Genomic DNA, 43,379 nt, shown 5'->3' with positions numbered 1-43,379 from the left:
ACTAATTTAAGATACGAAAAAAGGAGCAGAAAACTGTTATTTCCCACTCCTTTTTTTTGCCCAATCTAAAACGGGACTTTTTCAGTGCCCTCGCAAAAAGTATGTCCCTTTTTATTTGGCTTCCTCCATTTCAAAGACACTGTCGATTTTCCAGTTCGCTTTATCCTTTGCTGCAGCAACGGCCAAACGATCGCAACGTTCATTTAACGGATGCCCAGCGTGACCTTTTACCCATACAAGGCATACGTTGTGCAATCTATAGGCAGCCATCAAACGCAACCAAAGATCTTTATTCTTTTTTCCCGCGAAACCCTTTTGGATCCAGCCATATACCCACTTTTTGTCAATGGCATCAATAACATATTTGGAGTCAGAATACACTGTAACTTGCTGATGCAAGTTTTTTAAGGCCTCGAGGCCAACAATAACCGCCATTAGTTCCATTCTATTGTTGGTCGTTTTGCGGTAACCACTCGAAAACTCCTTTTCGATAAGTTTTCCCTTAAAGGTTTCATTATCGCCCGTATAAATAGTTCTTAAAATAGTTCCGTAACCTCCAGGGCCTGGATTCCCACTTGAAGCACCATCTGTATATAATTCAATCATACCCCTCAAACATAGATAAATTTGCTTTTATATCCAATAATAACGAACATCTATTACAATAGGTTATAGGTAACTTTCTGAGTACCCTCGAGTTTATGATCCATACTTGACCAGTTATAGGAGATTTCTGAAATGGGGGATTCAACTTATGCTGCTTTTAAAATATTGAAGCAATTTAGTTGTTGTATGCACAATTAACTCATAAACAATATAACTCTGCGGATTTATATGTATTTTTCCTGCATAAACTTGTTATGTAAACAGTAAAATAGCCTTATGAACTATCGAAGGATAAGAAGGCCGGTGCTATTGAGAGTAACCTTTAAATTATTGGGGCGCTATATTTTCTGCTGAATTGTGGCGCGATAGCATTTTTTATTAATTTAGTCCCATGAATCTGTTTCAAATTGCATTAATTCCGCTGTTCGCTCTTCTTTTTATTTGTTGCTATTCTGGAGATGGAAGTAGGACTGAACGCTTGCGAGCCGATTCTTTGGTAAGCGAAGTGGTTCACGGAAATTTATCTTTAATAAGCTTGGCCAAGTCTAATGAATTCATGTATTTCAAGGATAAATATTTTTATGAGCCTGCAAATTTGAAGATTATTTCAAACTTTGATAAAATACAAATTCAAGTGGTAACCTATAGAATATATCAGCATGTTAAATTGGAGAACAATCGGTATAGGTTTCATATTCAAAATGCCAGGCAATTGCATATTCCAAATAAAGCTTTTGTATATTACCAACGTTCTTTTGAGGAAATGAATCGGCGGGCTGCAGCGAGTAATGATTCTATTCGGTTACAGCTTCCCAATGACTATGCGACTTTGCTGATAGAGGAATGATCGATTGCAGGTGTTCTTTCTCCAGACGCTCATCTGAAAGGGCTATTTTTAAATTCATTAAGAAGTAAATTTAGATGAAAAAGAAAAATATCGTAATATTAAGTGGAGCTGGTATTTCGGCAGAAAGTGGTATACCTACATTTAGAGATGCAAACGGCTTATGGGAGGGGCATGATGTGATGGAAGTAGCTTCTATTGAGGGCTGGCGTAGAAATCCGTCACTGGTTCAAGAGTTTTATAATTTGAGACGGAGAGCTGCTTCGCTGGCACAAGCAAACGTCGCTCATCTTGCTTTAGCTAAACTGGAATCCAAATACAACGTAGCTGTTATCACACAAAATGTCGATCTCTTGCACGAGCAAGCTGGGTCATCTCAAGTTATTCATTTGCATGGTCGCCTAGATCAGGCAAAGTCCTCTGTTGATGACCGACTGGTTTATCCAATTGTCGGGGATGAGATCAAAATGGGGGATCTGTGTGAAAAAGGCAGTCAGTTGAGACCTAATATCGTCTGGTTTGGAGAGGCTGTACCAGCGATTGAAGAGGTTGTCGTTGTCGTTTCGGAAGCTGATATTTTAATAATTGTAGGCACCTCTTTGCAAGTTTATCCTGCAGCTGGACTCAAGGAATTTGCTCCCAATCATTGCAAAACATTTTTAATCGATAAAAAAATACCAAACAATAAATTCTTGCGTAATATAACTTTTTTCGAGGAGGCAGCTACTGTCGCTGTTCCCAAATTAGTTGAGCAATTACTTGATTAGATAACGGACAGTTTCAAAAAAATATGAAAAAAGTAATAGGAATTCTTTGCGTCTCATTTGCTGTTTTAGCCTGCCATAATAATTCGCAAATTAAAGTAAACACAAGTACAAATAATCAGCCTTTAGTCTTGGATAGTATTCAAGCGAAGCATTTGCTCAGTTTACCATTACATTGCATCGAAGTGGAGTATCCTAATAAACTCGGACAGGTGCTAGGTAGTGATCTCGATCTGAAATCACCGCGCATACTGCACCCAATTTTCTATGGTTGTTTTGATTGGCATTCTTCTGTACATGGTTATTGGTCAATTGTCCATATTTTGAAAGAATTTCCAAATTTGGATAGTTCTGGAGAAATTCGGGAACAATTAAACCAAAATATTACAGCAGAAAATGTTGCGATCGAATTAGCTTTTTTCAAAGATAAGAACAATAAAAATTTTGAGCGTACGTATGGATGGGCTTGGTTGCTACAGTTACATAAAGAGTTGTTAACTTGGAAAGATACAGATGCAAAACGCTGGGCCATGAATCTTGAACCTTTGGTGAATCATGTAGTAAAATCTTATGAGGAGTATCTGCCCAAATTGGTTTATCCGATCAGAACAGGATACCACGATAATTCTGCATTCGGTATTTCGTTGTCTTTAGACTACGCGAGAAGCACGGGGAATGTGACATTTGAAAAATCATTGATGACTAATGCTTCACGATTATTTAGCCAAGATAAAGGCTGTAATATTTCTTTTGAGCCAAGTGGAAGTGATTTTCTTTCTCCTTGTCTTGAAGAAGCGCTATGTATGAGCTTGGTACTTCAAAAAGAGGATTACCGCAAATGGCTGAAGGTATTTATGCCAGAGCTGTTTAGTGCAAATTTTAATCTTGAGCCCGGTATTGTGAAAGACCGGACAGATGGACATTTGGTTCATTTGGATGGACTTAATTTTAGTCGTGCAAATTGTTTGAATGGTATCGCAAGGGCTTTACCTGAGTTAAATTACTTGCACAAATTGGCTAATAAACATTTAATGTACTCTTTGCCCAATATTACAAACAATGATGACTATATGGGGTCGCATTGGCTAGGTACATTCGCTTTGTATGCATTATCAAAGCATTGATTATAGAAGATTGTTTTTGTAAAATAAAAAAATAAGAAATCGCTATTTTGTACAAAATAAATAGAGAAATCGGACGTTATTAATACAAATACTTTTCATAAAATAGGTTAATATATGGCTAAGACCCTAGAGTTCCCCGCTCTAGGGCTTTTTTATATTTAGTTTAGTTCGAAGTCGATAAATCAAATCATAGTCACTCAGATAAGGTTAATTGGTGTACTATCAATCTGCTTTAACTAATGTGAGATCTTTAAAATGGCCTAAAGTGCCCGGGCCGACCCAAAGTCCAATGCTTCCCCGCAAATCTTTGCCCTGTTTGAGATCATTAACGATCAAAGTTGGCTGAGAAGACTCATTTAAATAAAGTTTTGCCCTTTCGTTATTGACTTCAATTTTTACTTTTATCCATTCCCCAGGTCCCATATCGGCATAAGCCTCATACTTCCCAGGAGTCTCCTCCCTTAGTTTCTCCCAAGGATATCCCGGAATAGAGATATATTGGGTTGCATGGTTTCTACGCAATTGTTCTTCGGCCCGGCCATTTGTAGGACGTAAATAAAAGATTTCTGTTTTTGAGATGTCGGCGCTTGTTCGAAAAGCAATACCAACAAAGCCACGGGCGGTTTCTCCGGCTTGATCCATGGGCTGGCCCGCAATGCTTACCTCAATCACTCCGTTATGGAAGTCAATATCTTTTATCAGCGCCATTGTTTTTTCACCATCTGTGAGTCCTTTTACCTGTAGTGCATTTTGTCCCTTGAAGTTTGTTAACTGAGTAGCTACCTGCGAAGGCATTACATTATTTGGTGTCAATTTGATCTTTTGAGCATATGTCTGCGTAAGCAAAAAGTAGCCAAAAGCAAAACAGAGAATCTTCTTTGTAAGCATAATAGTTGTTTAATGGTTTTAATCGTTATCGAAGATAGTAAAAGTGTTATTTAAAAGCAATTAAGTATTTACGTAGGATGCTATTAATGACAGCTTTTTAATAGTTTATTACCTATTATTCTTATATTAGGTAATAAACCATTAAATTATGAGTACTTTCAATTTAAATCGCAGGAGATTTATTCAAGGAGCAGGGGCGGTGCTAACCTTGTCAGCATTGCAAGTTAAAGCGCTGTCGTTTAAAGATGTCGTAAAAAAATTTCGGGTTGGGTTAATTGGTGCAGGCTGGTACGGCAGAAGTGATTTGTGTCGTTTAATTCAGGTTCGTGATGTCGATGTCGTTGCAATATGTGATGTTGATAACCGTCACTTACAAGAAGCGGGACGTCTAATTAGTGATCGTCAGGTTTCGAAAAAGGTTCCGAAACTTTACAATGACTATAGAGAGATGCTTGCTAATCACAAATTTGATCTCGTTTTAATTGGAACCCCAGATCATTGGCATGCAAGGCAGGCTATTGACGCAATACGTTCGGGTGCTCATCTTTATTTGCAAAAACCTATCAGTGTTGATGTGCTTGAGGGGGATGCGATTTGTCGTGCTGCAAGGAAATATAACAGAAAAGTTCAGGTAGGAACTCAGCGCAGAAGCACAGCTCACCTTGTCGATGCCAAGAATCGTGTGATCGATCGCGGTTTACTCGGTAAAATTTCTCATGTAGATATGTGTTGTTACTACCATATGCGAAAGAATGGCAATCCACCTACCGAAGCAGTGCCAGAATTCTTTGATTATGAACTTTGGACTGGGCCAGCACCTTTGCGCGCCTTTGATGGCTTACCTCATGGGAGCTGGTGGCGAACTTTTATGGCCTACGGGAACGGAATAACCGGGGATATGGGAATGCATATGTTTGATACAGTGCGCTGGCTTTTGCAGCTTAAATGGCCCAAAAGCGTTTATGCGAAAGGGGGGATTTATGTTCAAAAAGGTGGGAAATCGACAATTGCAGACACTCAAACTGCCATATTTGAATACGAAGATATTAATTGCGTATGGCAGCATAGGACATGGGGCTCAGCAGCAGACCCAGACTATCCTTGGGCATTCGTTATATATGGTGATAAAGGTACTTTGAAGGGGAGCGTCATGAAATATGAATTTATCCCGATTGGAGAAGGTGAATCCATTCGACAAGATGTTATTTTGGAAAAAGAGGAGTTTCCCGAAGATCTTACAGAACACCGAATAGAGCTTCATACCGCTCCTGCTACAAGAAAGCATATGCTTGATCTTTTATCGGCAATTGATAACAACCATCTTCCTATAGCGGATATTGAAGAAGGATATATATCGACCGCAAGCTGTATTTTGGCCAATTTGTCGATGCAGCTGAATCGCCCTTTAGTTTATGATCCAACGCAAAAAATATGTATTGATGACCCCGAGGCAACTCAGTTGCTGCGCAGACCCTATCGCAGCCCGTGGCAACATCCGTATGAATAGTTGGTAAATAGGGTATGATTAAATTTTACTCCCTTATTTTGAGTATTGTATTGGCTGATAGGATAATTAATAATAATTTGCTAATAATTTATTTTACATTTATCTGTTAATTATTTCATTCTTTAGAACCGTTACCATTTATGCTAAAAAATAGCTTAAAACTAGTCCGTTTTGTCCTGTTAATGAGTGTGTTGAATTTTATATTCTTCCATTTTCCATTTTATACTTTTGTTTTTAACAATGTTGACTACAGGAGCTTTGGGGGTATTATCCTGATTGGTAGTTTAATGGTTTTGATGCTGGTGATGAACGCTTTTGTACTTTATTTATTTTTTTCGCTATCACGTCGCTTTGGGAAATCCATACTTGTATTGTTCTTTCTGATCAATTCCATTGCCGTTTATTTTGTTAACACCTATAGCGTTATTTTGGACGAAACAATGATCGGCAATATATTGAATACCCGCTATTCCGAGTCGAGTGGTTTCTTTTCCCTGAGAATGATCTTGTATCTCTTGGTTCTGGGTATTATTCCTAGCATTTTCATCATCAAAGCCAACATAGTAAAGGATAAACCAAAGAAGTTCTTAGTCACGTCCTCCCTTTCGTTATTATTTATTGTTATTTTAATATTTGCGAATGCAACTAATTGGTTATGGATTGATAAGAATTCTAAGACTTTAGGTGCACTTGCCATGCCTTGGTCTTATACTGTCAATATATCACGTTTTTATATCCATGAACATCAAAAAAATAAAAAGGAGATATTATTGCCGGATGCGACAATTACTAGTGACAAAAAGACCGTGGTCGTCTTGGTTATTGGTGAATCCGCTCGAAGGGAGAATTTTTCGCTATATGGCTATCAAAAAAATACAAATCCTTTGCTTTCAAAGACACCGAATCTTCATCATTTTGATGCAACTTCTTGTTCGACCTATACGACAGCAGGAGTAAAGTGTCTATTAGAGCATAAAAATACGGACGATTTATATGAAATTTTGCCAAATTACCTTTACAGAAATGATGTTGATGTAATATGGCGTACAAGCAATTGGGGTGAGCCTCCGGTACATATTAAAGAATATGAAACGAGTGACCAGCTTGCTGCAAACTGTAAAGGTGAAGAATGTGCTTACGATGAGGTTTTATTAACAGGTTTAAAAGAACGGATATCAGCGAGTAAAATGGATAAAGTATTTGTTGTTCTTCATACAAGTACAAGTCATGGCCCAACTTATAGCAAGAAATATCCGGCTAAATTCGAAGTGTTTAAGCCAGTTTGTAATAGTGTAGAATTAGGGAATTGTTCGAAAAAAGAGTTAATTAATGCGTATGATAATACGGTAGTTTATACCGACTATATTTTGCACAGGCTGATCGAGGATCTAAAAGGATTAAAGGAATACAATAGTGCGATGTTGTTTGTATCCGATCATGGAGAATCATTGGGTGAAAATAACCTATATATGCATGGACTGCCTATGAGCATTGCACCTAAAGAACAATATGAGATTCCCTTTATTGTTTGGGTATCTGATCATTCTAAACAATTGAAACCAAATAGAACGTTGACTCAAAATCATGTATTTCATAGTGTACTTAAATTTTTGGATATGAAAAGCTCTATTTATGATGAAAATATGAACATTTTCAAATAGTAAATTATAGCTAGTGAGAAGATTTTTCTCGTTGACAAAATTTTGGCCGACGTTATAGCTGTATCGAAAGTTATCGTATTCGTTTTCTCTATGTGAAAGAGTAAAACTCTGTATGTCAGGATTTTATAAGTTAAACTATTGCAAATATGGCTGGAATAGGAATTGCTATATGGGAATAATATCGCTATTTGGATTATTTGGAGATTGGTACACTTACTCAAAAAAGCCAAGAAATACAACCCATAAACCAAACGGTTACAGCGATTATAAAAAATGGTATCCTAATTAGCACTGTGAGGAGATAGCCTATTCCGATTTTGTTCTGATATTTAAATCTATATTCTTCTATATTTTATCCCAATTGTTAACCTGTTATGATTGCTGAGTGCTCTCAAAAGTACTTCCACCAAACTCTCTCCCAAAGGCGTAAGTGAATACTCTACACGTGGCGGAAGTTCATGAAAGGACTTTTTGGACAATATTCCTTCCTCAACCATCTCCGTTAACTGTTGATTTAGAACGTGTCGGTCAACTTTTGCAATGCCACGTAGCATTTCACTTGGACGTCTTTAGCCAATCTTCCAAGTGAAGAAAAAGAGGCATTTAGAAGATCCATTGAAGATCTGTCAGCCATGGATCTCATTGAAAAGAGTATCCAGGTCGATGATAAGTTTCCCAATTTTAGCCTGTTAAATACGGAGAATAAATGCATTGAATTGGGCGAACTATTGATTAAAGGAAAGGTAATTGTCGCGTTTTTTCGCGGAAGTTGGTGTCCATATTGCAATCTCGAGTTACGGGCGTTGCAGGAAAACTTGCCTTATTCAAACAACACGGAGTTTCTCTCCTTGCTATTTCGCCACAAATGCCCCGATACAATGATCAGCTCAGGGGCGATCTCGCTTTAGATTTTGAATTGTTATTTGACGAAGATAATATGCTGGCCAACAATTGTGGTATCTCATTTGAACTTCAGGATTATGCCAATTCAACGTACAATAAGTTGGGAATCCGATTAAGTGAGTACAATGGTAATGACAACAATGTATTACCTGCGCCTGCTGTTTTTGTCATTGATAAAGATTGTAGGGTAAGCTATCGATTTTGGATGTCAATTATACAAATAGACTTAGTATTGATGAGTTACTAGCAACGCTATGAGTAAAATACAACGAAAAGGAGCAAAGCGCATTACTGATATCCCATTAACTATATTGGAAAGTTTGATTCGAGGAGAAATTGAAACAGCTAATCTCGTCGAATGGCTTGCTATAGACCAGACACTTCTCCTGGAAAATGTACTTAAGCAAAATAAGCGAAGGAAGTATGCAATCGTTGGGAAGAGGAAAGTGATACAAAAGAAACGCAATATATCATCCGAAAGGCACTGCGAACAATAGCAAAATAAATGTTAGACATAGTCAATAAAACAAAACGGTCACCCAACATAGGAAGCCATACGTCTCAACTTCACACCGATAAATTTGCTATGGGCTGAATTGGAGCAATAGTCTGATCAGCTGACAGTTTTGTTTGAAATAAAATAGTACCCTCAATAGCTGCTTTTATCAAAAAAGACTATACTTTTTCTACCATTCTTTTTTATTGATACTGAATTTTTAGGCTCCTTCTTATGCCTCTTTTTGATTCCAGTATACTTGTTTATGCATTATTTATTTAGAATTATTAAAAATAAATTGACTTTATGAATTAAATTACGTTAAATTTGCATTTGTTTAGAACGATTTTAAATAGTGTGCGTCTATTTTGCGTTTTTATTCATACTTATGAAAAACACATTTTTAACATTAATTTTTGCTTCCCACAGTATTATTCTTTGTGCTCAGCAAACCAAGCTAAAAGGGATAGTTAAGGATCAGTGGGCTAAACCTTTGAATGGCGCCACTGTTTTTGTCGGTGCTTTTGATCTGGATGGTATCACAAATGCTAAGGGAGAGTTTAGTTTGATTCTTCCCGTTAAAAATTATGGTGACAGCCTTTTATTATCAATAAGTTATGTTGGAAAGAAAAGTGCAGAACGTTGGATTGATAGCCGAAAAACGAATGAAAATTTAAGTTTTGTATTGAAGGATAACAGCCTGACACTGGAGGAAATAAATGTTAATCAGGAATTTAGACAGAATAAGAATTCCGTTTCATCGATCGTTTTTAACGAAGAGGCGATCGAAAGGGTACAAGCATTTAGTTTGATGGATGTACTAAATACATTGCCTGGCAAGCAAATGACAGCGCCAAATATCAATGCTCCCCAAACGTTGAACCTTAGAAATACATTAGATGGCAGCAATACGCTTAATAATTCGCTGGGAATACCGATCATAATCGACGGAGTACGCCTTTCCAATGACGCTAATATGCAATCAAGACCTGTAGGTCAGCGTGGAATGGAGGGGTCTGTACTTTCTGCTGTTACGAGTGGAAATGCTGCCGATGTACCGTTTAGAGGAGTGGATTTAAGGGAGATACCTGTAGAATCTATTGAAAAAATAGAGGTTATTCAGGGAGTAGCTTCTGCAGAGTACGGCGAATTGACCGATGGCGCTATTCTAATCGAAAGAAAAGCAGGAAACTCGCCATTACATTTTACAACGAATATAAATGACGGTTCCCGAAATTATTCACTTAATAAAGGGTTTAGTCTCCCTAAGAACTGGGGCGGGATAACAACAGATCTAAACTATGCTATTTCAAATTCGAATCCACAGGATAAGGTACAGGAATACAAACGGTACGGCACTTCACTGCGCTGGAACACGGCGGCATCACGAAAACTTCGCAATAAGTTAAGTTTAGATTTTAACATGCGAATTGATGATGCAAAACAGGATCCGGACGATAATTCCAAAAGAAAATATTACTCGAAAGAAATTGGTGTACGTTTTTCGAACACTACACAGTTAAATTATAATACACGATTTTTTGACGAGATCAGCCTCATGTTTTCTTATTCTATCAGCAAGCAAGAGAGCTTTGCACAATGGTTGTTAAATAGCGGTAACAAACCCTATACAGCTAAGGATACGACAGGTATATATGAAGGGATAATTCTTAACTCACAGTATCTGGCAGAAGAGGAGATTATAGGGAAGCCCATTACAGCAAGTACTAGCTTAAAATTCACGAAAAGGTTTCAGATAGGTAAAACTGTTCACAGTCTCCTCTATGGATTTAATGGTTCGTATGCAAATAATGGGGGGAGGGGTATTATTTCTGATCCAGATAGACCTCGATTTGTTAATTTTAATAATCAAAATATTAGACCTTATTCTTTTGAGCTTAATCCTGCTTTAATCAATACAGGGTTTTACGTGACAGACAACTTTCACTATAAACTGTTGGGTAAAAACATGAACAGCAATTTTGGTGTTCGTTTTGATAATCAAAATGGAAGCACCAGCTTTCAGCCACGTTTAAATACAAGAATTGTTTTAGATAAGAGATGGGCTTTAAGTGCGGCCTTTGGAGTTGCAACGAAATCTCCAACGCTAGCACACCGTTATCCATCACCTTCCTGGATAGATATTCCATTGATTATCGCGCAGAACACCCAAAGTTCCTTATATTTAGTATATACAGAGAAATTCATTACGAAGAATGAAAACTTAAAGTCAAGTAAATCGGAAAGTGCTGAGTTTAATATAGAATTTAAAAATTCTTGGATAACATCCCGTATCAATTTTTATTATAAAAATAACAAAAATGGTTTTAATTCTGTCAAGGTCTACAAACCGTTTCACTTGCCTGTATTTGATTACCATTATGATGAAGGTTTAAACCAGATTGTCTACCAAGAAACAGGAAAATATATAGATTACTACGATAAAGGCTATAATCGGATAGAAAATATTAAGAACTCTTCTACCTACGGTTTTGATTGGTCTCTGGCCTTTAGGGAGATTAAATCTATTCGTACAAGTTTCTCTACAAGTACTTCCTATATTCTATCTAATCAGGATGACAAGGTTTTGGATATAATGGATTTATCTTCTCCTGTTCAGATCAATGGACAGCCAGTTTCTTACCTGTTATATCAACCTCGCAACCAAGGGAGACATGATGTACTGACGAGTAAGTTAAATACCACCACGCACATTCCTTCTATAGGATTTGTCATCATGACAAATACGGATATTTTCTGGAAGAATCGCTATCAGCGAAACTATAATGACAATTATCGAAAACCAGTGGGTTATCTGGATGCCAACATGCGACAAGTGCTAATTAATGACGATTTAGCGTCATCTCTTCCCATGAAAGATCTAACATTCTCGGACAGCAAGCAACGTATTATTTATATGAATTTCTCCGTGTCGGTCGCCAAAGAAATCAGTAAAAGGATCCGTATCGCTGTAACAGCTTATAATACTTTTAACATGCAGCCCATTAGTTCCTATTGGAATCCCAATACACAGCAAGAAGAAGTCGTCAGCTATAATAGTCCTTTAAGTATTACGGGCGGAATATCAATTAAACTTTAACAAATACCATATACTATGAAACAGAATTATATTCTACTATTTTTCTCCTTAATACTGGCCTTATTTGGAGGCTGTAAAAAGGATATTGACGAAGTGCAACCTATCAACGTTAATGTGCAGTTATCGGTCAATCCCGAGGAAGTTTGGTTTGAGGTGCCATATGACAAGGCTGAAATTACATTGATAAATAAAGGCAATAGCAGTTCTTACAAACTTCAAGCAGATACAAAAGGTAAAATTTCATTGCGTAATATTGCTCCGGGCAATTATAGTATCAATGTTTCGCTGGCTATCTCAGCTGAAGAATACACCAGATTGACGGGGGTAAACCGTTCATCTGTTTTTTACCTAAACTATGCTTTAGCTGATAAGGCGTTGTTTGCCGATGAAGACTTTAATATTGGCTTAGTGACTAGTGAACCTGTTGGCGGTTTTGTTATTAAACAGATCTATTATGCCGGATCGGATACCAAGGAAGGGGCTCTTAACCGAGATAATTTTATTGAAATTTATAATAATTCAGACGAAACTTTGTACGCTGATAGCCTAATGGTGGTATTAGCTTACGGAAAACCGAATAATAAAACTGACGAATATTCTTTAAGTAATAATCAGTACGATTGGAGCAAATCTATCAATATGGCAGTATCCGATAATGCGAACGAAGATTATGTTTACGCAAAAGGAATATTTATGATTCCAAGTGATGGGACGGGCAAAAAATATCCTGTTGAATCAGGAAAAAGTATTATCATCGCTGGTTCGGCGCTAAATTACGCTGGTTCTTATACGGACAACAATGGCAATATAATCGGTGCTCAAAAGCCTGAACTTACGGTAGACCTAAGTAATGCCGATTTTGAAGCCTGGTTATATCCCTATGAACAAAAAATTCAGCCTGGACGAACGATCTTTGCCAATGACGTAGACAATCCATCCGTTACAAACGTAGAAGTTTTTCTAGCCCTAAGTATGCGTGATATGTACTTTCCACCACAGGCCAGAGAATCTTTTGTATTGATGAAAGCTGATGGAAACTTTGATTTAAATAATATTCCTTCATTTGCGATCCCAACTATACAAGCTGTTACAACCAGTACTGTGCGTTACGCCCAAATGCCGGCAAGGTTTATTTTGGATGCTGTTGAGATTCAGGAACCGGTTGTCGCTGAGCAAATCCCACGTCGTTTACCGCAAAGATTTGACGCAGGGGCAATATCTGTGCCTGGAGGAGCTTACTCGAGCCAATCTATCGTGCGCAAGACTGAAAAGAAAATAGGTAATAGACGTATTTTAAAAGATACGAATAATTCATCAAATGATTTTGGTGTGTTGCAACGCGCAAATCCAACTAAAACGGATGCATCATTTATAGATTAGAATCCATATGCGTTCAATTTTATTTATCATAGTTTTGATTTCCCTTTCTGCTTTGAGTTATGCTCAAAGCAGAAAGGATTCTATTTATAGTTATACCATCGAACATCACTTGGTTGAAAGAAACCTACTGAGGCCAGCTTTTCTCCAAAGAGATTCATTGATGTCTTATGGGGATATTCGAGTTATTTATCAAATGGATAGGGGTGGGTTTCGAAAGGCTCAACAGGCTTACAAAGGTGTTGCTACAAGTTTACAGGCCAACGGGTTTAATCGTTTGGGAAAATTTTTATTGGGTGCTAAATTTACTTTTAACACCATACAAGAAGACAGTTTAGCCAATAGCCTCCGTTCGGGTCTTGAAGATTTAAGCCCTTATTATCCTTATGCGAATAAAAGTGGTGATTATCAACGTCAGAACTACCAGCTTAATGCTTCATTGGCATACGAATTAACGCATTCGATACAACCATTTTTTCAAATAGATTATCATCGGCATTGGAGTGCAGGCACGGTAGATCCACGTTTGAAGTCGAACAGATTTACATTTAAAGCAAAACCTGGTATTACCCTGAATTTTTCGAAAAGTACATTAGGGGTATACGGGATAATCGGACATGCAGACGAAAACGTTTCTTTGCTATACAAAAACGCGGATTTTCAATCTTCAAATCTATACCCAGATCGAATATATTATATGAATTATGGTTATGGAACGGTACGTCAAAAAGATAGTACGCGAAATAATATTAAATATGATAAATATAAGGGATTAGGCTTTCAGTATCTTAGCAATTTCTATGGATGGCATACAAAGGCGGAATTTGAATACCAGCAATATCACAATACAAATCAAAAATATAGTAAGAAATCTGTTCTTTATAGCACTCCATTGGCTATTTATGATCAAAATACAATTAGCTTTTTTGCAGATGCCGTCAAATATAATGGCGATCGGGGACAGCAATTGTTTATTTTGGAAGGAGAATATAATAAAGGTGCTGATGGCAACAAATTGACTACGGGTAGCCTAAATAAAGTCAATTATAAAGTTAGTACACTTTCCCTTACAGGACAATATTTTAAGCTTTGGGATAGGCATTGTGAGGTTGCCAAGGAATTGGGGTTTCTTGTTGCCTACTATGCTGAAAATAGAAAAGATCTCTTGCAGGCGGTTGATTTTGAAGTGGGCCAATTACGTTTTGAGCCCTCTTTAAGATTATATCTGCAGAAAGGCAGAACGAAACTTATACAATTTTTATTTGCACCCTATGCAGCTATTCCGACAGAAATTACATTGGATTATAATCCTTTATCCATAAGTACCTTTGTTCAGAATGTTGTTTTTGGGGATTATTACTATTATAAAACCAGATACTTAGGTGCCAAACTTGGTTTTGAATACAAGGACCACATTTGGGGAAACAACCTTGCCTTTTATGGAAAGTTAGATCTCCGAAATTCTTTGGGTACTGTTGAATTAAAAGATAATATAGAATCTAAATTTCTTGCAAAGGGAAGTAGAATGAATATGGAAATCGGAATTCGGCTTTCTTTATAAATTATTTTTGATAATAGTCGTAATAAAAAACTGATAATGAAAAAACATGTTGCAGTAGTGGTCGGTCTTCTCGGTTTTGTAGGCTTGCTTTCTATGAAAGACCGACAGCAAGCCTTTGATGATGAGATACAGCTATATTATAGACGACCGGTGGACGAATGGCCAAAACCAACAATCGATGCCGGGGCTCATTGGAATGAATTCAAGTCTTTACCGAAGATCGATACCAGCTATTTTTCTTTAATGGAAAAGCCCGATGTGAAACTGGGGAAATATCTTTTTTTTGACCCCATTCTATCGGGGAGCAATCAAATATCCTGTAGCAGCTGCCATAACCCGCAAACTTCCTGGGCTGACAAGCTTACCGTACCGATTGGTAATGATCATCTAGAAGGTACACGGAATACACCCTCTTTGCTTAATGTGTATGCACGCAAGGAATTGTTTTGGGACGGCCGTGCCGTTTCATTGGAAGAGCAAGCGTTGGGTCCTATTGAGGCACATCACGAAATGGACATGGAATTGACGAAGCTGATTCCCAAGTTAAAGGCTATTCCTGCATACAATAAGTTATTTATAGCGGCCTTTGGTGAAGTAGATTACTCCATGCCAGAGGTTCTAAAGGCACTCGCTGCCTTTCAGCGGACACTGACAAGCAGACGAAGCCGTTTTGACGAGTTTTTAGATGGCAATTATAAAGTGTTGTCTGATCAGGAAGTTCGCGGTCTTCATTTATTTCGTACCAAAGCGCGGTGTATGAATTGTCATAATGGTCAATTTTTTACCGATGATCTTTATCATAACATTGGTCTCACTTATTACAAACGGAAATATCAGGATCTAGGGCGATACGAGATTACAAAGGATCCTGCCGACGTAGGACGCTTCCGGACACCATCTCTGCGCGACGTGATGAATACCGATCCGTGGATGCACAACGGACTGTTTTGGAATATGACAGGGCTATTGAATATGTATAACAGTGGTATGCAGATGAATTCCGCTACTACCGAACAGAAAACAAAAGATCCACTTTATCCTTTAACCGATCCATTGATGCGGCCCCTTAATCTGACCAAAGACGAAATAAAAGATATTGAAGCATTTTTGCATGCAATAACAGCCACATCTTACCGGATGCGCCGCCCCGAAAAACTCCCGAGATAATTATTTATCAAACAGTGCTCAAGCTGAGGTTGGGTACTGTATGACATGATGGAGGTAATATTAGAATAATGTCGTGTGTAGAATCGTACTCTATCGGAGAAAGAATAACAAAGTTAATAAGGTAAAGGTTTATTGTGAGTTGAACGATGTCAACGTTAATTTTTACTTTTTAGATGAAATATCGTGACCTCTGGCAACATCCCTAATCGGCTCGGATAATCTAGATAGCCAAATCCAACATTTACATAGAGTGCCTGATGTTTTTCACGATATAAACCTGCCCATTCCTGGTAAGCATACTTCACTGGGCTCCATTGATATTTCGGGTTGGTATAACCAAATTGTCCTCCATGAGTATGGCCACTAAAAGTAACATCGATATTGGGGTATTTGGGTATGATTTCAGCCCGCCAATGTGAAGGATCGTGTGAAAGCATGAAGTTGACAGAAGATGATTTATCAACTTTAGACATCGCCAAATCGATGTCACCATAATTTTTAGGGTTATGTAACCCCCAGTTTTCCACGCCTATAATTGTAATTTTATCATTGTTCAGTACGAGCTCTTTCGATTCATTGAGAAGCAGTTGCCAGCCCAATTGACGGTGGATGCTTTTGAGCTCCGCGAAGTTCTGTTCTTTTGTCAATCGACTTTTATCGAAAAAATGATGTCTATTGAAATGATAGTCTCCATAATCATGATTACCGAGTATAGAAAATGTGCCTAGAGGAGCGTTGAGCGTATTGAATATGTCCAAATAATGATCCATTTCGGACGCAAAATCATTAATTAAATCTCCAGTAAAGAAAATGATATCAGGATTTTCCCCCATCAGCAAGTCAATGCCGCTTTTCACTTTATCCCGATTATAAAGACTTCCTGCGTGTATATCAGAAATCTGAGCGATGGTCATTCCTTCGAAAGATTTCGGTAAATTTGGTAAAATTAAATTGATATGTTTAATCTGATAATCATATAAATTTAAAGCAAATCCACGTGTAAGCGCAGCAATAGGAACGCTAGCCAGAACAAGACCACTTTTGATTATAAAATCAGATCTTGTTAAGGACAGTATATTTCCCTCTTGATGGGATAAGGGTTTAGGCCTTATAAGGAGATTCTTGAACACAGTAGAAGCACGCAACATCGCATCAATTCCAATAAAGAAGAGAAATATAATTTTCGCAAACAGTAACGTGATAGGAAAAAATACCAAACATGCTGCTTCAAAACTATTCCATTTAAAAAATAAATTGAGAAATATTGATAAATAGGACAGCAAACTTAAAGACCACCAAACTAGTTTAGCAAACAGTACATTTGATTTCCAGATCGATAATATCCTTATTATCAAGAAAATCAAAACATCTACAAACAGAAAGAGTGCAAGAATGTTTAGGTAGGTGTAAAACTGTTGGATCATATTTAGAAGGTCAAAATATTATTGGAAAAATAATTAAATCTATTTATTAAAAACGATATTCCCTTAGCTACTGTTTGGTTTCAAAGGAGATTTGAACGTTTTAGTGAACTAAATTTAGGGAAAAGTTCTGACTGTTCTTGCCAAATACCCTAGTTTGGACAGTAAAATAAGACAAATCGCGACAGCATATCTACAAATTAGCGTATGCAAGCTGAATGATTAAAATCGATTATAAAGTTTAAAATAAAGTTTGCTAATAAGCAGTATCTATTACTTATTTCTATTATATGACGCAAATAGATTTTCCAGAAATACTATTAAAAGAGGTCAGGCACAGTCTACGTAATGCTAAAGCCCGTGTTGCTATTGCCGAAAGTGTGACCGCAGGATTTTTGCAGTTAGCTTGCTCGCAGATGGAAGGAGCAACGGAGGTTTTCGCTGGCGGCATCACAGCCTATTCAATTGATGCAAAGATTAACATACTTGATGTCGATGCAGAACTAGCGGAAAGATGTGACTGTGTATCGTCAATTACAACAGAAGAAATGGCAATCGCCGTAGGCAGAATGTTTCATACAGATTGGTCGGTTGCCACAACCGGATATGCAACAGTAGTTCCTGAATCAAAGGGGAAATTGTTCGCATTTGTCTCATTCGCATATAAACAGGAGATTCTAATGACAGAAACAATAGAGCTAAGTTCAAATATAGGGATGCAGGAGGCTCAGTTTAGCTATACGATTAAAGCGTTAGAAATTCTAAATACACTTTTAAAGAATTAAAGGTTCCCAGCAATTGCTGGGAACCTTTAATTCTATGCTTCTCTTTTCAAGTCAAAAGAGACATATTTTTCATAATCAACTAATGATCTTACTGGAGTAGCTAAACCTTGAAGGAGATCAATATACATTTTTGCTACTTTCTTCCATACTGTCTGCTCACCGTAACTACGCGCTTTAAAACGATGCCAAGCTAATAGACGTTTTGATGAGTACAATAAATTAATGTTAGCACGCATTGCTTGTATATCGTTAAAAGGCGTTAATATGCCGCGTTCATCTTTTAATAAATCGCTAGCGTGCCAATACGGCGTGGAAATAACAGCAGCACCTGCTCCCACAGCGAATGACAGCGTTCCACTACTGATTTGCTGCTCGTGAGGATAGGGGGATAGATATATATCACATGCGGTGAGGTACTCTTTCAATTCTTCATCTGTTAGAAATTTATCAATAAAAACAACTTTATCTTCCAAATTCAATTGACTGACTAAATTTTGTAATTCAAAACGATAGGATTCCCCCTCATGAACCAAAACGTTAGGATGAGTTTTTCCGATGATCAAATATTTGAATCCAGGCAGATCAGTGCTCGCTAAAGATCTTATAGCATACTCCAATCCTTTACTCCTTCCAATCAGGCCAAAGGTCATCATTACAAAATTTTCTTGGAGACCTAATTTATACTTTGCCAAACCTTGGTTGTAATCAAACTGAGGAACACCATGGGGTATAAATTTAATTTTGTCCGCATGCGCTGGATCAAATTGTTCTTTCAATAATTCGACTCCTTTCGGTGAAAGACTAACAACAGCCTGGGATTTCTCCAACAGTAATTCCATAATTTCTTTTTGCTGCAACGACGGTGTTTGCAAAATAGTATGAAATATTGTTAATAAAGGTATCGTAACGTTGTTGGCAATTTGTGTAATGAAAATACCATCAACACCACCAAATATTCCAAATTCATGCTGAATAACACAATAGTCGTATTCCTCATTGATAAGGCGCGCCGCTTGATGATAACTGTCAAGTCGATCTTTATGGATAACGAAGCGAACAGATTCGTCAAAATCCTCTACTCCATGTTTTGATAATGCGATTAGATCAATATGGACGCTAGCATCTAACTCCATACCCTGTTTCAGGTCTTTGGTGAAGGTCGCTAACCCACATTCTTGTGGTGGGCATGTACTTATAATTGCTATTTTTTTCATATAACTTAACCCTCCTTAACTGTATTTTGTACCTCTTCAACTGGAAGATCGAGAATGGCCATTAGCAACAAATAATATCCCTTTTCCAATCCTATTTTTTTTGCTTTTTTATCAATATTTTCCATATCAGTACGCTATTTTGAGTGTAATTCTTTTGATAAAGATGAATCAAAATTTATACCCAAAGACAATGTGTAAAGGCATATCCGTACTTTTTTAATGGAAATAGCGTAGCAATGTTATGCGCCTACCGTAAATTTCAGTTTAACTACGTATTTATAGCGCAGTAAACCTTGGATTCTTATCAGAACCGATCTTTTGTGACAGTATAAACACGAAGCGCATTTAGCGTCCAACGATTTGCATACAATTATTGGAATTAATCTGAAGATTTGATTTAGTAATAAAACGTGTTTTGTCGGCGTAGCCTGCAAGTATTGACGTCAATAACTCATATCGGTAAATCAGATAGGATTGAATGTAGATGTTATAATACGATAATATTATAAATTTCCAAACAATTGTGACCTTTGGCTCGTTGTGTTTTAACTTAACATATTCATTTTATGAAGATAGCAACTTATAATATAAATGGTATCAACGCGCGGCTTCCAGTCCTTTTACGATGGTTGGAAGAAGAGTCGCCAGATGTAGTTTGCCTTCAGGAGCTTAAATCCCCTCAAGAACGTTTTCCGTTGAAAGAAATAAGTGATCTCGGCTATCACGCCATTTGGCATGGCCAGAAAAGTTGGAACGGAGTTGCGGTGCTTTCGAAATATGAGATTGAAGAGATCACAAGAGTCCTGCCCGGAGATCCTGAGGATAACCAAAGCCGATATTTGGAGGTCATAATCCAAAACGTCGTAATATGTTGTATTTATCTACCTAATGGCAACCCTTTTCCAGGGGTCAAATATGATTATAAATTAGATTGGATCGAACGGTTGGCCAAACGATCTAAAACACTTCTTCGGATGAATGCATCGGCTATTCTGATCGGGGATTTCAATATTATTCCAGAAGACATAGACACTTATAAACCAGAAAAATATATCAATGATGCACTCTTTACAAAAGAGGTTAAGGAAGCTTTTAGTCTTTTGCTAAAAGATGGATGGCAAGATTCTATACGTACACTTTTCCCGGATAAGGAAGTTTATACATTTTGGGATTATTTTCGTCAGGCTTATGCTCGAAATGCAGGGTTGCGTATAGATCACATCCTATTGAGTCCGTCGATCCAGGCTCGGTTAATGGAAGGTGGTATAGATAGGGACGTTCGTGGATGGGAGAAAAGCAGCGATCATGCCCCTACATGGATTAGATTAAGTAACAATAACACGAATGGCTAGAAAACTCAATTGTAGTGCGGGATTATTAATGTATAAAATTCAGGAACAACAAATTTATTTTTTCTTAGTACATCCTGGAGGACCATATTTTGCCAAGAAAGATGAAGGGTGTTGGACCATTCCGAAAGGAGAGATCGGTATGGACGAAGATGCTCTCGCAGCTGCTAAAAGGGAGTTTATGGAGGAAACAGGGTATCTACCTAATGGAAATTTTATGGAATTGTCTGCTATTCAACAGAAAGGAGGGAAAAAAGTATTATGTTGGGCAATTGAGGGAGATATGGATCCGTATAAACTCATCAGTAATACCTTTGCATTGGAATGGCCTCCTAGATCAGGAAAGATACAACTTTATCCTGAAGTTGATCGGGGCGCCTGGTTTACATTTACAGAGGCCATAAAGAAGATAAATGAACGCCAAATCTATTTTTTAGAGCAAGTTATTGCTAATGGATCTTAATTCCGTATGCAAAGTATTATAATATGCGGGAGATTATTAAACGAATTTATAAGAATTTCGCGTTATAACATATTTATCAACTATATTTGAAAAATAGCACTCATAGAAGACGGGCAGGTCACAAAGGAAACACAATGGGATAATGAATGAGAAAATAATGTTCAAAATTAGCGAGTAAAATTAAATATGGAAAACAAAACGGTTTTCATTTGTGATGATGATAGTACAATAGTTGACATGTTACAAATGCTATTGGAAATGTCGGGTTACGACACAATTATTGAGACAAACAGTCTTAACGCCTTAGGAGTGATCAGGGAAAAGCAACCCGATGTCATTTTATTAGACATATGGATGCCGATGCTCTCCGGAGATGAATTGATAAGAAAAATTAGAGAAGATAAAGAACTAAAAGAACTGTTTATAATATGCATATCCGCCAGTAAGGATGGAAAAGATGTGGCATTTCGCGCAGGAGCTAATCGTTTTATAGCAAAGCCTTTTGACATCAATGACCTGCTAGAAGCAGTCGAAAGTTCATCCAACCTGGATAGATAATTGCCTAATTTATACGTAATGGTATCAACAAAAAAGGATGTCCTGCTATTGAAACCAATCTGCAAGACATCCACGTTATGACAATTATTGTAGTTATTTTTCCTTCGTACTAAAGAGCAGCTTTTACTGCGGCAATACAGTCGGATTGATATTTCATGATGTTATCTTTATCAGAAGCTGATATTTTACCGTCTGCAACATTTTTCTCAATTTCATTTTTGATATCTAACAAAGATTTTTCTTTATCCAATGCTTTATCAGCAGTTTCTGCATTGATACGTTCTACCCAAGTTTTTCCAAGCTTTGTATAGAGCTCTTTGGCTTTATCATTGGATAGAACAGGCGCAGCAACTGAAGCTATAGCAGCGTTCGCGGCTGCTTTATCCGAATAAACAACTGCTTCGGCATCTTTTGTCGCAGCGTCTTCTGAAGTTTTCATCGCCTCTTCGTTGGCATCTGCCGCTTTTTCTTCCGCATGTTCCATATTTTCAGCTGCCTTTTCCTGTGGCGTCTGGTTATTACATGATGCTAGCAATGTTAAAGCCGCTAGGGAAGCAAATAGTGTTTTGTTTGAAATCATAATATTTATTTATTTAGTGATGTTTTTTAAATAACAAGACTTATATGTAAATAGTTTTTATTTTTATAGTTTAATGAAGTTTTTAATTAACGATAGTCGATTAATGATATACCGATAGTTGTTTTTTCATCGTTTTACGAATAAAATGAATACGTGTTTTAATCGTTCCTTCAGGCATCTGCATATATTCCGCGATTTCATAATACTTAAATCCTTCCAAAAACATATTGAAAATTTCGTAATTTTCCTGAGAAAGTTGACTCAACGCTTTCTGTATATCATCTAGAATAAACTTAGTTGTGCTTGCATTCGTAGAAGTAGATTCATTCCTGGCAAGAGATGCATATTCATGATGATAGTTTTCAGTTCTTTTCGTTTTTCTATAATGATTAATATAGATATTTCGCATGATCACGTATAACCAAGAACCGACTTTTGGATTATGCATAAGCTTTTCAATTGATTTCAATGCATTAACCATAGTGTCCTGTATAAGATCATTCTTAATCTCAGGATCTGTGGTAAATTGGGAAGCGAAATTTTTGAGTAGGCCTCTTTTTTCAATAAAAAATGAATTTATTTCGATATGTTGCATATTGTTATTTAATAATCTTAATGAATACTGATGAAACAGTACAACAACAGTGCAGTTTTTTGCCAAAATTGCCTATTCAAAAGCTTTAGCAATATCTTCAAGTAAATATCACGGGAAATGTGATTTATACTTAAAATCACTTAGTTGTGCTGATTATGAGCTTTATAGATGGTTTAATCTGTTCTTCTGCTCATGACGCCTGGAATATAAAACCGTATAAAACTTTTTCTAAGTAGAGTTTTATCGCCAGACCTCTGTATTCACGTTATTTATACGCTGATAAGTTAGTAAAACAACGTAAGTGAATCATAGATTCTATCTATTTTAACAAGTAGAAATGGAAGGGGGCGTCCATAAATTAAATAAATTTTGAGGTGGTAGGTAAAGTGAATAGTATTTTATTGATATCGGTTCCTATTGTGCTGTGGAGCATTCACGACAAGAAGAAAAATGATTGTGTCAGGAAAATAGTACTATACAGGGAAATAACTATTCAATATCTTTTTTAAAAAGGCCAAAATAGAATAGCAGCAATTCGGCCTATTACCAATTGTGAATTGCTGCTAATAGATTCAAGTCATCCAACTTTACAGACGATTAGTGCAGAATTTCATATATACACCTATGTTGATTTTTTCAGATCGCTAACATAATGCTGTTAATTGGAACCCTGCGGAACATGTGTTTTAGTCGTCTTTCATGAGGAAGTTATCGAAGTGTTAGTAGTAGTATGACACTTTAGATTCGTATTAAAACTTTTTTCCGCCTTTTCTACTTCCTTTTTACTTACAATTTTTCGAAGTGATTGGCTTGAAAACCTATTTTTATTTTTGGTGTAGTAAATTTCAATTCCTTCTGAAACACAATAATCTCTACCTGAAAAATCTACAAGCTTATACTCTTCTCCTATAAAGTATTTGTGTACAGGAAGCGACTGAAGCATATCCGTAATATCGTCATCAGACTCAAACGGAATAATCTCATCAACAAATTGGCAACCTTCTAATTTGATAAACCTTTCAACCATCGTTTGTGCAGAATCATGAGTATCATTTTCTTGTACTTTTGAGTCTGTCTTAAGACCTACAATAAGATAATCACATTGACTCTTAGCTTCCTGAAGAGCCACAATATGGCCTACATGCAACATGTCGAATACCCCAAATATTATACCTATTATCATATGTTAATTGTTAATTTATGCATTTACCCGCTTCAAAGCGTAACTTGCTGCCTCATTTATGCTTACCACAGCACCTTTATTGTTTTTTTCTTTGGATGCAATTATTTTCCGTAAAGACGAACTCGAAAATCTATTTTCCCTTCTGTTGAAATATAGTTGTATTCCTTTCTCCTCGCAGTATTTCCTGCCAGTAAATGCTTTATCCATATATTCGTCTCCCAAAATACGAACATGTACCTTGAACGATCGCAATACATCTTCTAAGTCCTGTTCGGTAGCATAGGGTATAATCATATCAACATGCTTGCACGCTTTTAACTGCATATAACGTTCAAATACAGATTGTGTTGGCTTATTTTTTTCTGGGCGATCGAGAGTAGGATCTGTTTGTAATCCGCATATTAAAAAGTCGCATTGTTCTCTGGCATCTTCGAGCATCTTAACATGACCTGCGTGAAGCAAATCAAAAGCAGAAAACGTAATTCCTATTTTTTTCATGTGTATAATAATTTAAAACTGCAATTATTGAAGAAGTACATTAAGAACGCAGCTCAAGCAGATTCGTTTTAATTTTAAATTGTTTTTTTGCTTTATTGTTTTTTATAATTAATAATCTTTTTTTCTGGAGAATCCAATGAACTAAAATTGCGGAAAGATGTTCTGATCTAAAAAAGATATCAGCAAGCCATGCACACAACTAAAAAAGTATCTATTAATACGCCACATACCACATACAGAATTCAGTTTCATAAAGATTTCAACTTCTCGGACTTTAAAGGCGTAATTCCTTACCTCCGAGATTTGGGTATAGATACAGTATACGCATCCCCCATTTTCCAGTCAACCCCTGGGAGCATTCATGGATATGATGGTATAAATTTTAATCAGATAAATAGCGAGTTGGGTAAATTGGAAGATTTGAGATCGATCAAGGAGCTATTGAACAAATACCAAATTAAATGGTTACAAGATATCGTTCCTAACCATATGGCATTTCATCCGAAAAATGAATGGCTTATGGATCTTCTGGAATTTGGCCAGTCATCGCAATTTAGTGGTTTTTTCGATACCTGTTATAGTTCAGGTTTGTTTGATAAGGGAAGGTTAATGGTCCCTGTATTGACAGATAATTTGGACGAGGCGATTTCGAACAACGAAATCGCTGTCATTTTTTTGAATAATAGCCTTCGACTGTCTTATAAGGGAAACCAGTATCCAATTTCTCCTCAATCGTATTGTGTTATCCTGAAGGATTATTTACAGGCTACACAATCTAATTTTGAAGGACTTTTAACACAGATAAGTACTGTTCAAGCCAATGGAGATGGTGAAGAATGGAAACTATTGCGTGCTCAAATTTTTAATAAACTGACGAAAAGAAAGTTAAAGCACATTCTTGATCAATTTAATAGTAATTTGAATGATATTGATGTGTTGGTAAACGCTCAGCATTATGAACTTTGCCCTTGGTGGATCACAAACGAGAGAATAAATTTTAGACGTTTCTTTACAGTAAATGAACTGATTTGTTTAAACGTGCATGATGAGAATGTATTCAACGAATCTCATAAGTTAATAAAAACACTGGTTAAAGAAGGACTGATTGACGGATTGAGGATTGATCATATTGACGGACTTTACAATCCGACCGCGTATTTGTGTAATTTGAGGAAGTCTGTTGGCTCAACTACATATATAGTTGCTGAAAAAATATTGGAGCATGGGGAAGTGCTTCCCCATGAATGGCCAATACAGGGAACAACAGGATACGACTTCTTATCGATGTGCAATAATGTCTTCACATCCAAATCTGGAAAGAAAATTTTAGATAAATATTATACGAAATTAGTTGGCGAAAATTCATCTATTGCGGAACAACAATATTTAAAAAAGAGTACAATTCTCAATAAACACATGCAGGGCGAGCTTGCAAACCTCACGAAGCTACTGTCAAGCCTCCTACGTGTTAATAGCAAGGTTAAAAAAAGCCACCTAAAGGATATTTTACAATCATTTTTAGCATCGTTTCCTATATACCGCGTTTATGACGATCGCTTTCCACTGTCAGCATCAACTTATAAATTATTTTTATCAATTTTTGCAAAGTTAACTAAGATTCCTGAGCTCAACCAAACACTGATTAATCAGTTTAGGAATCTCTTCGAACAAGCGCAGGTGAATTATCAGCCGAAAACCCAAAGTGATCTGGTGGAATTTCTCATGCGTTGTATGCAGTTGACAGGTCCAGTCATGGCGAAGGGGGTGGAAGATACTTTAATGTTTACGTATAACCGCTTTATTGGCCATAATGAAGTGGGCGATCATCCAGCGAATTGGGGTGTGAGTAAAAATGAATTTCATAATATGATGCAAGAGCGCCAGATGAACTGGTCACTATCTATGAATGCAAGTTCGACTCACGATACCAAACGTGGTGAAGATGCGCGTAGTCGTCTATTGGTACTTACCGCCATGGCGCAAAAGTGGATTAAACAGCTTCAACTCTGGCACGATATGGTGCGGAACGAATACCCAAGAGATCTTCCGCATCCAAATGATGAATACTTCATTTATCAGTCGCTGGTCGCTTCTTTTCCCATGGAAAAAAATGATTCTAATATATCCTTAGCATTTGAAAAACGCTTTCTTGATTACTTGGTTAAATATCTCCGAGAGGGGAAGGAACGCTCTTGCTGGGAGAGCCCAAATGTGGACTATGAAGTTTCTGTTCAGGAGTTCGCCTCTTTTCTGCTCGATAGAGACCGTCCATTTTTTACCAGCTTTTATCAATTTCTTGAAGTGATCGCTGATTTTGGTGTCATAAATTCGCTTACTCAGCAAATTTTAAAATTTACTTGTCCTGGCGTACCTGACATCTATCAGGGTTCAGAACTTTGGAACCATAGTTTTGTCGATCCAGACAATCGAAGACCGATAGATTATCAGCGTAGGAAGGATCTTTTGTCTGCTATTGAAAATGGGGATAAAAAAGTGCGGATAAAAGATTTATGGAGATATAGGTTTGATGGGAAAATTAAATTATGGTTGGTAAGGGAATTGGTGAAACTGCGAAAGGAACACCGTGCTCTCGCATCCGATGGCAGTTACGTGCCGCTTAAAGTAACTGGCCGCTTTCGTAATAATATTTTAGCATTCGCGCGTAGATCGGGTGAGGAATGGATGGTTATAGTTGTTCCCTTACATCTCGCAGAAATCGGTAATATCTCAAAATTTGTTCCTGGTTCATTTGATTGGTCTGATACCAAAGTTCATCTTTCATCAAACCATTCCGTAGCCTGGAAGCATATCCTAACAGAAGCAGAAGGTGAAGGAATGGAGATTGCAGTCAATACGATTTTTAAGGATCTTCCAATGGCTATCATCAGCTACACGGATTTTCCACCTCAGCGGAGCTCAGGCATTTTGATGCATATTAGTTCAATTCCATCCCCTTTCGGGATAGGCGACTTGGGCTCGGAAGCTAGAAGATTTGTGAAGCAACTTTACCGCAGCGGGCAAAGCTGGTGGCAAGTTCTTCCATTGGGCCCTACAGATGCTACACAATTCCATTCGCCTTATAGTACGCTGAGTAGCAGGGCTGGAAATCCATTATTCATAGATCTGCGGGAGCTGATAAAATTAGGTCTGCTCCAAAAGAATGAAATAAAGCACTTAAAATGTAAAGCATCGACAACGATAAATTTTGCTGAAGTAGTGTTGGCAAAATACCAACTGTTGGAACAGGCCTATAGTCGTCTGCCAGCGCATGCAGCATTTGAATTTTCCGATTTTGTAGATCGCGAATCGAAGTGGTTAAATGATTATGCTCTTTTCAAGGTGTTAAAAAATAGAAATGGAAATAAACCATGGTATGAGTGGCCAAAGCATTATAAGAATCGAGAAAGTGCCGCGTTGAGCAATTTTGCTGCTGAATTTCGAGATGAATTACAACAAGAAAAGTGGTTCCAATTTCTATTTTTCAAACAGTGGGATGGCTTAAGAAAACATGCACGAGATTATGGCATTAGACTTATTGGCGATATTCCATTTTACGTAGCCTACGATTCCGCAGATGTGTGGGTCAATCCGCACTATTTTTCCTTAAAAGCAGATGGAGATATGGAATATGTTGCCGGAGTACCCCCAGACTACTTTAATGCAGATGGCCAATTATGGGGAATGCCAACTTTTAATTGGGAATCTCTTAAGCATGATGGATACCAATGGTGGATCGACCGGCTAGCGCACAACTGTTCGTTGTTCGATATTTTGCGACTGGATCATTTTAGAGCATTTTCTTCCTATTGGGAAGTACCTATTCAAGAGACCTCTGCCAAGAATGGAAAATGGTTGGAGGGCCCTGGTGAGGCTTTCTTTGAGCAAGTTAAGATCAATCTAGAATATATGCCCTTTATAGTGGAGGATCTCGGCGATGTCGATGCCGCAGTATATGATTTTCGAGATCGATTTAAATTTCCCGGTATGGCGGTATTACAATTTGCTTTTGGTGAGGATATGTCCCGATCACCTCACATTCCTCATCAGTATGTCAGAAATTCTGTTGCCTATACCGGTACACATGATAATAATACCACGTTATCTTGGTACAATCAGGACCTAAGTCTATTGAGCAAAATAAATTTAAGAAACTATTTTGGAAGAATAGTTGATAGTGAGAATGTCAATGAAGTGCTTATACGGTCAATTTACGCATCTGTCGCGGATAAGGTTATAGTGCCGATGCAAGATATTTTAAATCTTGATGGATCATGCCGTATGAATACGCCAGCCAGTACTGCTGGAAATTGGTTGTGGCGTATGCAGAAAAGAGCATTTACATCAAAAATTCAACATAAATTATTTAATTACACGAAAATATATAACCGTTAAACATAAAGATGGAAACAAACATTTATACCGGAAATCCTTACCCTTTAGGGGCAACCTACGATGGGGAAGGAGTGAACTTCGCACTCTGCTCCGAGCACGCTGAGGCTGTTGAACTTTATCTCTATGATAGTTCAGACGAGCGAGAAATCGCTAAATTTAAAATTACGGAGAAAACACATCAAGTGTGGCATATCTATGTTTCTGGAATAAAACCTGGGCAACTCTACGGTTATCGGGTTCATGGTCCTTATGACCCATCAAGCGGACATCGCTTTAACCCACATAAATTATTGATTGATCCATATGCAAAAGCAATTTCAGGAACTGTTAAATGGAATGATGCTTTATTCGCCTACACTATAGGAGATGATGACTTAAGCATGGATGCAACCGATAGTGCTCCCTTTGTTCCTAAATCTGTCGTTACAAACGACAAATTTGACTGGGGAAGCGATAAGCCACCCCGCATTCCTATGCATAAGAGTGTGATTTACGAAACACACGTAAAAGGCTTTACAGCAATGCATCCCGATATTCCTGAAGAAATAAGAGGTACCTATGCCGCAATGGGCCATCCCGTTGCAGTAAATTACCTGAAAGAATTGGGTATTACAGCGGTAGAATTGTTACCTATACATCATTTTTTGACTGACCGTCATCTAAAGGATAAGGGACTCAGCAACTATTGGGGTTATAACAGTATTGGTTTTTTTGCACCAGATGTGCGCTATTCTGCTTCAGGCTACCATGGAGAGCAGGTTTTGGAATTCAAACAGATGGTTAAAGCACTGCACGAGGCAGGCATAGAAGTTATTTTAGATGTGGTATACAACCATACTGGCGAAGGTAACGAAATGGGGCCAACACTTTCTTTTAGAGGTATTGACAATGCCTCCTATTATCGATTAGCTGACGACCCTCGTTATTATATGGACTTTACCGGAACCGGCAATACACTAAATACCCGCCAACCCAACGTATTAAGGATGATTATGGACAGCCTCCGTTATTGGATTCAAGAAATGCATGTAGATGGATTCCGATTCGACCTGGCTTCAGCACTGGCGCGTGAACTGCACGAAGTAGACAAATTGAGCTCTTTTTTCGATGTGATCCATCAAGATCCAATCATCTCACAGGTTAAACTGATTGCCGAACCGTGGGATATCGGAGAAGGGGGATATCAAGTTGGCGAGTTCCCCCCCGGCTGGGCCGAATGGAATGGAAAGTATCGCGACTGTATCCGTGACTACTGGATTGGAGCAGACAGCATGATTGCCGAATTCGCAAACCGACTTACCGGTTCTTCTGATTTATACCGAGGCGACAACCGTACCCCTTCGGCCAGTGTCAATTTCGTTACGGCACATGATGGATTTACGCTTCACGATCTAGTATCTTATAATGAAAAGCACAATGACGCAAATGGTGAGGACAATCAGGATGGAGAGAGCCACAACCGTTCTTGGAACTGTGGTGTCGAAGGACCAACAGACGATCCTGAGATCAATAGTTTGAGGGAGAAACAGAAGCGAAATATGCTGACAACATTGTTTCTTTCTCAAGGGGTTCCCATGCTTGTGGCTGGCGATGAATTCGGCAGAACGCAGCAGGGAAACAATAATGCATATTGCCAGGACAATGAGATTTCGTGGTTGGATTGGACTAAAATCGATGGAAACCAATTGGACTTCACCAAGAAATTAATACATCTTCGTCGGGAACATCCCGTATTCTGTCGCCGAAAATGGTTTCAAGGATTGCCTATTCGCGGTACGGGTGTTGAAGATATCGTATGGTTTTTACCTGATGCATCCGAGATGGACGACCATCATTGGCAGGAAGACCATGCGCGTTCACTTGCGGTATATTTAAATGGTGAAGGTATTAGATCAGTTGGTAACGACGGAAAGAAAATCGTGGATGCTAGCTTTTACCTGTTGTTTAACGCGTATTGGGAAGATGTGTCGTATCAGCTCCCAAATGAAAATTATGGAGCTAGATGGATTAAAATCTTAGATACGAATAATGATACGATAGAAAATTTCGGAGAGTTTGCTGCGGGTGATACTGTCTTAGTTCCTTCACGTTCCATACTATTATTTCAATCTCAATAATAGACTGCAGAGCGTATGAGCAAGACCGGAATTAAGCATGTGGGCATTCGTTTTGAAGGCGAAACCTGTCAAATTAGCGTATGGGCACCAATAGCAAAAATTGTGATTTGCCGATTGTGTGATAATAATTTAGAAATACCTCTAAGGCCACTAAAATATGGCTATTGGTATGCTGAGAGTACGTTAATAACTCCTGGGGATCGGTATAAAATTAGTGTGGACGGAAATGAACTTCCAGACCCGGCTTCCCTTTCCCAGCCTGAAGGTGTGCATGGACCATCAGAGGCAATAGATCTCCGATTTAATTGGACTGATCAGAGCTATAAGCCCCCTAAAAATTCCGAATTCGTGATCTATGAGATTCACGTCGGAACATTCACCTCATCTCGCGATTTTGATGGTGTCATAAAAAAAATTCCGCATTTGAAGGATTTGGGGATCACTGCGATAGAAATTATGCCAGTCGCACAGTTTCCGGGAGGGAGGAACTGGGGGTATGATGGCGTTTTCCCATTTGCAGTACAGCATTCCTATGGTGGAGCTTCAGAATTTCAGCGGCTTGTGAATGCCTTCCATGCAGTTAATATAGCTGTAATTTTGGATGTGGTGTATAACCATATCGGACCTGAAGGAAATTATTTTTCGAATTATGGGCCATATTTCACCAACAAATACCATACGCCATGGGGGGATGCTCTTAATTATGATGATCGTTTCTGTCATGGGCAGCGTGATCTAGTGCTCAATAACGTACGTATGTGGTTTGAAGACTTTCATATTGATGCTCTTCGACTAGATGCGGTGCATGCGATTAAAGATTTCGGAGCAGTTCACATCCTTCAGGAAATTCGCAAGGAAACGGACCAAATTATCATCAATTCGGGTAAGAATCGCTTTTTATTCATTGAGTGCGATCTCAATGATAGGCGATTTCTGGATCCATTGACAAAAAATGGCTATGATATGGATGCGCAGTGGTTAGATGAGTTTCATCATGCCTTAAGAGTGTCGGTGGGCGAACCAAAGAAGGGATATTATGAAGAATTTAATGGATTGAATGATCTGGCAAAAGCCTATGAGAAAGCCTATGTTTTTGACGGTAATTACTCTTCCCACCGGGAAAAGTTCTTCGGAACAGACAGTTTTGGTCTTGAAGGGAATCGCTTCATAGTTTTTTGCCAAAACCATGATCAGATCGGTAATAGAATGTTAGGAGACCGCGCAGTGAAGATTTATTCTAGCGAAATAGCGCGCCTCATGGCCTTTGCTGTGTTTATGTCTCCCTATCTTCCCTTACTATTTATGGGTGAAGAATGGGGGACAGAAAAGCCTTTCCCATATTTTATAAGCCATAGTGATCCTGAGCTCGTGCAACTAGTTAGGGAAGGCCGGAAGAAAGAGTTTGAAGATTTTATTACGAATTCTGATGTCCCAGATCCTCAGAGTGAAAGTATATTTAGAGAGACTATACTGGATTGGGACGAGCTCAATAGCGAACCCTATCGACAACGTTTATTGTATTACAAATCGTTAATAGCGTTGCGGAAAACAAACCCCCTGCTGAAAGATGTGCAGCGGGATGAGTTGAAGGTCAAATGCATCGAAGATAAAAAAGTACTTCTGCTTCAGGTGAAAAAAAAGGAAAAATCTATCGTTGTAATCATGAACTTTTCCGACCATGTACAGCACGTAAATTTACCGGAAGATTTCAAATGGCGAATGATATTTGATACTCACGAAACACAAGCTGAGCTTATTGTTGGTACGGATAAGCCGGTAATTACATCCTATCCGTTATCACCGTGGTCCGGCTATGTTTATAGTTCTCAATAGCTTATTTTTAAAAATTACAGTGCTTATTTGAAAGATAAAGGTGGATACAAAGATGATCACAAATTTCAAACAAAGTACGTAATACTATTGTTTACTATTCAAGACGGCTTGTCCAGCCATGAAGAAAGTTTAAAAGCTAGGTTCTTTCCAACCTAGCTTTTTCTCGCTTACGTAGGTGCGGTAATATTTACCTGTAATTGCTAAAAAAAGTTTGACGGTTGTCTAATCAATTATTCGTCGTTATTTTTTATATATTAGCCTGAGATATGACATGTTTGAAGAGGGATGCTAGATTTTATATTGTATGGCAATTATCTTTTTCGAGAATTTCCTATTAATAGTAAGTTAAAATATTAAAAACAAGTAAGATATGCCTCAATTGGAGTGTCATGATGAAGAAATCCACTTATGTGGTAAAATCCAATTTTTCGGTTTCCTTTGTGTTTTCGATAAGATCGGATGCATTGCAGTAAGTGAAAATCTATCTCATGTGCTGAATATTCCTTTAAACGAAATTCTCGGACGTTCGATTAGGGAGTTGTTGCCTTTTTGTTCTGCAGCGAACGAATGGAATATCGAAGAGATTGAGAGACAGATCACTGGGCAGGTATTCTCTCGTTTCGTTGAGCGTATCCGTATGAAGGATAATGATTACTATTTGAGCATTTACCGCTACGACGATAAAACATATGTTGAACTAGAGATTTGCAATGAGAACCGCCTAAAAGCGCCGCGTTTATTCTATTATGCTAAATACCTTGAGGAACAAAATGGCAATGCTTGGCGTTCTTTGACAGTATTGATCCACCAGATCATTGGTTTTGATCGTGTCATGGTATATCGTTTTGAAGAAGACCATAGTGGACAAGTGATTGCGGAGTCTATTAATGAAGGAATGAGCTCGCTAATGGGATATCGTTACCCGGAATTTGATATTCCTGCACAGGCTAGGGCACTTTATACCAAATTTCTTGCGCGACATGTTGCGGATATCGATGCCCCTGTTATTCCTATTCATGGACTGGAGGCGGGGGAGATAGACCTCACGCATTCCAGCGTCAGAGCCTTGTCGCCGGTGCATTTGCAGTATCTCAGGAACTCGGGCGCGCGCGCCAGTGCTAGCTTCTCTATCGTTATCGATGGAAAACTTTGGGGAATTGTAGCTTGTCAAAACAGGCTTCCCAAGAATGTCGATCTTTCCCAACGACACTTATGTGCTTTTTTAACGCAGTATGCAGTAAATTATTATCTTTCAGAACATCAAAAGGAAAATTTGGTCGCACAAACCATCATGGGTGTTATGGAACGCGATCTTAAATCCGAACTGTTAGTAAATAGTGATATTGGCGTTGTGCTTGAACGTTTTGCCCCCCAGATTTTGGAAATTGTAGCAGCCGATGGATTAATGATCAAGAACGATCATACTGCTAAAAGCTGGGGAACGGTGCCGGATGAAGGGCAGCAACGTACAATAGATAAGTACATAGAAAGCCAAAAACGAACCGAACTCTTTTCTACGTCAAATTTTGTTTAAGATCAAGTAGAGTCAGAACACGGCGTGTTTTTGCCTGGCGTTTTAAGGATAAATATTCTTCCTGGCAATAAATATTACATCTATTTATTCCGTAAGGAACACATATATGACGACGTTTGGGCAGGAAAGCCCGAAAAAATATATCTTTATGATCCCGAAAGGAAAGTTGAATTTCCCTCGCCAAGAGCATCTTTTGAAGCTTGGCGTGAAACGATGAAAGGCAAGTCTGTTAAGTGGAGAAAGACTGAACTTTCTTTTATGGAGAAGGTGGCACAAATAGCCCAACAAGCTATCGCACAACGGGGCGGGGAGATTGCGCAACTTAACAAGGAACTTATCAGATCCAACAACGCCTTAGATACATTTGGCTATACATTAACTCATGACCTTAAAAATACACTTTCCTCGATAAAGCTTGCCGCTCAGATGATGTTAATAAAAGATGATCTTTCTAAAGACATGCTACGTAAGATGGCAAAAAATATCATGGATGCCACAGGACTGATCACAGAAATGATGGATAAAGTTTATCAGCTTACGCAGTCTAATTATGTAACTTTTAAGACCGAACTGATCGATCCGAGAAATAAAATTCTGAATATTCTAGAGAGTAGCAAGCAGCAGTTTGATAGCGAAAATCTAGAGTTTATATTAGGTGAAACTTGGCCGATTATAGGCGAAAGAACACTGCTGTATCAGCTATTTTTAAACCTGATTGGCAACGCCATAAAATATAGTAGTAAAAAGGATCAACCGGTAGTTGAAGTTTATAGCATAAAACAGGGTAATTCGGTTCACTATTACATCAAAGACAACGGGATAGGCATGGATATTCGTGACGATAGCAATATATTTGACATATTTAAACGTCTGCCCAATTCGCAAGGATTTGAAGGTTCGGGTATTGGCTTATCCATTGTTAAACGAATAGCTGACCGACTCAACGCAAAAGTTACTGTTGAAAGTGAACTCAATGTGGGTACAACTTTTTGTATAAGCTTTGAAAGCTAATGACAACAAGTTCAATAATCCTCTTATCGTCCGACTTTCGATATGCATTTATACAATTGCTTTAGACTTTTTAGTAATTAGTGTATGTCATCATGAGTTGTGTCGTCGTTTTGTAACCGAAACCCTAGGAATAACTTTTATAATTAAAACAAACGATTAATGGATTGGAAGAGTTCCTAAAAGGAATATCGAATATTTTTAACTAGGATAGCATGAGGAGTCAGTCTTTGCCTTCCCAGGTCTTAATTCAATTAAAAATGTGTAAACCCATAAATCGACTATAATGAAAAAAAAAGAATCGAAAACGGCAAAGGTTGAGGCAGTTGAAAATAAAAAAGTCAGCGCACTACGGCCTCATACCGCAGATGCTACAGGTCAAGAGATGACAACGGATCAGGGGGTCAAAATCAATGATGATCAAAATTCGTTACGTGCAGGTGATCGAGGTGCAACGCTCTTAGAGGATTTTATTCTACGGGAAAAGATCACCCATTTCGATCACGAACGCATTCCGGAGCGTGTTGTACATGCTCGAGGGTCTGGCGCACATGGTGTTTTTAAATTATATAAGCCTTTGAGTGAGTTAACAAAAGCAGGTTTTTTGAATAATACCGAAATAGAAACGCCAGTTTTCGTTCGTTTCTCGACTGTTGCTGGTTCAAGGGGTTCAACAGATCTGGCGCGCGATGTACGTGGTTTCGCAGTCAAATTTTATACTGAAGAAGGTAATTTCGATTTAGTTGGTAACAATATGCCTGTATTCTTTATTCAGGATGCTATGAAATTCCCAGATCTTGTCCATGCGGTCAAACCCGAACCTGATAATGAAATTCCACAGGCTGCATCGGCCCACGATACGTTTTGGGACTTTATTTCGTTGATGCCCGAGTCGGCACATATGATCATGTGGCTAATGAGTGATCGTGCCATACCACGAAGCTATCGTATGATGGAGGGGTTTGGGGTGCATACTTTTCGATTTATCAACGCCCGTGGAGAATCAAATTTTATTAAATTTCATTGGAAACCAATGCTTGGAGTTCATTCCGTTGCATGGGATGAAGCACAAAATATTTCTGGTAAAGACCCCGATTTCCATCGAAGGGATCTTTGGGAAGCGATTGAAAGCGGTGCGTTTCCAGAATGGGAACTTGGCGTACAGGTCATCCCTGAAGCGGATGAATTTAAATACGAATTTGACCTATTGGATTCGACAAAAATTGTTCCTGAGGAACTTGTACCGGTACTGCCTATAGGTAAAATGACATTGAATCGAAATCCAGATAATTTCTTTGCTGAAACAGAGCAGGTGGCCTTCCATATTGGAAACATTGTACCTGGAATCGATTTTACGAATGATCCGCTGTTGCAGGGGCGCCTATTCTCCTATACCGATACCCAATTGATTCGTTTAGGAGGTCCCAATTTTCACGAAATTCCGATAAATAGACCCATTAATCCTTCCCACAATAACCAACGTGATGGATTTATGCGCCAACGAATAGATCGTGGGAAGACAAGCTATGGACCAAATTCGTTGGGGGATAATTATCCGCTGCAAGTATCAGAAGAAGCAGGAGGATTTAAAAGCTATCAAGAGCGTATTGATGCGCGAAAAGTTCGTGCGAGAAGTGACAGTTTCCGAGACCATTTTAGTCAGGCACAATTATTTTATAATAGTCAATCTGAGCCAGAAAGAAACCACATTATCGATGCATTCAGCTTCGAATTAGGCAAGGTAAAAGCAGTTGCAGTAAGACAGCGAATGATTGGTATATTATCGTTGGTTGATAAAAGCCTGGCAGGCCAAGTAGCAATCGCTCTGGGATTGCAGGTGCAGGAGAAGCTCGAAAAGCCAATCAATAAAAGTCTCCCAGCAGATGCAAATCCTTCCGACTATGAGCCTATTGAAGTTAAGGTGAAATTAAAAAGATCGGCTGCATTAAGTATGGAAGATACTGTTAAGAGTACGATTATAAGCCGAAAAATTGCCGTACTAGCTGCTGATGGTGTAGACGCAAGTTCGCTAAAAGTTGTGACAGATGCTATTCGATCAGAAGGAGGCATCATTCATATTATCTCACCAAAGTTAGGTCAAATTATGGGTTCAGATAATAAGCCGATTCAAGTTGAGGAAAGTTTCTTGACGGCAGCATCCGTACTGTATGACGCCATATACTTACCTGGAGGGAAAGACAGCGTGAACAAATTACAATCAAATGCGGATGCGGTTCATTTCCTAAATGAAGCTTTTAAGCACTGTAAAGCTATCGCCGCAGATACGGGGGCTCGTCTGGTTTTGGATGCCACTTATTTTTTCAATAAGGGACCAGAATTTGACGTAGGCTCTACCTTGGATGAAGGAATAATCATTGAAAGCGATTCGAAGTTTTTGGCTGATAAGTTTATTAAGGCAATTGCAAAGCACAGATTTTGGGAGCGGGAGAAAAAAGGTAAGGTTCCAGCATAGTTTTAAAATAAATAGCCCGCATATGCGGGCTATTTATTTTGAGATAGTTTCATTTTGTAAAAGAGCTAAACCGGTATCGTTGCCTTGTTGCGCGGCTAAGTCAAGTACCGATAGTCCACGCATGTCAAGCAAACTCGTATTTGCACCGTGGTGAAGCAAAAGTTGAAGAACTTCATTTCGTCCAAACATGGCTGCAAACATCAGAGCAGTGCCACCGTTTCCATGCTGTAAATTTAGATTTGCACCATAACTGATTAGTAATTTAGCGATATCGTAATAACCTTTAAAAGCTACTCCCATAAGCGCTGTATTGCCTCCATTATCTTGAGCATTCACATCGGCACCAGCTTCCAATAATAATTGGGCAGCGGTAAGCTTATTATTATAACAGGCAATTATTAATGCTGTATAGCCTTTGCTATCCCGAGTATTGACATCAGTATCCTGATAGATCAATTCACGTAGAACTTCGATATTGCCTAATCGGGCGGCATGTATCATGATTTCTGAATTTTGTATCATAGTTGATAAGTTTTTGTTTTAAGATTATTGAAATTGATCGGTGCCTAAGAACGTTGTATCTTAGTTGGAACAAAACTGTGAGACGAAATGTTTGCCGACAATTTAATTTTAATTTAAATGGATATAAACGCCAACATGTTGTCAAAAAAAAGCAGTTTTTCAGATAAAGCATCGTTATTACTGATTCGCAGTTGTTAAAAAAGCCGAACGAGGACATGTTCGGCTTTCTAACTCTTCAGCTTTATGCTATTATACTAGGCGGCACCACGAATAACACGAAGTAGTACAACAATTATAGCAATAACCAATAGTACGTGGATGATATTTCCTGTAGCATAGCCTCCAAAAAAGCTGATTGCCCAAATGATAACTAAAATGACAGCGATGATGTACAATAAATTTCCCATAATTTTTGATTTGTTTTTCCAGTAGAACATCATTCGCATACGTATAGTTTGTTTTGATAAATTATTTTAAATCATTTAAGTGTTCAGTTTACGATACGGATCGTACATTATGCTGTTAAAAATGAATCGTTAAGATACAGTCTCAACGTATTTCTAACATTTCAACGGTAAATAAATACCTTATTATCTTTTTTTAATATTGCTCTTTTTTTGATAGCCACTTAAATTATAGGTAATAAATCTGCTAAAGCCTGCGAATTAGGCTTCGAAGAGTTGAAAACGTATTTCTACTCGGACCAATGTTATTTCTTTTTAAAGCTAAAAAGGGTTTAAAGTGTAGCACTCTTCTTGTTACCCTATTCTTGTAAAACCATTTTAAACAATCAGTTGAATAAAGAAAGAGGATAAGTTATGAACAATTACAATTTAAACGTACTCATTAACGAAAAAAGAAGTTTGCTTAATCATTTTGCTGCCAAATTTACAGCTGATCCGGATGAAAAGGAAGATTTGATACAAGAGACTTGGATAAGAGCATTGAAGTCAATAGATGAATTTGTGCAACATCCAAAATTGATGAGCTGGTTATATGTCATTATGAAACATACGTACATCAATAAGTATCGAAAAGCAAAACGAATTACTGAAATTCAAGATCAGTACGTGGTTTTAGAAAGTACAAATACTACTGAACATAATAAAGGAATCAATAAATTCATGGCTGAAGATATCGAAAAAGCGATGACGAGCTTAACTTCAGAAAATTATGAAATTTTTCGTCTGTTTTTGGACGGTTATAAATATCATGAAATCGCATCTTATTTTGATATGCCAGAAGGTACAGTTAAGACTAGAATTCATATGGTACGTAAAAAACTCCAAAAACAGCTTAAAGTTTATAGAATGAACTAGCAGTTCCCGCAGATTACATATAAGCCAGTCAACATTTGACTGGCTTATATGTAATTTTGAAAACGCTCTATTTGCTAAAATCTTCTCAACCAACAGAACTCATAAAAATAACAATTAAAGGATCTCTACAAAGTTCTTCGATGGTTTTGATTCCTACCTTAACTCATACCTCCAGGATCGCTTTGACAGCCTTTCTTAGTCGGAAGGTATTCTGAAAAGTGATCATCGAATGATCCCCTTTTCAGAATTAATATTAATCATTTTCATGTTCCGTAGAAGCAAAAGAAAATTTAACCGACTTCTGCGGGTAAGTCTCCATACTTTTGCGACTCGTGTTTTTAATGATGGTTTTAAGGCTAACACGGTCTCCCAATTTATAGTAAGTCTCTACGGTCTGATAATCCAGTAAGTAGGGGCCACAAAAATAGTTTCCATTGTCATCTTTCTCTATAATTCCCTGATAAAGCCCTTCTTTTGTCTCTTTTGGCATATTTATTTAATTTGAATGACAAAGGTAGCAAGAGTATTTGAAGAATATCATAGGAAAAATAAAATTTGAATTTTTTTATAGGATAAGTGTTCCATTTCCTCAATTGTTTCGATAGAATTCGTTTTCATTTGAGTGCTAAAGCCAAAGAAATAAATGTGGCATTGTTTAAGAGTCATATCATCCAAATCGGTGTGCTAAAAACAAAAAATATATCATTGTTTTTCTCGTTATATTTCTATAAATTCAGCACATAAAAATAAAGGACGAATCAAAATAGACCAAAAATAAATGAACGAGTTAGAAAGTTATTTCCGAAATAATGATGCAAAATTGATTAATAAATGGATGCATTATTTCGATGTATACGACAGACATTTTAGTCGTTTCAAGGGCAAAGATATCGTCGTTTTAGAAGTGGGGGTTTTTCAGGGTGGAAGCCTTCAGATGTGGAAAAACTACTTTGGTGATCGCGCGAAAATATATGGTATTGACATCAACCCACACTGTAAAGAACTCGAAGAAGAGAATGTGGAGATATTTATTGGCTCACAGTCCGACCGAAAATTCCTTCGTCAGGTGAAAGAATCTATTCCACCGATCGATATTTTAATCGATGATGGCGGCCATACTATGAAACAGCAGATTGTGACTTTTGAAGAACTCTTTGATCATGTAAAAGACACCGGTGTATATCTCTGTGAAGATCTGCACACATCTTATCAAGTGTTTTACGGAGGAGGGCACAAAAGGAATGGAACTTTTATTGAATATAGTAAGAATTTCATCGATTATATCAACGCTTATCATTCGGAACAACGTGGGTTGAAAGTAAATGGATTTACACGTTCGGTAAGCTCGCTTCACTATTATGACAGTATCTTGGTTGTGGAGAAGCACCGAAGAGATGAGGCACCGATACATATGAAAACAGGGCAGGCAACAGTAAAGGATTTCAATGCAGCTCCTACAGGAATTGATGGATTAAAATGGAGAGTTAAAAAGCCTGCTTTAACCATGATCAACAAGTTGCTACGTTTTTTCCGTATAGGTGGTTTTATGTGGCGCTAGAAGGCGAAAGAAAAATTATTGATAATACTACTTGAAATAAAAAAAGCGGATCAATTTAAATTGATCCGCTTTTTGGGTAAGTAATCGGGCTCGAACCGACGACCCCTAGAACCACAATCTAGTGCTCTAACCAACTGAGCTATACCTACCGTGATTTTGATGTCACAAAAGTAGTATTATACCTGATATTTTCCAAATGTTTTTTAAACTTTTTAATTAAACAATTGTCTATCAAAATATATAGTTTTTGTTTTAACCAAGTTGGCGAAGTTTATGATAGTATTGAGGTAATATTTCGAGGTTAAATAGATAAAAAGGCAACTTGGTCTTTAATTTGTATAGTATAATTTATGGGAAAATTTTTAAAATTTTTAATCGCCGCAGCCATTTTGGCGGTGGGCGCTTGGTTTGTCTACAATAAATATAATAGTGGTCCGTTGGTGGAAAGTAAGCATCAGTTATTAGTGGATCGTATTGAGGCTATGGGGAAATTAGAATTGGTAAAATATCGTTATAGTGATGTGGTAGAACATAAGAATGTCAATACATTTTTACCTGACGCAAGTGTATTATTAATTGTCAAAGCGGATGCTGTAGGTTGTGTAAATCTGACGAAGCTTACTCCGGAAGATATTGAAGTTATTGGAGATTCAGTCGCTATAAAGTTACCGGCTCCAGAAATTTGCTATATTAAGATCGACCATGAAGCCTCGAAGGTATATGATACCAAGATGGCTTTTTTAAGAGAAGCGGAACTTGTAGATGAGGCATATAAAGCCGCAGAAAAGGCGGTTGCAGATGATGTTAAAAAATCAGACATTCTTCAGCAAACCAAAGCGAATGCCAATACGGTTTTTAAGCCACTTCTGCAGGGTCTGGGATTTTCAAAAATCAATCTGACTTTCAAATAAATTTAAATAGGAGAGCTAGAAAATATTGAATTGATCTAGCTCTCTGTAATGAATCCATTACGTGCACTTCCGATAAAATGAAAATAGACGGTTATCCAAATGTGAGTGGAATGACAGTAAAAGATTCTTATTCGTTTTTATCTTGTCGTCGATGTATCCGGTTGAGGGGTCGGTGGGATTTCTCCTCTAGATTGTGGAGAAGTAGTGTCACGATATTGTATCGTTGTAGTATCATTTGGTACGGAGTCCCGCATCAACTCTTTTGATTTCTCATCATCGGTCTTAGCGCTGTTACATCCGAAGGCGGCAAGACAAACTAGTCCAACGGCAATTAATTTTGTTAAATTTTTCATATTCACTTTATTATTTAATCGTAGTATGCAGTCGCATACGCTTAGCTGAAGAACAACGTTCAAATTGAAAGTGTTTCGAATTTAATTTATCTATTGTTATTGGAAAGAGGATTGTGCCTGTTTTGTTGTTGAAAAATTAGAATTGTAAAGAACTTTATAAAGTTGAAGGCTGTTCCTCTATTATATAAGTTCATTTGAACAGAGAGATCTAACATAAATATGCTTGAAATGTCCTTTGTTAAGGACTGGCTCCCAATTAAGTCTGGAAACTCTGGTTGATATCGCTTTTCTGGCTGATGTTGAAAGTTAAACAGCAGTCTTGAATATTTAGAAAATCTGATCTCGATGTGGTATTAGCGGATATAAATAGAATAATTATACAATAATAAACTAAAAAGACATGGCAACAAAGAACGAAAATCGCGTAGTCGGAACAGAAATGGAGAAGAAGAAAAAAGTTAAACTAGGGGTCAATGGAGAAGTAATTCGAGATGTAAACGATAAGGATCATGGTGATGCAGAGGCTGGGGTAGACCCACAGGTCGATCAACTTAACGATATGCCGAACGATCCGACGGATAGGCCTAAAGAAAGTAGGAAATAAAAAAGACCCGCAATTCTGCGAGGGCACTGAAAAAGTCCCGTTTTAGATTGGGCAAAAAAAAGGAGTGGGAAATAACAGTTTTCTGCTCCTTTTTTCGTATCTTAAATTAGT

At 37.8% G+C, this 43,379-nt stretch carries 35 protein-coding genes, 1 tRNA gene and 2 pseudogenes; 25 read left to right on the top strand and 13 right to left on the bottom strand.

Annotation, left to right across the window (positions count from 1 at the left end; translation table 11 throughout):
• Window positions 1–111: 111 nt before the first annotated feature.
• A complete protein-coding gene (locus J2X77_RS23095; RefSeq protein ID WP_209582046.1) occupies window positions 112–606 on the bottom strand; it encodes a ribonuclease H in 495 nt (164 codons plus the stop codon).
• 391 nt (window positions 607–997) lie between these two features.
• Here J2X77_RS23095 and J2X77_RS23090 point away from each other — a divergent pair, with 391 nt between their 5' ends.
• The 3 genes from J2X77_RS23090 (at window position 998) to J2X77_RS23080 (ending at window position 3,338) form a co-directional block, all read left to right on the top strand.
• Complete coding sequence (locus tag J2X77_RS23090; protein WP_209582043.1) at window positions 998–1,453, top strand: hypothetical protein; 456 nt, start codon at window positions 998–1,000, stop codon at window positions 1,451–1,453.
• Between the two features lie 74 nt (window positions 1,454–1,527).
• A complete protein-coding gene (locus tag J2X77_RS23085; protein WP_209582039.1) occupies window positions 1,528–2,217 on the top strand; it encodes a Sir2 family NAD-dependent protein deacetylase in 690 nt (229 codons plus the stop codon).
• A 23-nt stretch (window positions 2,218–2,240) separates the two neighbouring features.
• Window positions 2,241–3,338, top strand: a complete 1,098-nt coding sequence (locus J2X77_RS23080) for a DUF2891 domain-containing protein (RefSeq protein WP_209582036.1) — start codon at window positions 2,241–2,243, stop codon at window positions 3,336–3,338.
• 222 nt (window positions 3,339–3,560) lie between these two features.
• Here the strand turns inward: J2X77_RS23080 and J2X77_RS23075 are convergent, their stop codons facing one another.
• Window positions 3,561–4,226: a hypothetical protein gene (locus tag J2X77_RS23075; RefSeq protein WP_209582034.1), complete on the bottom strand. Its 666-nt coding sequence runs from the start codon at window positions 4,224–4,226 to the stop codon at window positions 3,561–3,563.
• Between the two features lie 199 nt (window positions 4,227–4,425).
• Between J2X77_RS23075 and J2X77_RS23070 the strand changes: the two genes are divergently transcribed.
• Window positions 4,426–5,733: a Gfo/Idh/MocA family oxidoreductase gene (locus J2X77_RS23070; RefSeq protein ID WP_310082686.1), complete on the top strand. Its 1,308-nt coding sequence runs from the start codon at window positions 4,426–4,428 to the stop codon at window positions 5,731–5,733.
• Between the two features lie 140 nt (window positions 5,734–5,873).
• A complete protein-coding gene (eptA, locus tag J2X77_RS23065; RefSeq protein ID WP_209582027.1) occupies window positions 5,874–7,394 on the top strand; it encodes a phosphoethanolamine--lipid A transferase EptA in 1,521 nt (506 codons plus the stop codon).
• A gap of 335 nt (window positions 7,395–7,729) precedes the next feature.
• On the opposite strand, the pseudogene J2X77_RS23060 reads toward eptA, so the two are convergent.
• A pseudogene (locus tag J2X77_RS23060) lies at window positions 7,730–7,951 on the bottom strand (winged helix-turn-helix transcriptional regulator); the annotation flags it as partial.
• Window positions 7,952–8,026: 75 nt separating this feature from the next.
• Between J2X77_RS23060 and J2X77_RS23055 the strand changes: the two are divergent.
• The 6 genes and pseudogenes from J2X77_RS23055 to J2X77_RS23030 all read left to right on the top strand — a co-directional run bounded on the left by J2X77_RS23055 (window position 8,027) and on the right by J2X77_RS23030 (window position 15,998).
• A pseudogene (locus J2X77_RS23055) lies at window positions 8,027–8,544 on the top strand (peroxiredoxin-like family protein).
• A gap of 7 nt (window positions 8,545–8,551) precedes the next feature.
• On the top strand, window positions 8,552–8,794 hold the full coding sequence (locus J2X77_RS23050; protein WP_209582018.1) for a hypothetical protein: 243 nt from the start codon (window positions 8,552–8,554) through the stop codon (window positions 8,792–8,794).
• A gap of 387 nt (window positions 8,795–9,181) precedes the next feature.
• Entirely contained in the window at window positions 9,182–11,893 is a 2,712-nt protein-coding gene (locus J2X77_RS23045; protein ID WP_209582016.1) for a TonB-dependent receptor plug domain-containing protein, read from the top strand.
• A gap of 15 nt (window positions 11,894–11,908) precedes the next feature.
• Window positions 11,909–13,273: a DUF4876 domain-containing protein gene (locus J2X77_RS23040; RefSeq protein WP_209582014.1), complete on the top strand. Its 1,365-nt coding sequence runs from the start codon at window positions 11,909–11,911 to the stop codon at window positions 13,271–13,273.
• A gap of 7 nt (window positions 13,274–13,280) precedes the next feature.
• Window positions 13,281–14,831, top strand: a complete 1,551-nt coding sequence (locus J2X77_RS23035) for a DUF6850 family outer membrane beta-barrel protein (protein WP_209582012.1) — start codon at window positions 13,281–13,283, stop codon at window positions 14,829–14,831.
• A gap of 36 nt (window positions 14,832–14,867) precedes the next feature.
• Entirely contained in the window at window positions 14,868–15,998 is a 1,131-nt protein-coding gene (locus J2X77_RS23030) for a cytochrome-c peroxidase (protein ID WP_209582009.1), read from the top strand.
• Window positions 15,999–16,153: 155 nt separating this feature from the next.
• Here the strand turns inward: J2X77_RS23030 and J2X77_RS23025 are convergent, their stop codons facing one another.
• Window positions 16,154–17,422, bottom strand: a complete 1,269-nt coding sequence (locus tag J2X77_RS23025; protein WP_209582006.1) for a metallophosphoesterase — start codon at window positions 17,420–17,422, stop codon at window positions 16,154–16,156.
• 287 nt (window positions 17,423–17,709) lie between these two features.
• Between J2X77_RS23025 and J2X77_RS23020 the strand changes: the two genes are divergently transcribed.
• A complete protein-coding gene (locus J2X77_RS23020) occupies window positions 17,710–18,204 on the top strand; it encodes a CinA family protein (RefSeq protein WP_209582003.1) in 495 nt (164 codons plus the stop codon).
• A 32-nt stretch (window positions 18,205–18,236) separates the two neighbouring features.
• On the opposite strand, the gene J2X77_RS23015 is transcribed toward J2X77_RS23020, so the two are convergent.
• On the bottom strand, window positions 18,237–19,418 hold the full coding sequence (locus J2X77_RS23015; protein ID WP_209582001.1) for a glycosyltransferase: 1,182 nt from the start codon (window positions 19,416–19,418) through the stop codon (window positions 18,237–18,239).
• A 566-nt stretch (window positions 19,419–19,984) separates the two neighbouring features.
• Between J2X77_RS23015 and xth the strand changes: the two genes are divergently transcribed.
• The 3 genes from xth to J2X77_RS23000 all read left to right on the top strand — a co-directional run bounded on the left by xth (window position 19,985) and on the right by J2X77_RS23000 (window position 21,788).
• On the top strand, window positions 19,985–20,770 hold the full coding sequence (xth, locus tag J2X77_RS23010) for an exodeoxyribonuclease III (protein WP_209581987.1): 786 nt from the start codon (window positions 19,985–19,987) through the stop codon (window positions 20,768–20,770).
• Entirely contained in the window at window positions 20,763–21,230 is a 468-nt protein-coding gene (locus tag J2X77_RS23005; RefSeq protein ID WP_209581984.1) for an NUDIX domain-containing protein, read from the top strand. The genes xth and J2X77_RS23005 overlap by 8 nt, the downstream gene beginning before the upstream one ends.
• A gap of 186 nt (window positions 21,231–21,416) precedes the next feature.
• Complete coding sequence (locus tag J2X77_RS23000; protein ID WP_209581982.1) at window positions 21,417–21,788, top strand: PleD family two-component system response regulator; 372 nt, start codon at window positions 21,417–21,419, stop codon at window positions 21,786–21,788.
• A gap of 109 nt (window positions 21,789–21,897) precedes the next feature.
• Here the strand turns inward: J2X77_RS23000 and J2X77_RS22995 are convergent, their stop codons facing one another.
• From J2X77_RS22995 to J2X77_RS22980, 4 genes are all read right to left on the bottom strand, one after another.
• A complete protein-coding gene (locus tag J2X77_RS22995) occupies window positions 21,898–22,368 on the bottom strand; it encodes a hypothetical protein (protein ID WP_209581979.1) in 471 nt (156 codons plus the stop codon).
• A gap of 100 nt (window positions 22,369–22,468) precedes the next feature.
• Complete coding sequence (locus J2X77_RS22990; RefSeq protein ID WP_209581976.1) at window positions 22,469–22,963, bottom strand: RNA polymerase sigma factor; 495 nt, start codon at window positions 22,961–22,963, stop codon at window positions 22,469–22,471.
• Window positions 22,964–23,660: 697 nt separating this feature from the next.
• Entirely contained in the window at window positions 23,661–24,146 is a 486-nt protein-coding gene (locus tag J2X77_RS22985) for an adenylyltransferase/cytidyltransferase family protein (RefSeq protein ID WP_209581973.1), read from the bottom strand.
• 15 nt (window positions 24,147–24,161) lie between these two features.
• Entirely contained in the window at window positions 24,162–24,644 is a 483-nt protein-coding gene (locus tag J2X77_RS22980; protein WP_209581970.1) for an adenylyltransferase/cytidyltransferase family protein, read from the bottom strand.
• A gap of 189 nt (window positions 24,645–24,833) precedes the next feature.
• On the opposite strand from J2X77_RS22980, the gene treY reads away from it, so the two are divergent.
• From treY to J2X77_RS22950, 6 genes are all read left to right on the top strand, one after another.
• Entirely contained in the window at window positions 24,834–29,036 is a 4,203-nt protein-coding gene (gene treY / locus J2X77_RS22975) for a malto-oligosyltrehalose synthase (protein ID WP_209581967.1), read from the top strand.
• An 8-nt stretch (window positions 29,037–29,044) separates the two neighbouring features.
• Window positions 29,045–31,153 carry a glycogen debranching protein GlgX gene (gene glgX / locus J2X77_RS22970; RefSeq protein ID WP_209581964.1) on the top strand — a complete coding sequence of 703 codons (2,109 nt, stop codon included), beginning with the start codon at window positions 29,045–29,047 and terminating at the stop codon, window positions 31,151–31,153.
• 15 nt (window positions 31,154–31,168) lie between these two features.
• Window positions 31,169–32,986 (top strand): malto-oligosyltrehalose trehalohydrolase, encoded by a 1,818-nt coding sequence (gene treZ, locus J2X77_RS22965; protein WP_209581961.1) that lies wholly within the window; start codon window positions 31,169–31,171, stop codon window positions 32,984–32,986.
• 370 nt (window positions 32,987–33,356) lie between these two features.
• Window positions 33,357–34,520, top strand: coding sequence for a GAF domain-containing protein (locus J2X77_RS22960; protein WP_310082673.1), 1,164 nt, complete (start codon window positions 33,357–33,359; stop codon window positions 34,518–34,520).
• Between the two features lie 30 nt (window positions 34,521–34,550).
• On the top strand, window positions 34,551–35,531 hold the full coding sequence (locus J2X77_RS22955; protein ID WP_310082671.1) for an ATP-binding protein: 981 nt from the start codon (window positions 34,551–34,553) through the stop codon (window positions 35,529–35,531).
• Between the two features lie 283 nt (window positions 35,532–35,814).
• Entirely contained in the window at window positions 35,815–38,001 is a 2,187-nt protein-coding gene (locus tag J2X77_RS22950; protein WP_209581959.1) for a catalase, read from the top strand.
• Between the two features lie 33 nt (window positions 38,002–38,034).
• Here J2X77_RS22950 and J2X77_RS22945 read toward each other — a convergent pair whose 3' ends face one another.
• Both J2X77_RS22945 and J2X77_RS22940 read right to left on the bottom strand, forming a co-directional pair.
• Window positions 38,035–38,523: an ankyrin repeat domain-containing protein gene (locus J2X77_RS22945; RefSeq protein ID WP_209581956.1), complete on the bottom strand. Its 489-nt coding sequence runs from the start codon at window positions 38,521–38,523 to the stop codon at window positions 38,035–38,037.
• Between the two features lie 254 nt (window positions 38,524–38,777).
• Entirely contained in the window at window positions 38,778–38,930 is a 153-nt protein-coding gene (locus J2X77_RS22940) for a lmo0937 family membrane protein (RefSeq protein ID WP_115048587.1), read from the bottom strand.
• Between the two features lie 411 nt (window positions 38,931–39,341).
• Here J2X77_RS22940 and J2X77_RS22935 point away from each other — a divergent pair, with 411 nt between their 5' ends.
• Complete coding sequence (locus J2X77_RS22935) at window positions 39,342–39,842, top strand: RNA polymerase sigma factor (protein ID WP_209581955.1); 501 nt, start codon at window positions 39,342–39,344, stop codon at window positions 39,840–39,842.
• 253 nt (window positions 39,843–40,095) lie between these two features.
• On the opposite strand, the gene J2X77_RS22930 is transcribed toward J2X77_RS22935, so the two are convergent.
• Window positions 40,096–40,332 carry a hypothetical protein gene (locus tag J2X77_RS22930; protein ID WP_209581952.1) on the bottom strand — a complete coding sequence of 79 codons (237 nt, stop codon included), beginning with the start codon at window positions 40,330–40,332 and terminating at the stop codon, window positions 40,096–40,098.
• A gap of 288 nt (window positions 40,333–40,620) precedes the next feature.
• On the opposite strand from J2X77_RS22930, the gene J2X77_RS22925 reads away from it, so the two are divergent.
• The gene (locus J2X77_RS22925) at window positions 40,621–41,400 is read left to right on the top strand and encodes a class I SAM-dependent methyltransferase (RefSeq protein WP_209581949.1); all 780 of its coding nucleotides are present in this window, start codon (window positions 40,621–40,623) and stop codon (window positions 41,398–41,400) included.
• A gap of 75 nt (window positions 41,401–41,475) precedes the next feature.
• Here the strand turns inward: J2X77_RS22925 and J2X77_RS22920 are convergent.
• A tRNA-His gene (locus J2X77_RS22920) sits at window positions 41,476–41,549 on the bottom strand.
• Window positions 41,550–41,750: 201 nt separating this feature from the next.
• On the opposite strand from J2X77_RS22920, the gene J2X77_RS22915 reads away from it, so the two are divergent.
• Both J2X77_RS22915 and J2X77_RS22910 read left to right on the top strand, forming a co-directional pair.
• Window positions 41,751–42,311, top strand: coding sequence for a DUF4230 domain-containing protein (locus J2X77_RS22915; protein ID WP_209581946.1), 561 nt, complete (start codon window positions 41,751–41,753; stop codon window positions 42,309–42,311).
• 753 nt (window positions 42,312–43,064) lie between these two features.
• Entirely contained in the window at window positions 43,065–43,268 is a 204-nt protein-coding gene (locus tag J2X77_RS22910) for a hypothetical protein (RefSeq protein WP_209581943.1), read from the top strand.
• Window positions 43,269–43,379: the final 111 nt, after the last annotated feature.

This window comes from Sphingobacterium sp. 2149 (genome assembly GCF_031455655.1).
Taxonomy (GTDB): domain Bacteria; phylum Bacteroidota; class Bacteroidia; order Sphingobacteriales; family Sphingobacteriaceae; genus Sphingobacterium.
This window is presented reverse-complemented; position numbering and strand designations above follow the sequence as displayed.

Coding starts and splice junctions, on each gene's coding strand:
- J2X77_RS23095 (WP_209582046.1), bottom strand. CDS start 606: ATGATTGAATTATATACAGATGGTGCTTCAAGTGGGAATCCAGGCCCT.
- J2X77_RS23090 (WP_209582043.1), top strand. CDS start 998: ATGAATCTGTTTCAAATTGCATTAATTCCGCTGTTCGCTCTTCTTTTT.
- J2X77_RS23085 (WP_209582039.1), top strand. CDS start 1,528: ATGAAAAAGAAAAATATCGTAATATTAAGTGGAGCTGGTATTTCGGCA.
- J2X77_RS23080 (WP_209582036.1), top strand. CDS start 2,241: ATGAAAAAAGTAATAGGAATTCTTTGCGTCTCATTTGCTGTTTTAGCC.
- J2X77_RS23075 (WP_209582034.1), bottom strand. CDS start 4,226: ATGCTTACAAAGAAGATTCTCTGTTTTGCTTTTGGCTACTTTTTGCTT.
- eptA (WP_209582027.1), top strand. CDS start 5,874: ATGCTAAAAAATAGCTTAAAACTAGTCCGTTTTGTCCTGTTAATGAGT.
- J2X77_RS23050 (WP_209582018.1), top strand. CDS start 8,552: ATGAGTAAAATACAACGAAAAGGAGCAAAGCGCATTACTGATATCCCA.
- J2X77_RS23045 (WP_209582016.1), top strand. CDS start 9,182: ATGAAAAACACATTTTTAACATTAATTTTTGCTTCCCACAGTATTATT.
- J2X77_RS23040 (WP_209582014.1), top strand. CDS start 11,909: ATGAAACAGAATTATATTCTACTATTTTTCTCCTTAATACTGGCCTTA.
- J2X77_RS23035 (WP_209582012.1), top strand. CDS start 13,281: ATGCGTTCAATTTTATTTATCATAGTTTTGATTTCCCTTTCTGCTTTG.
- J2X77_RS23030 (WP_209582009.1), top strand. CDS start 14,868: ATGAAAAAACATGTTGCAGTAGTGGTCGGTCTTCTCGGTTTTGTAGGC.
- J2X77_RS23025 (WP_209582006.1), bottom strand. CDS start 17,422: ATGATCCAACAGTTTTACACCTACCTAAACATTCTTGCACTCTTTCTG.
- J2X77_RS23020 (WP_209582003.1), top strand. CDS start 17,710: ATGACGCAAATAGATTTTCCAGAAATACTATTAAAAGAGGTCAGGCAC.
- J2X77_RS23015 (WP_209582001.1), bottom strand. CDS start 19,418: ATGAAAAAAATAGCAATTATAAGTACATGCCCACCACAAGAATGTGGG.
- xth (WP_209581987.1), top strand. CDS start 19,985: ATGAAGATAGCAACTTATAATATAAATGGTATCAACGCGCGGCTTCCA.
- J2X77_RS23005 (WP_209581984.1), top strand. CDS start 20,763: ATGGCTAGAAAACTCAATTGTAGTGCGGGATTATTAATGTATAAAATT.
- J2X77_RS23000 (WP_209581982.1), top strand. CDS start 21,417: ATGGAAAACAAAACGGTTTTCATTTGTGATGATGATAGTACAATAGTT.
- J2X77_RS22995 (WP_209581979.1), bottom strand. CDS start 22,368: ATGATTTCAAACAAAACACTATTTGCTTCCCTAGCGGCTTTAACATTG.
- J2X77_RS22990 (WP_209581976.1), bottom strand. CDS start 22,963: ATGCAACATATCGAAATAAATTCATTTTTTATTGAAAAAAGAGGCCTA.
- J2X77_RS22985 (WP_209581973.1), bottom strand. CDS start 24,146: ATGATAATAGGTATAATATTTGGGGTATTCGACATGTTGCATGTAGGC.
- J2X77_RS22980 (WP_209581970.1), bottom strand. CDS start 24,644: ATGAAAAAAATAGGAATTACGTTTTCTGCTTTTGATTTGCTTCACGCA.
- treY (WP_209581967.1), top strand. CDS start 24,834: ATGCACACAACTAAAAAAGTATCTATTAATACGCCACATACCACATAC.
- glgX (WP_209581964.1), top strand. CDS start 29,045: ATGGAAACAAACATTTATACCGGAAATCCTTACCCTTTAGGGGCAACC.
- treZ (WP_209581961.1), top strand. CDS start 31,169: ATGAGCAAGACCGGAATTAAGCATGTGGGCATTCGTTTTGAAGGCGAA.
- J2X77_RS22960 (WP_310082673.1), top strand. CDS start 33,357: ATGCCTCAATTGGAGTGTCATGATGAAGAAATCCACTTATGTGGTAAA.
- J2X77_RS22950 (WP_209581959.1), top strand. CDS start 35,815: ATGAAAAAAAAAGAATCGAAAACGGCAAAGGTTGAGGCAGTTGAAAAT.
- J2X77_RS22945 (WP_209581956.1), bottom strand. CDS start 38,523: ATGATACAAAATTCAGAAATCATGATACATGCCGCCCGATTAGGCAAT.
- J2X77_RS22940 (WP_115048587.1), bottom strand. CDS start 38,930: ATGGGAAATTTATTGTACATCATCGCTGTCATTTTAGTTATCATTTGG.
- J2X77_RS22935 (WP_209581955.1), top strand. CDS start 39,342: ATGAACAATTACAATTTAAACGTACTCATTAACGAAAAAAGAAGTTTG.
- J2X77_RS22930 (WP_209581952.1), bottom strand. CDS start 40,332: ATGCCAAAAGAGACAAAAGAAGGGCTTTATCAGGGAATTATAGAGAAA.
- J2X77_RS22925 (WP_209581949.1), top strand. CDS start 40,621: ATGAACGAGTTAGAAAGTTATTTCCGAAATAATGATGCAAAATTGATT.
- J2X77_RS22915 (WP_209581946.1), top strand. CDS start 41,751: ATGGGAAAATTTTTAAAATTTTTAATCGCCGCAGCCATTTTGGCGGTG.
- J2X77_RS22910 (WP_209581943.1), top strand. CDS start 43,065: ATGGCAACAAAGAACGAAAATCGCGTAGTCGGAACAGAAATGGAGAAG.